Annotated in this window: 52 protein-coding genes and 6 pseudogenes (2 of these 58 running past the window's edge); 14 read left to right on the top strand and 44 right to left on the bottom strand. The window is 39.6% G+C overall.

Annotated features, from left to right (window positions below; all coding sequences use genetic code 11):
• Positions 1–256, bottom strand: partial view of a hypothetical protein gene (locus NSQ23_RS02515; protein WP_062898339.1) — the 5' end (the start) only. The gene continues 380 nt to the left of window position 1, outside the view; 256 of the gene's 636 nt are visible here — the first part of the coding sequence; it begins with the start codon at positions 254–256; its stop codon lies off the left edge, out of view.
• On the bottom strand, positions 246–770 hold the full coding sequence (locus NSQ23_RS02510) for a sigma-70 family RNA polymerase sigma factor (protein ID WP_331202016.1): 525 nt from the start codon (positions 768–770) through the stop codon (positions 246–248). The genes NSQ23_RS02515 and NSQ23_RS02510 overlap by 11 nt, the downstream gene beginning before the upstream one ends.
• Positions 771–1,055: 285 nt before the next feature.
• Between NSQ23_RS02510 and NSQ23_RS02505 the strand changes: the two genes are divergently transcribed.
• On the top strand, positions 1,056–1,430 hold the full coding sequence (locus NSQ23_RS02505; RefSeq protein ID WP_064214481.1) for a hypothetical protein: 375 nt from the start codon (positions 1,056–1,058) through the stop codon (positions 1,428–1,430).
• 211 nt (positions 1,431–1,641) lie between these two features.
• On the opposite strand, the pseudogene NSQ23_RS02500 reads toward NSQ23_RS02505, so the two are convergent.
• Positions 1,642–2,115, bottom strand: a pseudogene (locus tag NSQ23_RS02500) (transposase); the annotation flags it as partial.
• A 110-nt stretch (positions 2,116–2,225) separates the two neighbouring features.
• On the opposite strand from NSQ23_RS02500, the gene NSQ23_RS02495 reads away from it, so the two are divergent.
• Both NSQ23_RS02495 and NSQ23_RS02490 read left to right on the top strand, forming a co-directional pair.
• Positions 2,226–2,525: a hypothetical protein gene (locus tag NSQ23_RS02495; protein WP_339172718.1), complete on the top strand. Its 300-nt coding sequence runs from the start codon at positions 2,226–2,228 to the stop codon at positions 2,523–2,525.
• A gap of 337 nt (positions 2,526–2,862) precedes the next feature.
• A complete protein-coding gene (locus NSQ23_RS02490; protein ID WP_339172715.1) occupies positions 2,863–4,164 on the top strand; it encodes an MFS transporter in 1,302 nt (433 codons plus the stop codon).
• Positions 4,165–4,461: 297 nt separating this feature from the next.
• On the opposite strand, the gene NSQ23_RS02485 is transcribed toward NSQ23_RS02490, so the two are convergent.
• Positions 4,462–5,076 (bottom strand): TetR/AcrR family transcriptional regulator, encoded by a 615-nt coding sequence (locus tag NSQ23_RS02485; protein ID WP_339172712.1) that lies wholly within the window; start codon positions 5,074–5,076, stop codon positions 4,462–4,464.
• A gap of 107 nt (positions 5,077–5,183) precedes the next feature.
• Between NSQ23_RS02485 and NSQ23_RS02480 the strand changes: the two genes are divergently transcribed.
• Positions 5,184–6,176 (top strand): acryloyl-CoA reductase, encoded by a 993-nt coding sequence (locus tag NSQ23_RS02480; RefSeq protein WP_339174240.1) that lies wholly within the window; start codon positions 5,184–5,186, stop codon positions 6,174–6,176.
• 199 nt (positions 6,177–6,375) lie between these two features.
• Here the strand turns inward: NSQ23_RS02480 and cobA are convergent, their stop codons facing one another.
• Genes cobA through nirB form a run of 3 tightly spaced genes read right to left on the bottom strand, consistent with a single transcriptional unit; the run spans position 6,376 to position 10,623 of the window.
• Positions 6,376–7,842, bottom strand: coding sequence for a uroporphyrinogen-III C-methyltransferase (gene cobA / locus NSQ23_RS02475; RefSeq protein ID WP_339172710.1), 1,467 nt, complete (start codon positions 7,840–7,842; stop codon positions 6,376–6,378).
• A gap of 15 nt (positions 7,843–7,857) precedes the next feature.
• A complete protein-coding gene (gene nirD / locus NSQ23_RS02470) occupies positions 7,858–8,178 on the bottom strand; it encodes a nitrite reductase small subunit NirD (RefSeq protein WP_339172708.1) in 321 nt (106 codons plus the stop codon).
• A 21-nt stretch (positions 8,179–8,199) separates the two neighbouring features.
• Positions 8,200–10,623, bottom strand: coding sequence for a nitrite reductase large subunit NirB (gene nirB / locus NSQ23_RS02465; protein ID WP_339172705.1), 2,424 nt, complete (start codon positions 10,621–10,623; stop codon positions 8,200–8,202).
• Between the two features lie 235 nt (positions 10,624–10,858).
• On the opposite strand from nirB, the gene NSQ23_RS02460 reads away from it, so the two are divergent.
• A complete protein-coding gene (locus NSQ23_RS02460) occupies positions 10,859–11,515 on the top strand; it encodes an MOSC domain-containing protein (protein ID WP_339172702.1) in 657 nt (218 codons plus the stop codon).
• 24 nt (positions 11,516–11,539) lie between these two features.
• Here NSQ23_RS02460 and NSQ23_RS02455 read toward each other — a convergent pair whose 3' ends face one another.
• Both NSQ23_RS02455 and NSQ23_RS02450 read right to left on the bottom strand, forming a co-directional pair.
• A complete protein-coding gene (locus tag NSQ23_RS02455; RefSeq protein ID WP_339172699.1) occupies positions 11,540–13,828 on the bottom strand; it encodes a thiamine pyrophosphate-dependent enzyme in 2,289 nt (762 codons plus the stop codon).
• Positions 13,828–14,841, bottom strand: coding sequence for a 2-oxoacid:acceptor oxidoreductase family protein (locus tag NSQ23_RS02450; protein WP_339172696.1), 1,014 nt, complete (start codon positions 14,839–14,841; stop codon positions 13,828–13,830). Before NSQ23_RS02450 ends, NSQ23_RS02455 begins: the two co-directional genes overlap by 1 nt.
• Before the next feature lie 303 nt (positions 14,842–15,144).
• Here NSQ23_RS02450 and NSQ23_RS02445 point away from each other — a divergent pair, with 303 nt between their 5' ends.
• Positions 15,145–15,390 (top strand): hypothetical protein, encoded by a 246-nt coding sequence (locus tag NSQ23_RS02445; RefSeq protein WP_339172694.1) that lies wholly within the window; start codon positions 15,145–15,147, stop codon positions 15,388–15,390.
• Between the two features lie 18 nt (positions 15,391–15,408).
• Positions 15,409–15,525 (top strand): MBL fold metallo-hydrolase, encoded by a 117-nt coding sequence (locus tag NSQ23_RS02440; RefSeq protein WP_269199180.1) that lies wholly within the window; start codon positions 15,409–15,411, stop codon positions 15,523–15,525.
• A gap of 111 nt (positions 15,526–15,636) precedes the next feature.
• Here the strand turns inward: NSQ23_RS02440 and NSQ23_RS02435 are convergent, their stop codons facing one another.
• Positions 15,637–17,187, bottom strand: a complete 1,551-nt coding sequence (locus NSQ23_RS02435; RefSeq protein ID WP_339172692.1) for an NAD(P)H-hydrate dehydratase — start codon at positions 17,185–17,187, stop codon at positions 15,637–15,639.
• Between the two features lie 60 nt (positions 17,188–17,247).
• Positions 17,248–18,381 (bottom strand): annotated as a pseudogene (locus NSQ23_RS02430) (IS4 family transposase).
• A 179-nt stretch (positions 18,382–18,560) separates the two neighbouring features.
• On the opposite strand from NSQ23_RS02430, the gene NSQ23_RS02425 reads away from it, so the two are divergent.
• Both NSQ23_RS02425 and NSQ23_RS02420 read left to right on the top strand, forming a co-directional pair.
• On the top strand, positions 18,561–19,283 hold the full coding sequence (locus NSQ23_RS02425; RefSeq protein ID WP_064220740.1) for an NAD-dependent deacylase: 723 nt from the start codon (positions 18,561–18,563) through the stop codon (positions 19,281–19,283).
• Between the two features lie 402 nt (positions 19,284–19,685).
• Positions 19,686–20,561 (top strand): fructosamine kinase family protein, encoded by an 876-nt coding sequence (locus NSQ23_RS02420; RefSeq protein ID WP_339172691.1) that lies wholly within the window; start codon positions 19,686–19,688, stop codon positions 20,559–20,561.
• An 84-nt stretch (positions 20,562–20,645) separates the two neighbouring features.
• Here NSQ23_RS02420 and NSQ23_RS02415 read toward each other — a convergent pair whose 3' ends face one another.
• The 11 genes and pseudogenes from NSQ23_RS02415 to NSQ23_RS02365 all read right to left on the bottom strand — a co-directional run bounded on the left by NSQ23_RS02415 (position 20,646) and on the right by NSQ23_RS02365 (position 29,674).
• Entirely contained in the window at positions 20,646–21,353 is a 708-nt protein-coding gene (locus NSQ23_RS02415) for an ABC transporter ATP-binding protein (RefSeq protein ID WP_064221174.1), read from the bottom strand.
• On the bottom strand, positions 21,353–22,132 hold the full coding sequence (locus NSQ23_RS02410; protein ID WP_064221173.1) for an ABC transporter ATP-binding protein: 780 nt from the start codon (positions 22,130–22,132) through the stop codon (positions 21,353–21,355). The genes NSQ23_RS02415 and NSQ23_RS02410 overlap by 1 nt, the downstream gene beginning before the upstream one ends.
• On the bottom strand, positions 22,122–23,081 hold the full coding sequence (locus NSQ23_RS02405) for a branched-chain amino acid ABC transporter permease (RefSeq protein WP_064221172.1): 960 nt from the start codon (positions 23,079–23,081) through the stop codon (positions 22,122–22,124). Before NSQ23_RS02405 ends, NSQ23_RS02410 begins: the two co-directional genes overlap by 11 nt.
• A gap of 15 nt (positions 23,082–23,096) precedes the next feature.
• Positions 23,097–23,975: a branched-chain amino acid ABC transporter permease gene (locus NSQ23_RS02400; protein WP_132948373.1), complete on the bottom strand. Its 879-nt coding sequence runs from the start codon at positions 23,973–23,975 to the stop codon at positions 23,097–23,099.
• 105 nt (positions 23,976–24,080) lie between these two features.
• Complete coding sequence (locus NSQ23_RS02395) at positions 24,081–25,274, bottom strand: ABC transporter substrate-binding protein (RefSeq protein ID WP_064221170.1); 1,194 nt, start codon at positions 25,272–25,274, stop codon at positions 24,081–24,083.
• Between the two features lie 395 nt (positions 25,275–25,669).
• Positions 25,670–26,608 carry a 2-dehydropantoate 2-reductase gene (panE, locus tag NSQ23_RS02390; RefSeq protein ID WP_339172685.1) on the bottom strand — a complete coding sequence of 313 codons (939 nt, stop codon included), beginning with the start codon at positions 26,606–26,608 and terminating at the stop codon, positions 25,670–25,672.
• A 114-nt stretch (positions 26,609–26,722) separates the two neighbouring features.
• Positions 26,723–26,845: pseudogene (locus NSQ23_RS02385) on the bottom strand (YbdD/YjiX family protein); the annotation flags it as partial.
• A gap of 166 nt (positions 26,846–27,011) precedes the next feature.
• The gene (locus NSQ23_RS02380; protein WP_231106986.1) at positions 27,012–28,475 is read right to left on the bottom strand and encodes a transposase; all 1,464 of its coding nucleotides are present in this window, start codon (positions 28,473–28,475) and stop codon (positions 27,012–27,014) included.
• Positions 28,476–28,483: 8 nt separating this feature from the next.
• Positions 28,484–28,885, bottom strand: a complete 402-nt coding sequence (tnpA, locus tag NSQ23_RS02375) for an IS200/IS605 family transposase (protein ID WP_033012039.1) — start codon at positions 28,883–28,885, stop codon at positions 28,484–28,486.
• A 145-nt stretch (positions 28,886–29,030) separates the two neighbouring features.
• Positions 29,031–29,426 carry a type II toxin-antitoxin system death-on-curing family toxin gene (locus NSQ23_RS02370; RefSeq protein WP_192954454.1) on the bottom strand — a complete coding sequence of 132 codons (396 nt, stop codon included), beginning with the start codon at positions 29,424–29,426 and terminating at the stop codon, positions 29,031–29,033.
• Positions 29,423–29,674, bottom strand: a complete 252-nt coding sequence (locus tag NSQ23_RS02365) for an AbrB/MazE/SpoVT family DNA-binding domain-containing protein (protein ID WP_004888888.1) — start codon at positions 29,672–29,674, stop codon at positions 29,423–29,425. The genes NSQ23_RS02370 and NSQ23_RS02365 overlap by 4 nt, the downstream gene beginning before the upstream one ends.
• Positions 29,675–29,752: 78 nt before the next feature.
• Here NSQ23_RS02365 and NSQ23_RS02360 point away from each other — a divergent pair.
• Both NSQ23_RS02360 and NSQ23_RS02355 read left to right on the top strand, forming a co-directional pair.
• Positions 29,753–29,968, top strand: a pseudogene (locus NSQ23_RS02360) (ISNCY family transposase); the annotation flags it as partial.
• A gap of 103 nt (positions 29,969–30,071) precedes the next feature.
• Entirely contained in the window at positions 30,072–33,455 is a 3,384-nt protein-coding gene (locus NSQ23_RS02355; protein ID WP_339172682.1) for an N-6 DNA methylase, read from the top strand.
• Between the two features lie 41 nt (positions 33,456–33,496).
• Here NSQ23_RS02355 and NSQ23_RS02350 read toward each other — a convergent pair whose 3' ends face one another.
• On the bottom strand, positions 33,497–34,822 hold the full coding sequence (locus NSQ23_RS02350; protein ID WP_339172679.1) for a hypothetical protein: 1,326 nt from the start codon (positions 34,820–34,822) through the stop codon (positions 33,497–33,499).
• 149 nt (positions 34,823–34,971) lie between these two features.
• Here NSQ23_RS02350 and NSQ23_RS02345 point away from each other — a divergent pair.
• From NSQ23_RS02345 to NSQ23_RS02335, 3 genes and pseudogenes are all read left to right on the top strand, one after another.
• Positions 34,972–35,177: pseudogene (locus tag NSQ23_RS02345) on the top strand (transposase); the annotation flags it as partial.
• Between the two features lie 140 nt (positions 35,178–35,317).
• A complete protein-coding gene (locus NSQ23_RS02340; RefSeq protein ID WP_035049899.1) occupies positions 35,318–35,626 on the top strand; it encodes a helix-turn-helix domain-containing protein in 309 nt (102 codons plus the stop codon).
• Between the two features lie 29 nt (positions 35,627–35,655).
• Positions 35,656–36,483 (top strand): annotated as a pseudogene (locus tag NSQ23_RS02335) (IS3 family transposase); the annotation flags it as partial.
• Between the two features lie 249 nt (positions 36,484–36,732).
• Here the strand turns inward: NSQ23_RS02335 and NSQ23_RS02330 are convergent.
• The 21 genes from NSQ23_RS02330 to NSQ23_RS02230 all read right to left on the bottom strand — a co-directional run.
• Positions 36,733–37,692: a bile acid:sodium symporter family protein gene (locus NSQ23_RS02330; protein ID WP_339172675.1), complete on the bottom strand. Its 960-nt coding sequence runs from the start codon at positions 37,690–37,692 to the stop codon at positions 36,733–36,735.
• An 86-nt stretch (positions 37,693–37,778) separates the two neighbouring features.
• Entirely contained in the window at positions 37,779–38,489 is a 711-nt protein-coding gene (locus NSQ23_RS02325) for a response regulator (protein ID WP_192948726.1), read from the bottom strand.
• Between the two features lie 25 nt (positions 38,490–38,514).
• The gene (locus NSQ23_RS02320; RefSeq protein ID WP_339172672.1) at positions 38,515–40,089 is read right to left on the bottom strand and encodes a sensor histidine kinase; all 1,575 of its coding nucleotides are present in this window, start codon (positions 40,087–40,089) and stop codon (positions 38,515–38,517) included.
• A 70-nt stretch (positions 40,090–40,159) separates the two neighbouring features.
• Positions 40,160–41,686: a tripartite tricarboxylate transporter permease gene (locus tag NSQ23_RS02315; RefSeq protein WP_339172669.1), complete on the bottom strand. Its 1,527-nt coding sequence runs from the start codon at positions 41,684–41,686 to the stop codon at positions 40,160–40,162.
• Positions 41,687–41,703: 17 nt separating this feature from the next.
• The gene (locus NSQ23_RS02310) at positions 41,704–42,159 is read right to left on the bottom strand and encodes a tripartite tricarboxylate transporter TctB family protein (protein ID WP_339172666.1); all 456 of its coding nucleotides are present in this window, start codon (positions 42,157–42,159) and stop codon (positions 41,704–41,706) included.
• Positions 42,160–42,316: 157 nt separating this feature from the next.
• Positions 42,317–43,342: a tripartite tricarboxylate transporter substrate binding protein gene (locus NSQ23_RS02305; RefSeq protein WP_339172662.1), complete on the bottom strand. Its 1,026-nt coding sequence runs from the start codon at positions 43,340–43,342 to the stop codon at positions 42,317–42,319.
• Between the two features lie 657 nt (positions 43,343–43,999).
• A complete protein-coding gene (locus NSQ23_RS02300) occupies positions 44,000–44,500 on the bottom strand; it encodes a GNAT family protein (RefSeq protein ID WP_339172658.1) in 501 nt (166 codons plus the stop codon).
• Positions 44,501–44,695: 195 nt separating this feature from the next.
• Complete coding sequence (locus NSQ23_RS02295; RefSeq protein WP_339172655.1) at positions 44,696–45,187, bottom strand: IS630 family transposase; 492 nt, start codon at positions 45,185–45,187, stop codon at positions 44,696–44,698.
• A gap of 5 nt (positions 45,188–45,192) precedes the next feature.
• Positions 45,193–45,756 (bottom strand): winged helix-turn-helix domain-containing protein, encoded by a 564-nt coding sequence (locus NSQ23_RS02290; RefSeq protein WP_091702943.1) that lies wholly within the window; start codon positions 45,754–45,756, stop codon positions 45,193–45,195.
• A gap of 277 nt (positions 45,757–46,033) precedes the next feature.
• Positions 46,034–46,606, bottom strand: coding sequence for a hypothetical protein (locus tag NSQ23_RS02285; RefSeq protein WP_339172653.1), 573 nt, complete (start codon positions 46,604–46,606; stop codon positions 46,034–46,036).
• Positions 46,593–47,330: a hypothetical protein gene (locus tag NSQ23_RS02280; RefSeq protein WP_339172651.1), complete on the bottom strand. Its 738-nt coding sequence runs from the start codon at positions 47,328–47,330 to the stop codon at positions 46,593–46,595. Before NSQ23_RS02280 ends, NSQ23_RS02285 begins: the two co-directional genes overlap by 14 nt.
• Positions 47,331–47,546: 216 nt before the next feature.
• Positions 47,547–48,170, bottom strand: coding sequence for a hypothetical protein (locus tag NSQ23_RS02275; protein WP_339172649.1), 624 nt, complete (start codon positions 48,168–48,170; stop codon positions 47,547–47,549).
• Positions 48,171–48,224: 54 nt separating this feature from the next.
• Entirely contained in the window at positions 48,225–49,019 is a 795-nt protein-coding gene (locus tag NSQ23_RS02270) for an NERD domain-containing protein (RefSeq protein ID WP_339172647.1), read from the bottom strand.
• Between the two features lie 35 nt (positions 49,020–49,054).
• Positions 49,055–49,573, bottom strand: coding sequence for a hypothetical protein (locus tag NSQ23_RS02265; RefSeq protein ID WP_339172645.1), 519 nt, complete (start codon positions 49,571–49,573; stop codon positions 49,055–49,057).
• A gap of 397 nt (positions 49,574–49,970) precedes the next feature.
• Positions 49,971–51,257: an IS110 family transposase gene (locus NSQ23_RS02260; protein WP_192948827.1), complete on the bottom strand. Its 1,287-nt coding sequence runs from the start codon at positions 51,255–51,257 to the stop codon at positions 49,971–49,973.
• 447 nt (positions 51,258–51,704) lie between these two features.
• On the bottom strand, positions 51,705–52,214 hold the full coding sequence (locus NSQ23_RS02255; protein ID WP_061580481.1) for a hypothetical protein: 510 nt from the start codon (positions 52,212–52,214) through the stop codon (positions 51,705–51,707).
• A gap of 84 nt (positions 52,215–52,298) precedes the next feature.
• On the bottom strand, positions 52,299–53,150 hold the full coding sequence (locus NSQ23_RS02250) for an Rpn family recombination-promoting nuclease/putative transposase (RefSeq protein ID WP_339172640.1): 852 nt from the start codon (positions 53,148–53,150) through the stop codon (positions 52,299–52,301).
• Between the two features lie 157 nt (positions 53,151–53,307).
• Positions 53,308–55,440: a Piwi domain-containing protein gene (locus tag NSQ23_RS02245; RefSeq protein WP_339172637.1), complete on the bottom strand. Its 2,133-nt coding sequence runs from the start codon at positions 55,438–55,440 to the stop codon at positions 53,308–53,310.
• A 40-nt stretch (positions 55,441–55,480) separates the two neighbouring features.
• The gene (locus tag NSQ23_RS02240; protein WP_339172635.1) at positions 55,481–55,636 is read right to left on the bottom strand and encodes a DNA alkylation repair protein; all 156 of its coding nucleotides are present in this window, start codon (positions 55,634–55,636) and stop codon (positions 55,481–55,483) included.
• Between the two features lie 138 nt (positions 55,637–55,774).
• A complete protein-coding gene (locus NSQ23_RS02235) occupies positions 55,775–56,884 on the bottom strand; it encodes a M20 peptidase aminoacylase family protein (RefSeq protein ID WP_339172633.1) in 1,110 nt (369 codons plus the stop codon).
• Positions 56,885–57,284: 400 nt separating this feature from the next.
• Positions 57,285–57,671, bottom strand: partial view of an IS256 family transposase gene (locus NSQ23_RS02230; RefSeq protein WP_339172631.1) — the 3' end only. It continues 780 nt past the right edge of the window; only the last 387 of its 1,167 coding nucleotides appear in the window; the start codon falls outside the window, past its right edge — the gene reads right to left on this strand; its stop codon occupies positions 57,285–57,287.

Genomic DNA, 57,671 nt, shown 5'->3' with positions numbered 1-57,671 from the left:
GATTGCTAATATCAATAGCATAATTTAAATCTATAGACTTAATTATAGGATTTTTTGGTGGAGTATTTGTAAAATAATTAGGAACAAAATATATAATTGATATAAACGCAATCATCACTGGAGCTAAAACAAGTACCCATTTACGTTTTGGCTTTTTTAATTCTAATTTAGCTTTTTGTATTCCCAACTTACTTCTAGTGTGAACTTCCTTCGGGACTTCAATCTTATTTATTTCCTGTGTAATTTTATTGCTCACATACATCATCTCCTTTCCATTCTTTTTGAAGTTTTTTTAACGCTCTATATAAAATTGTTTTTGCTGTTCCTAAAGGAATATCAAGTATGTCCGCAACTTCTTGAATAGTGCAACTATTATAGAATCTTAAGATAATGACATTCTTCTCATCTAATGATAATTTTTCAATCAAATCCTTTATTGTAACAGAATTTGGAATATTGTCATCTATATCTTGTTTACTTACCTGAGATTCGACTACATCGTAATTTTCGATTAACGTAATTTTCTTTTGAGAGCGAATAATATCTAAAGCACATCTTATTGCAATGCTAATTGACCAAGTTTTAAAGTATTTTGGTTCTCTAAGACTGATTATCGATTTGAATGCTCGATATGCAGTTTCTTGAACTACATCCAGTGCATCATCTTTGTTTTTTAGATAAATAAATGCAATTCTATAAATTTCTCCTTCATACGGCTGAAATATTTTCAAAAATGCTTCTCTATCGCCTTTCTGGGCTCTTTTAATCAATCTTATAATTGAAAACACCTCCAATAATTGCTTTATCAATTATTAGACGTAAAGAGTTATAATTTAGCTTTTAGTTTTCGGAAATTTTTTCAACTATATAAAAACAAGGATGTCTCAAAAGCGTTCGTATATTGTTCACTTTTGGGGAATTTTTTTGGCAAAAAAGAAGAAAACCGTTCCTTTTTTGGTATCATAAGGTCACCACAACCCTACCAAGAAAGGACGGTTTTCTAATGTACATTCATTATAACCGAAATCAACTCATTTTGCCAATGAATCTTGATAATGTCCATTCCAGAACATCATCTTTGCCAGATTGTGTATCTAGCCGTAAAATATCGAACAGTGCCAGGCACTGTTCGCCAAATATCTGAAGGTAAAAACAATACCATCAGACTTAAAAATGTTGATTTAGAAAAGATAAGACGAAAAGAATTATTTTCAGAGGCTGCTAAAAATGATTATCAAAACTTATACTTATCTTATTTTGAAGAAAGTGACTTCTATAACAAAGATAAAGGATATGAATATTTTATTATTCCTAGTGATTATGAAGGTTTTATTTATGTGAGTAATACCAATACTAATCTTTACTATATGTATTTATATCCAGAAATGATGGGTCCTACAAGACCTTATTGGATTAAAAAGTTAAATTAAAAACGTTAGATATAAATTTTAAGGGTCTTCACCATTTTCTGTGATTTCTACTCAATCCTAGAGACATGTTAGCTGGATGAAATAGGTTCATCGGTCAGGATCCTTCTTCCGCATACAGACCACGAAGTTGGTAGAATGGAAACAGTCAAGTGCTTTCCTTGACGGGTTCCATTCTACCAACTATCATACCGATAGCGGAAGAAGGGAGTGCTTAGGCAGCCTGACTACCTGTAGTGTTCCCTGTACACTCCAGAAATACACGTAAACGAAACCGTTCTAGATTTCGATAGCCATATGCCCGGCGTTTGATGTTTTTGATCTTGTGATTCGTCCCCTCGATTCGGGCATTCGTATATGGGCACAAAAAGTAGGAAAGAATCGGCTCCTTCCACCTTTCAAGCGTGTTGGCTGCTTCCTGAAAAGAAGCAAAAGGGCTCTGTTTAGCTAACTTAATCCATTCTTCCAAGCGTTCCTTTGCTTCGTTATATCCATCGGTTCGGTAAAAATCCCGAAACAACTCTTTCAGATAATAAGCAATGGAAAGTGTCGGATACTCCTCCAAGATATCGTCTAATCGAAGCCGTTGGTCCTTACGAAGCTTTTCACAGCCTTTTAAGAGAAGATATCGAGCCTTTTTCAATGGAGAAAATTCCTTTCTTGCTTGATCCAAGGCTTGTGTCACTTTGGCGAACAGTGCCAGGCACTGTTCGCCTTCAGTTAAAGAAGGATTCTAAATCCAAGTATGGATTTATTATTGTTACTAGCCATCCTAAATATAAATAAGGGGTGTAAGAGATGGATATAGGAAAAGAGTTTGAAAACCTTCAATATTTTTTTGATTCGTATTATAATCAGACTTTTTATGATGCAAAATTAGAGGATAAGTTTTTAGAATTTCTCAATGACGAACCTAAATGGGTACCAAAAGCTTTAAAAGAGGAAATCAAAAAATTAGAACAAATATATAACAATAAAGATATTAATACATGGGCTAAAATAGAGGAACTAGTACATGAAAACAGTATGAGATATTTCCCGTACGAAGATGGTAAAAAATTTATTGAAATAGCCAATAAATTCTTAGAAAATGTATAATACAAATTGGCGAACAGTGCCAGGCACTGTTCGCCTAAGGCATCTAGTCTTTTTAAACCAAACAATTTAACATTCAGCGATTATTTCTGGCCTCATTTTTTTATTTGTTTTAAAAATAACGATTTACCTATGGTGCTAGTTGAGCGCTGATGCTCAACCAGCACCATAGGAATAAAAATGGACTCTAAACAGAATAAGGGGGAGGCTTCCATTGCTTCAGTATATCCATTCGCCTTTAGGAAATTGTTGAAAATCCATCCGCTTTCTTTCGCCTCCTCGCTTAGGGGCGCGACAAAAAGCTCGTTTTATCAAAAACTGAAGAGCTGGCTTTTGTTTCGTGTTTACGATTCCATTACCAATCGTTTCGATGATCAAAGAGAGGATTGATGTCATGAAAAAGAAACCATTTCATTTCCTTTGGATCGGACAATCTTTCGCGAATTTCGGAGATGTGTTCTACATTGTTTCCGTTGTCTCTTGCCTATATCATTTGGCATCGAAAGCCATGGCTGCCGCCTTAGTCCCTTTTTTCGTTACATTGTCGTTATTTATTAGTGGAATCGTCGCACCGATATTTTTCGAAAAATATAAACTAAAAACGTTACTGTCCTACGGACAACTGTGTAAAACATTTCTGCTGCTTTTTCTCTCGCTGTTTTTGCAATGGGGTGCGGAACATCACATTGCGATCGTTTACGTTTTTGTATCATTGATCGCTTTTTTAGACGGGATCAATAATCCGATTAAAAACTCCCTCGTTCCTTTTATAGTTTCCAAGGAGGAAATCTTGAAAGCCAACAGTTTTTTAAACACGTTAGACCAATTCATCAAACTTAGCGCATGGCCGATCGGGAGTTTGATTGTCAGTGCGGGATCGCCGTTCCTTTTAATCCATATCACCTTATTGTTCTATATCGTTTCAAGCATTCTCATGTTTCTGTTGCCTATACAAGAACATACAAAGAAGAATACGGTCCAAGACAAAGGCCTAAAGAACTTTCTCCTTTCGATCCGTCTAGGATGGGAATACACGTGGAGAAATGTGCACGCAAAATCGATTAGCTTCATGTCATTTTTTGAAGGAATCGGAAATGGCGTCTGGATTTCGGCCATCCTTTATATGTATGTGAAAGAACAATTACATGTAGGAGAGGAATGGTGGGGATATATTAACTCTGTTTTCTTTGGCGGCATGGTGATAGGGGGATTGTTAAGCGTTAAGTTTAGTCAATCGGTTGAAAAAAACCAGCAATTTTTTGTATTGTTTGGCCCGTTTTGTATCGCTATTGTCACACTGTTATTTGGAACAACGACGCACGGTGCGCTGGCGCTTCTGTATTCCGCCCTGTACGGGATCATCGAACAATGGAAGCTGATCTGTCTTCAGACGATTCTTCAAAAAAATGCCCGGATGGACGCTCTGCCTCATGTTTTTGCCGTGCAGGGAGTCATTAGTTCCGTAACATTCGGAATTTCCACATTGTTAATGAGCTTTATCGCCGATGTTTACGGGATTCGTTTTTCATTTTATTTGTCTGTTTGCTGCTTTTTGATCAGCGGCTGGATCAGTTATCGTCGGCGGAAAATCTGGAGTTATAAGGAGAACCAAAAAGGAGAAATCACGGGAACTATTTTGTGAGCTCCCTCTGTAAATGATCACTTTATTTCAGAACAAAGCAAAGGAATCAGTCTTGCTTCATCATATGGCAGAGCGCAAACCGAAGGATTGTTTGCGCCCCTGCCTTTTCAACATTAGAATCAAAACGCCAATCGGGACGATGAACGTCGCCGACAAATTCTGTCAATAGACTTTACCCTCGATGGCCGTAAGGTTCGAACGCATAAAATGATTGTCGTCGATCCCCCGGGATTTTTGCACGATAGGCGAACAGTGCCAGGCACTGTTCGCCGGGGTCACTTCAAAGAAGGGTTTTCTTTATTTTAAATATTTTAAAATAACATCATAACAAGTATTTTTATAAAACTCATGAAGATGATCCTCATCACACATTAACCACTGAATGAGGCATCCATCAATGATCGAGCGAATCATTTTTGAAGCTGTATCCGCCTGAATGTCTGATGAAAATGTTCCTTCCTCTTGTCCAAGCGCAACAATGTCGCGTCCGATTTTCCAACAGTTTTCGTAAAACTTGAGATTAATTTGCCGATATTGTGGATTTCGGCTGGCTTGTGCGATAAAGTCAAGATACACTTTATAAAACTTTTTATTCTTTTCTGGGTCGATAAACACCGAATGAATGTATGCCTCTAACTTTTCGATCGCCGTTGTTTTCTCGCTAACTGCTTTATGCTCATGTTGATAAATCCGATCCGTCACCCATTCCAGCAAGCTTAAAAAAACATCTTCCTTATTTTCAAAATAATAATTCGTAACCCCTTTGCTTACAGCAGCATAATCCGCGATATCTTGCAATGTCACCGTTTCGTATCCTTTATCGGAAACTGCTCGAAAAGCGGCCCTTAAAATTTGCTCTCGCCTTTCTTCTGCCTTTTTCTTCATCCAATCCACCCCTCGAACTTCAATCATAACGATATTATACATCAATTTTTGACGATAAAAATATTTTGACCGGTCAGAATAATTTTGTTATCGTTATAGGTAAGAATATGAAAAAACAAAATGGGGGATGTCAAGTGGACCAATTCAAAGCGTTAGTAGTGAACAAAACGGAGACAGATTTTACGGTGAATGTGAAAACCGTCTCCATGGATGACCTTCCAGAGGGAGATGTTGTCATTAAAGTTGCTTATTCCAGCGTTAACTATAAAGATGGATTAGCATGCATTCCGAATGGAAAAATTGTAAAATCGTATCCATTTATCCCTGGTATCGATCTCGCCGGTATTGTCGCCTCTTCTAAGGATCCGCGCTTTAAAGAAGGAGACGAAGTCATTGCAACGAGCTATGAAATCGGCGTGTCACATTACGGAGGCTATAGTGAATATGCCCGCATTCCTGGAGATTGGATTGTCCCTCTTCCAAAGGGATTGACATTAAAAGAAGCAATGGCTTTAGGAACGGCAGGGTTTACGGCGGCATTGTCCATCCACCGCTTAGAAGAAAACGGATTATCCCCTGAAAAAGGAAAAGTGCTTGTGACAGGAGCCACTGGCGGAGTCGGAAGCATCGCGGTTTCCATGTTAACCAAACGAAACTATCACGTTGTTGCAAGTACGGGCAAAGAAAGCGAACACGAATATTTGCGCAAGCTTGGCGCAAAAGAAATCATTTCTCGCGAAGAAGTCTGTCCAGAACAAATCCGTCCGTTAGATAAACAATATTGGGCCGCAGCTGTTGACCCTGTCGGCGGGAGAACTCTCGCCACGATCCTTAGTCGAATCCAATATAACGGCTCCGTAGCTGTCAGCGGGTTAGCAGGTGGCGCAGACGTTCCAACAACCGTCTTCCCGTTTATCCTTCGCGGCGTCAACTTACTTGGCATTGATTCTGTCTATTGCCCAATGGAATTGCGAATACAAATTTGGGAACGAATGGCCAGCGACTTAAAACCGAATCAATTACTAGATTTGATTGCACAAGAAATCACACTTGAACAACTTCCTGAGGCATTATCGAATATCCTTAAAGGAAAACTACGCGGCAGAACGGTTGTAAAACTAGCATAGTTCAGCAAGAAAAAATTCTCATGAATTTGAGCCACTAAATCAAGAAAAATCGATTGAAAGAAAACCATTGGAATGGCATTGATTCGTCTTCCTAATTAGGAAAAGCTAATCGAAGGAGACGCTAAGCGTCAAGCTGCTTTTCAAAATCAAATACACTTGAGTTTCAAAAAAGCAAAAAATCGGGCGCGACACCCGATTTTTAAATCATTTGTGCAAATTCCATGTTATTCATATGTGGCAAATAATTTAGCAAATCATCTTCTGTTGAAAGTACAGTGAGATTGCTCGAAGAAAAACCTAAATGTTCTAGTTGAACTTTCGTTTCATTTCCTACACACACAATCGGCAAACGTTTCAGTATATATTCTAGTTTTCTATTCATTTCATTCAGTCCGTGAGCAAAGGCAAGGACAGAAGCTGCGTTTGGAAAAACGACCGTATCTAATCGAACTTCTTCGAACATTCGGAAAAACACAGGGATAAACTGTACATCCATTTGTTTTTCATGAGTGACCCATACACCGCTTGCAGCCACTTGTGTTTCAAAGGAAGAATCCCCTACAATCAGGCCGTCAGCAAAACGATGAAGGCTTTTAGACGTTGTCGCCATGAATCCGCGTTCGTTGAGCTTTTTTGTCAATTTGTCTGAATAACCAAATAATTTTGCTTGAATTTTCCGAATGTCTATTTTGTGTTTCAATAAAGCTTCGAAAAAATAATCGATGCTCTCGCTTGATGTAAACAAAATTTTTTCATACGTTTCGATCTTATTTAAAATTTCTTCATTCTCTTTCGTTTGCACCGTTTTCCATTTCGGAAATTCAATGACGTCCGCTCCTTGCTTCATTAACTCTTTTGCCAATGCACTCTCGTTGTAATCTGTTCGCGCTAATAAAATTTGTCGGCCAAACAATGGCTTTTTCTCAAACCAACTGATTTTTTTTCGAATGGATACAAGTTCTCCTACAAGAGTAATGGCAGGATTCGAAAACTGAACTGCCTTTGCTTGGTTGGCAATCGTCGCTAACGTTCCTTCAAGCGTCTTTTGTCTTCCCATCGTTCCCCATTGAATTAGAATAACAGGGGTGTTTGGCGATTTTCCATGTTTCATTAAATTTTCGCAAATAAACAGGAGGTTGGAAACCCCCATGTAAAAGGCAATGGTATCAATTCCTTTCGCAAGGGCGGCCCAGTTTAAAAGCGGCTTCCCATCTTTTGATTGATCGTGCGCTGTGATCAGTGCAAATGACTCTCCGTATTGGCGGTGGGTCACTGGAATTCCTGCATACAAAGGAGCGGCGATCCCCGATGTCACTCCTGGAACGATTTCAAATGGAATCCCATGTCTCGCTAGTTCTTCCGCCTCTTCTCCTACTCTTCCAAAAACGCCAGGGTCGCCGCCTTTTAGGCGAACAACGATTTTTCCTTCTTTTGCTTTGGCTACTAATTGCGAGTTGATCGTTTCCTGGCGCATTGTATGTCGATTCGGCAATTTTCCGCAATAGACCAGCTCGCAATTTGGGTTGGCCAACTCCAATAGCTTTGGATTTACAAGACGATCATACAAAATCACTTCAGCCTGCTGAATGAGCTCTGCACCTTTAACTGTAATAAGCTGAACATCTCCAGGACCCGCGCCCACTAAATAAACTTTTCCGATTTTCATCACTCGATCATCCTTTTAAAAAACGATATATACATGATCTCCATCGATTTCTACTTGATATGTTTTCACCTGTCCTTGATCGGGTTCTTGCACTTTTCCATCAATCAAGGATATTTTCCAATCATATAGAGGACAAAAGACGTATTCTCCACTAACTAGTCCTTCAGAAAGAACCCCACCTTTTGGATGGGGACTTTTATTTTCAAGCGCCCGAACATCTCCATTGGATAGACGAAACAAAGCTATTTCATGTTCTCCTATTTTAATCGCTTGGCCAACGCGAACGGGAAGTTCATCATATTTAGCAACCAATACGCGATTGACTGTTTTGTTCATGCTATTTTTTCCTCCCTTAACTTACTTCGTGTTCACAACAATGGAACGTTTCGTATAGTATCGATGGCGAATCGTTTCATCTTCAATCGCTTTTTTCCATGGATCTTCATAGCGGGCTAACGTTCGATATAACCGCTCATTTAGTTCTTTTCGCTTTTCTTCATCACACAGTACTTCTTTCACATGATCTAAGCCGACACGCTCAATCCATTTAGACGTGCGTTCTAAATATTTCGCTGTTTCGCGGTAATATTGTAAGTAAGCACCGACAATATCAAATACTTCTTCTTCCGTTTTTACTTTGCACAACAAATCAGCTGCTCGCAAATCGGTACCACCGTTACCACCGACATAAATTTCCCAACCGCCATCTACACCGACAATTCCAACGTCCTTAATTCCGGCTTCCGCACAGTTGCGTGGACATGCAGAAACCCCCATCTTCACTTTATTCGGAGTGTCTAGGCGTTCAAATCGTTTTTCAAGTTCAATTCCGAGACTCATGGAATCTTGTGTACCGTAGCGGCAAAATTGAGCTCCCACACATGTTTTGACCGTTCTTAATGTTTTTCCGTATGCGTATCCAGATGGCATTTCTAAATCTGCCCAAACATTTGGTAAATCTTCTTTTTTAATACCGAATAAAGCGATCCGTTGCCCGCCTGTTAGTTTCACAAGTGGAACGTTATATTTTTCAGCGACATCCGCAATTTTACGTAAATCGGAAGCTGTTGTGACCCCGCCATACATTCTTGGAACAACCGAATATGTCCCGTCTTTTTGGATGTTGGCATGCATTTTTTCATTCACAAGACGTGAATCGCGATCATCTTCATACTCAGGATAAAGGACGCCGAGGAAGTAGTTTAAAGCCGGACGGCATTTCGAGCATCCCTCTTCTGTTTTCCAACCTAACACATTCATAATTTCTTTAATGCTTGTTAAACCTTTTTCGCGAATTTCCGCCACTAGCTCATCACGGCTAAGGTCGGTACATGCGCATAATGTTTCTTTTTGCGCGGTTTGATAAAATGCATCTCCCAACGTATGCTCTAATAAATGAGCAATGAGCGACTTGCATCTTCCGCAAGAACGTCCTGCATTTGTACAGGCGCCTACTTGTTCAACCGTCGTTAAGTTGTGTGTTTGAATGGCGCTGGCAATGGTTCCCTTCGTCACCCCATTACAACCGCAAATCACTTCATCATCTGGCATGGCCGCAACATTATTACCTGACGCTTCTTGACCAGGTGCCTGAAGAAATACAATTTCCGCCATGTCGGAAATATCTTGTTTTTGCGTCATCATTCTAAACAACCTTGTACTATCTTTTGTGTCGCCATATAACACAATTCCGACAATGCGACGATCGCGAATCAGTACTTTTTTGTATACACCGTTCCACTCGTTATGAACTTTGATGGCTTTCGTTGTTTGGTTTTCATAAATTTCTCCAGCTGAAAACAAATCGACTCCAGAAACTTTTAGCTGCGTGCCAACAACGGAACCTTCGTATTGCTTTTCTCTGATCCCGCAAAGGTTTTCTGCTAATACTTTTGCTTGTTCATACAAAGGAGCTACCAATCCGTATACAATTTCACGATGTTCGGTACATTCACCAACCGCATAAACATTTGGGATATTTGTTTCTAAATAATCATTTACAATAATGCCGCGATTTACATAAATGCCGCTTTCTTTTGCAAGACGAACGTTCGGGACAATTCCTGCAGCCATCACCACTAAATCCGCTTCGATTTCCGTTCCGTCTTTAAAGCGAAGTCCTTTCACGCATTCGTCCCCTAAAATGGCTACCGTTTCTTTTTCTAATAAAAAGTTGATGCCTTGTGCTTCAAGTTCTTTTTGTAACATTTGCGCTGCGGTCGCATCGAGCTGTTTCTCCATGATATGACTCATCAAATGAACAACATCGACTTGCATGCCTAATTTGACAAGTCCGCTTGCCGCTTCTAATCCAAGAAGTCCTGCGCCGATGACAACTGCCTTTTTGTAATGTTTTGCTGCCTCGATCATCGTTTTGCAATCTTGAATATCTCGAAAACCGATCACACCTTGTTTATCCACACCTGGAATCGGCAAAATAAACGGTAAGGAACCTGTCGCTAAAATTAATTCATCGTATTCTACCACTCGTCCACGATCAGAGTAGACGCGTTTTTGCTCGACATCGATTTTGATTACACTCTCTCCTGCATGCAACTGAATATGATGATCTTTATACCAGTTCCAGCCATTCATTATAATCTCATCCCATGTTGCTTCTCCTTGCAAAACGTTCGATAATTGAATGCGGTTGTAATTTGGATAAGGCTCTTTTCCGAAAATGGTAATATCAAACAAATCTTTATTTATTTTTAAAATTTCTTCAATCGTCCGTACACCTGCCATCCCGTTTCCGACCATAACTAATTTTCTTTTTTCCATCTGTACTCCCTCCATGCTCAACTTTTCACAAGTTAAAATACATTGAATCATCTTTTAAGTTGATTCTATCACCTGTTCAAAAACATTTTTGTGAAAATAATCACAATAAAGGCTTGATAAAAGAAAAAATGTGAATAATTTCACGTTTTTGTCAAGATTACAAAATAATAAATTGAGAAGAGAAAGAAAATATGGTAATCTTTTTGTAGGTTATAAAAGGAAGGAGCCAATCTTTATGTCGGTCGCCAAAGTTGTTTCCTTAAATATCGGTCAACCAAAAACAGTGATGCTCGATGGAACAGAAATGACAACCGCCATTTATAAGTCTCCTGTTGATTCTCCCCTTCTCTTAACGAAAACAAATATTGTTGGAGATGGTCAAGCGGACTTAGTTCATCATGGTGGTTTTGATCAAGCGGTATGCGTGTATTGTTCAGAACATTTTTTGTTTTGGGAACATTTATATCAACGTCCTTTTGAACCTGGAGCCTTTGGTGAAAATATAACGCTGTTCGGACGAACGGAAGAAGAAATTTGCATTGGCGATGTGTTTCAAATCGGTACAGCGATTGTTCAAGTGTCTCAACCAAGGCAACCTTGTTTTAAATTAGCGATGCGGCACGGAATCAAAGATCTCCCATTGAAAATTCAACAAACAGGTTACACCGGTTTTTACTTGCGCGTGATCAAAGAAGGCATGATCCAGCGTGGAGATGAATTACATTTATTAGATCGAAGCAAAAATCCTTTGTCGATTCAATATATAAACAAAGCGAAATATGGAAAACAAACGAATGTTGAGGCATTGCAAGAAATCATTGAAGAACCAGCATTGTCAGAAGAGTGGCGAAACACTTTTCTCAAAAAACTTCAAAACTTACTCAAAAAATAAGCGTGTCGTTTTGATCGACACGCTTTACAAATATGGGTGTTCATGCATGGCTTTAAGGCGGCGCCATCTCCGTTCTACTTCTTGTTCGAATTCTTCTAAAAGATCACGGTTTTCTTCTTTCAACAAATGCTTCGCTTTCCCCATATATTTTAACCATTCGCTCAATGGGATGCGTTTGTTTTTTTCCTCTGGATCATACGTAATCGTTGTTTTTCCTCGTTCCACTTCATAGAGCGGGAAGAAACAAGAATCAACCGCTGCTTTCATAATTTTTTCGCCGTATCTCTCTTCCGATTTCCAGTTTAATGGGCAAGTAATCAAAAGCTTTCCGTAAACCGTTCCTTCATGTTTGGCATACCATTGCGCTTTTGCTGCTTTTTTAATTAAATCTTGCGGAAATGCTTCTGTTCCCGTGAATACATAAGGGATATTTGTCGCCGCCATAATTTGTGGCGTATCTTTATGGTGGAATGCTTTTCCTCTTTGTGTTTTACCGACGCCGGTTGTGCTTGTCATATGCCCCATCGGAGTCGAATACGACATTTGCGATCCTGTATTCATATACCCTTCATTGTCATATTCCAAAATAATCAATTTATGATTGCGAAGGGCTGTGCCAATCGCAGAACCCATGCCAATGTCCATTCCGCCGTCTCCCGTGACCATGACAAACGTCACATCATCAGAAACATCGATTTCCCCACGGCGTTTTAATTCCAAAAAGGCTTCAACCGACCCTGATAATGTGGCAGGACCGTTTTGGAATAAATTGTGGATCATCGTTTGCTTATGAGAACTATATGGGTAGGCCGTTGTTACAACATACGCACATCCTGTATGGAATAAAACAACAACATCCCCTTCGATTCCTTTGAAAAAGAGCTCTAATCCTGGGAAAATGCCGCAGCCAGGACATGCGCCGTGACCGGAAGCAATTCGTTTCGGTTTCGCCGTTAACGCTCGAAGCGGTGGAATTTTTACTTTTAATCTCTTCGTTTCTTCGTCTTGTGTCACTTGAATCAATCCTGTCTTAAAGGCGTCCCCATGCATCGGCTCAATTGCTTGTTTTAATTTATTTTCTGGCCGACCAGGCACGTGTCCGAAGTAATCAAACGGCTTTTCCGCATATCCTTTTTCCATCGCTTCAATGGCTAAATTGAAAAAGGCTTCCGCATCATCAGCGTAAAAATCTTTTCCGCCAAGTCCAAATACGCGGCTTAATACAATCGTACGATTATCTGGATCTTCTTGCAAAGCTGATTTAATTTCATGCGTCATGTTGGCACCGTTTGCCCCGTAGGAATCCGCGCGCTCTCCAACAAGAAGGGCTTTCACATTTTTTAACGCTTTGCGAATTTCTTCGCTTGGAAACGGACGAATAATGTTTGGACTAATCACCCCTACCTTAATTCCTTTTGCACGAAGCTTGTCGACAACATCTTTTGCCGTTTCTGCTGCGGAGTTAATCAAAAATAGAGCCACTTCTGCATCGTCCATTTGATATAAATCAAGGACAGGATATTCTCGTCCAGATAGCAGCGCGTATTCGCGTGCGACTTGTTTAAATACGTCTCCTGCTCGATATAGCGCTTCAGACTGTTGATAATGGTTGTTAATTAAATCATCACCGTTCATATGTGCTCCGATCGTTATTGGCTTTCTCGGATCCGCTGCGTTTGGAAAGTGAGTTGGACGTTCGCCGACAAAAGCTTGTACGACTTTTCGGTCTTTAAAATATTGGACTTTCCGTTTTTGGTGAGATGTAAAAAATCCATCATACGCAACAATGACAGGCAAACGAACGTCCTCGTGTTCGGCAATTTTCAACGCCATAATATTCAGATCATAAACCGCTTGTGGGGTACGAGCGGTCAAAATCACCCATCCTGTATTGAGCGAAAAATATAAATCGGAATGATCCCCACGAATATCAAGAGGGCCGCTAATGGAGCGAGTCACTAAATTCATCACCATCGGAAAGCGCGTTCCTGATTGCACTGGCAATTGTTCAAGCATATACATTAAACCGTTCGCACTTGTAGCGTTAAAAACGCGCGCCCCCATGACAGAAGCCCCGTAGCAAATTCCCGCTGATCCATGTTCCCCGTCTGCAGGAATCAGTTGAATATCGTGTTCACCACGCGCCTTCATCTGGTCTAACAATTGCGCAATTTCCGTTGAAGGAGTAATTGGAAAATAACCCATAATATGATAGTTGATTTGTGCAGCTGCGAACGCCGCCATTTCGTTTCCGGATTGAAACGCTGTCACTTGTTCTGCTTTCGTTGTCACTTTTTCTTCTAATAATGCCATTAATAGTTCCCCCCTAATACCATTGGGAATTTTTGCTTCACTGTATGTTTTTCCGCAAACCCAATTTCCTCACGACATTCTGTTAAGGCAGCTGTTGGACACGCTTCAACACATTTTAAACAACCTTTACAATATTGATAATCAATTCCTTTTAAAAACATTTGTTTTCTTCCTTTTTTATCTTCTCCTTCTTCCCATACGAAGCAAAAGTCAGGGCAAACTGTATCACAGGCAGCACAGTGAATGCACTTTTCCATCTCCCACTTTGGCAAAAATCCTTGACGCGATCCGCTTAAATCTTTGAAAATACTATTGGCGTTCGCTGTGATAATCCCGCCAATTTCTTGTGTTTCATAGCCTAAAAGCGGTTCAAGACGAGAAAACGATTTTCTTTCCGCATTCGCAGGCGCTTCATATGTTTGAAAGCGCACCTCATGATAGCCTCTTTCAAATGTACGAATGTTCGCCTCGACGAGATGCGGATATTTTTTTTCAAATGTTTTGCGAATGACTTCCTTCATCGCTTCCGGATCAAGAAAGTCACAAACGCGGAATAACGCTCCAAGCATCGCTGTATTGACTTTTGTTTTTTCTTCAACCGCAATTCCAAGGGCATCGACAACCGCAAGAGTTCCGTAATCTAGTTGTAAATCGCGCCGAATGTCATCAAAACCTCTTACAGAGTTGACCAATACAATTCCATCGGGGGCTAAACCGCTAACGACATCCACCATTTTATAAAGCGCTTCATGAAATACCCCGATGACATGAGGTTCTTCGATCGGACTATGCGCCCGAATTTCTGTATCTGGATCGCAAAAGCGAATATAACTTTTCACTGGAGAGCCTTTTTTCTCTGAACCATATGTAGAAAAATTTGAACCATTTAACCCAAGCCCCAACACCCCTGCTTCCGCGAGCATTTTCCCTGCTAGGTTTGCTCCAAGTCCTCCAATGGATTCGAGACGTATTTCAAAAAAACCTAATTGATTCTTTTTTGGCAAAATCGACATGTTATCCCCCCTATGAAACCTAAAAATCAATCGATAGGCTTATATTATTTTATAAATTTTATAAAAAAACACAAAAAAAAGATGTGACAAAAATCAAACATTTGCGAATTATTTATAGTACACATAAGAAAAATTTTTAAAACCTCTTGTATTACAACAGATTAAGATACTTTTACAATTATATAACAGAAGTAATTTTGTGTTATAACAGTTTTAAAAAGCACCATTTATTGCAAAAACAAAGAAAATATTTTCTATTTTGAACATGACTGAACATCTGCAAGGAAAGAAGGGTAAAAAGCAATGATTCGAAAACTCTACGAAAATCTTGATTCCGTTCAAACAACAAAGAGATTGGTTGATCTTCACCGCTGGTATCGAGAAAGAAAAAGAAAACAAAAAGATTGGTCCTATCAAATTTCGCATGTCGAGCATTACGAAACGGCATTGCTGCATACAAACCGTACACACACTCTTCTTTCTTGGATTGGTCACTCCACATTTGTCATTCAAGTAAATGGACTGACCATTGTAACGGATCCCATTTAGGCAAAGCGTTTAGGAACGATCAAACGTTTAAGCGACCCGGGCATTCTGCTTCATGATATGCCGAATGTAGATGTCATTTTAATCTCACACAGCCACTATGATCACTTACATTTTTCAAGCATTAAAAGTGCTTAAAAACACATAATTGACAAATAAGACTGCCCTAAAAGCAAGCATCGAAATGAAAAATAGACCTCGCTTGAACGGCAATGCTCGGAAGAGGTCTATTTTTCGTATTCATATACTTCATCTTCGTTTCTGATACGAGGCTCCCTTTTTATAAAGTGAAAAAAGTGTTTGCGGAATGGCCTCGATGACATCTGTCGCAAGCACATCCATTGGCGAATGCTCCTTCTCGACGAGCGCATCCGCCGCTTTTCCATGCACGAACACGGCATTGCAAATTGCTTCTTGAATGTTGTCGTGCTGCATGATAAACGCAAGAATGATTCCAGTGAGTACATCGCCGCTTCCACCTTTTGCTAACGCTGGATTTCCGCTTGTATTCACGTATTGCTTTCCATCTGGGGTCGTGACAATGGTGTAAGGTCCTTTTAACACAAGGTAAACACCATAGTTCATTGCAATTTGCTTTGCAATGCCAAAACGGTCTCTTTCGACATCGTCAATGGAAACGCCAAGCATTCGCGCCATTTCTCCAGGATGCGGCGTTAAAATCGTCGCTTCTGTTCGGTCACGTATTATCGAAACATAATCGTTCCAAAAATATAACGCATCCGCATCAAGAACGACTGGAACATCTTGGCATAGCACCTTTTGGATAACACTTTTCGCTCCTATCGTTCTCCCCATGCCCGGTCCTGCGGCAATCGCGTCAACATCCAAGGTGATCAAATCGATTTCCCCGGCAAAGCAGCCGTTCAACGATGAACACGGATGATACATCACCTCTGGAATATGGGTGGCGACAACAGGATAAACATCATCCGGAACAGCCATTGTCAGCAATCCAGCTCCGCTTCTTAAAGCCGCTTTTGCAGTCATAATGACAGCGCCTGTCATATTTCGCGAGCCGCCAATTACAAGCCCTTTTCCATAAGTACCTTTATGGGACGAACGCTTTCTTACCGGCAGCGTTCTTGCAACAGCCGCTTCACTCCATAGTTGGCGAAACTCGGCATTTTTTTCTAGAGAAAGCGGCGGAATACCAATATCGACTACGATTAATTCACCATAGTAATCAGCTGTTGGAAAAGTATATGCACTTAGCTTTGGATATTGAATCGTAATCGTTACATCCGCCTGAATCGCTGTTTCCACAGCTCCGCCGTCCGCCGGAATTCCGCTTGGTACGTCAATGGCATACACAACAAGCTCCTTTGCTTCGTTCACTTTTTCAATGATTTCTTTATATGGAGAGCGCAATGCCCCATTTATGCCAATTCCAAGCAAAGCGTCAATGATCACGTCATAATGACGTAATTGTTCGATAAATTCCTTCTCATTTCCTATGTAATTCTTTACTTCATATCCCGAATTTTCATAGATTTCAAGTGCTTTCTTCGCCGCGCCTTTTACTTTTTCCTTTGGCGGTATTAACCATAAATCCGTCGTATAACCATAACTCTTTAGCACCCTCGCAACAACAAACCCGTCGCCGCCATTGTTTCCTGTTCCTGCTAATACAGCGGCACGCTGAGCAGGTTGAATTCGTTCCAGCAAAACTGTAGCGACAGCTTGTCCGGCATTTTCCATCAACGATTCTTCACTCATGCCGATTTGCTGAATGGTATATCGATCAATCGCGTACATTTCTGAAGCAGTCACAACGTGCATGAAGATCACCTCGCGAATTTTTAATCTTATACAAGTATTTTAAATCATCACGGCTGTTGATTATCCAAAATCATGAACACTTCTCCCGTAAAAATGGGCATGCTCAAATAAGACAGCTACCATCTCTGATTTCCAATCGAGAGGAAGTTGCCCAAATAAAACCCGACGAACGAAAGAAATGAACGTGAGGGTGGTTTGCGTTCGTTTCTCTGTTCGGTCATATAGCCATCTCAATCACACATAGGCAATGAACGCCGCAAACAGCTGATTGTAGACGGCGTTTTTTGTTGTCCCAAATAAGGTAGGTACATTCAAGTATTGCTTGATCCATCGAAAAAAGACCTCGACTGCCCAACGCTCTTGATACATGTCGGCAATCTTTTCTGCCGATACGTCAAAGACATTCGTTACGACGCGAATCTCCTTTCCATGGGCATCACGAAAGATGACCACTCGATGACGTTTCTTCGAACGGCATGGCTTCGTTCCTAGCTGACAAGTAAAATCAGCGATGACATTGGAATCGGAAGAAACAAGACGCTGTAAACGGTGACGACGATGAATCTCTACATTTTCTTTCATGCGAATGACAAAAAGTTGTCCATTTTCGGCAAATTGGTCGATCCGTTCGATTTTAAAATACGCCCGATCTTCCACAAGAATTTGCTTCGGATGTGTCAACGCTTCCCCGACAGGACCATCGTGGCGTAGACCGGTTGTTTCTATGGCATCCATTGGTGACTGGTGTTCAGGAGAATAAGCGACATGCAGTTTAATCCCTGACCGTTCCCCATGATAAGGCGCCCATGATAGGCGGTTCTTTCCGACTGTCACCGTTGTCGAATCGACAATGCGAAGAGGTTTCGGGAATCGAAGAGATCGCCGTATTTTGCGATTACACTTCGAAACGATTCGTGCAAACAAACGCTTCATGATTTCATATGGAATCTCCTTCGCCTTGTTTGCCACCGTCGAATAATGAAAACGCGGCAATTGGTAAGTGGGCGCCACATCAGCACCATGACGAAAACTCTTCCACTCATGGACAGCAGCGAGAAGGAAAAAGTCGATTAACGTACGTACGGTAAATTTACGAGATGAGTCGTGATAACCGACTGCTTCTGTGATGGTTTGAATGTCTTCGTCTGACACAATTTTTTGCATCAAATTCGGGAGTGTGGTATGCTTGTTCATAAAGAGCACCTCTTTCCTGGGTTTGTTTGTGTGGTTACTTACATTCTATAGGAAAGGTGCTCTTTTTTCTATGTTTTTATGGATATTATTGGTTAATCAACACACGTGGTTGTCAATATTTTTGTTATTCTATAATTAATCCCCATTAACTTTTAATAAAACGTTAGGAAGGTGGAGCTATGTTAGCGCAATGGTTAAAGACGTCTAGGTATACGGTTGTGCTTACAGGTGCTGGAATGTCGACAGAAAGCGGACTTCCTGATTTCCGTTCGGCGCAGACAGGATTATGGAGTAAGAAAAACCCGCAACAGCTGGCAAGTACGTACGCACTCGAGTACAATCGGGATGAGTTTATCGCATTTTACCAATATCGTATTCGTACGCTTCACCAATGCAAACCGCATGCAGGACATATCATTTTAGCCGAGTGGCAAAAACGCGGAATCGTCCAAAGCATCATTACGCAAAATGTGGACGGATTTCATCAGCAAGCAGGCAGTGAAAACGTGATCGAACTTCACGGATCATTGAGAACGGTTCACTGTCAACGATGTCATAAAGTATATGATAGCAACCTGTATATCAATGAACAATTTAATTGCGCTTGTGGCGGTTTTCTGCGCCCGTCCGTCGTCTTATTTGGCGAATCTCTTCCATCAGATGCGATCGATCAGGCATGGTTGGCTGCACAAAAAGCGGAATTATTGATCGTATTAGGCTCTTCTTTACAAGTATCGCCAGCCAATCAACTGCCCCTCATAGCGAAACGAAACGGTGCCAAGCTGGCCATTGTCAATATGGAACCGACGGAATTGGATGAATGGGCGGATTTCGTCGTCCATCATCGAAAAATCGGTGAAGTTCTTAAAGAAATGGATCATGAGTTAAAAGCGGGGGAATGAAAATGTCAACTACCCCCACTTAGCTAACGCTTGAAGCGGGGGCTTGCAACTCCCCAGAAGTGCGAACGGACTTCGTCCTCCTTCCTTGACTTGGGGTTGCATCAGGGGCAGGTTGACGACTACCCAACGACATAGGTCATGCCTATATCGCTACCGAGTGGCTCGGCATGTCTGTAGGCAGTACTTGACTTCCACGCACAACAGACGGATGTACGCTCGATGTTTTACGGTTGCAACGTTTCCTGCAACCAACTCCCTACATCGAGTAACGGGGATTGGAGTGCCTTGATTCAACGGTTTTCTCCACATTCTTATTCTATCATATACAAAAGAAAGGAGGAAGGGCGATTCCTCCCCGACTTTCGCTCCCGCTTAGAAGTCGGGGTCTCCTCGCCAAAGATGATGAACGTTTTGGACATTTTGCGGAAGGCGCTTGACGACATTGGTGACCGAACAGCAATCATCCAGTGCCAAAGCGTGTCTGGGGGCGATATTAACTACGCCTATTATGTCAGAAGCGGACATCGCTCGTATTTTGTAAAAGTAAACAAAAAGATTCCTCCTCGTTTTTTCAAAAGTGAAGCAGCTGGTCTCGAATTGCTTCGAAAAATAAATACGGTTAAAGTCCCAAACGTATATTACGTCATGGAAGAAGAAAGCGGGGCATATGGTTTGCTTTTGCTTGAATGGATTGAAGGGGAAAAAACAGAACAAACAGCCGTATTGCTTGGTCAAGCAGTCGCTCAACTTCATCAATGTTATGGTCAGCATTTTGGTTGGGCTGAAGACAATTATATCGGCCGACTACCACAAAAAAATGGATTATATGAAAATTGGATGGATTATTTTGTGAAATGTCGGCTTCTTCCGCAAATCCAATTAGCCGAACAAAAAGGAAGAATGCCGACAGCTAGACGAAATAAACTAGAAAAGTTGCTAGTTTCGCTCGAACGATGGCTTCCGCAGCAATGCCGCCCTTCTTTACTGCATGGTGACCTTTGGGGAGGCAATTGGATTGTCGGTGCAAAAGGGATGCCTTACTTAATTGACCCTTCTGTGTTTTATGGCCATTATGAATTCGAGATCGCGTTTACGGAATTATTTGGCGGATTTCCAGATCAATTTTATGAAGCGTACAAGGAGATTCAACCGCTTTCTCCCGAATATGAGGAAAGAAAAGAGCTGTACCAACTGTTTTATCTGCTCGTTCACCTCAATTTATTTGGAGAAACATACGGTTATTCCGTCGATCGAATTTTGCAAAAGTATGTTGGATAATTTTACTAAAACAAGAAAGAGAGCGAAACACGGTTACAGTGAAGCTCTCTTTCTTGTTTTAGATGAACATTCCGGTACTCGATATCAATGCCCTCCAAGATACGCCATCTTTACCTGTTCACTAGCGTTCAACTCTTCCGCTGAACCAGACAAGACAACACGGCCGGATTCAATGACATACGCCCGATCCGCCACAGAAAGTGCCATATTCGCGTTTTGTTCCACTAGCAAGATGGTCGTTCCCGATGAATTAATTTCTTCAATAATTCGGAAAATCGTTTTGACTAGCAAAGGGGCAAGGCCCATAGATGGTTCATCTAAAAGGAGGAGACGCGGACGTGCCATTAATGCACGGCCTATGGCCAACATTTGTTGTTCACCACCCGACAACGTTCCAGCAAGTTGCTTTCTACGTTCATGAAGCCGAGGAAACAGATGATACACTTTCTCAAAATCCTTCTGAATTTCATTTTTATCCTTCCTTAAAAAAGCACCCAACTCTAAATTTTCTTCCACAGTCATATTGGCAAAAATGCGACGGCCTTCCGGAACATGAGAAATTCCTTGTTTGACAATCATCTGAGCGGCTTTGCCTGCAATCGATTGCCCTTCATACAAAATATCTCCATTTTTTGGTTTTAACAATCCGGAAATCGTCTTTAACAATGTGCTCTTGCCAGCGCCGTTTGCTCCAATGAATGTGACGATTTCTCCTTCATTTATTTCAAGTGAAACCCCTTTTAACGCTTGAATATTCCCGTAAAATACATCAATGTTTTCCACTTTTAGCATTATGACACCTCCTCGCCGAGATACGCTTCAATGACTTTAGGATGATTCCGGATCTCTTCAGGTGTACCATGCGCGATGAGCTGTCCGTGATCAAGCACGTAAATTCGTTCGCATACTCCCATCACAAGAGACATATCATGCTCAATAAGTAAAATGGTTAAATTGAACTTTTCTCTTATAAAAGCAATTAAATTCATCAGTTCCTTTGTTTCCTGCGGATTCATTCCCGCTGCAGGCTCATCAAGCAACAATAATTTTGGATGTGCCGCCAACGCCCTGGCAATTTCTAAACGCCGTTGCTGACCGTATGGCAAATTTTTCGCTTTTTCATACATAAAACCCTCAAGCTTAAAAATTTTTAAAAATTCGATTGCCTTTTCTTCGATTTCTTTTTCACCGGAAAAATGAGAAGGTAAACGAATAATGGAACTTAAAATGGAATGACGAGCCAGAGAATGGTATGCAACCTTTACGTTATCAAGTACGGAAAGTTCACCGAACAAACGAATGTTTTGGAACGTACGACTAATCCCTTTTCGTGTAATTTTGTAAGGGGGTAGTCCGTTTAGCTTTTCATTCCCTAATACAATGCTACCTTCTGTCGGTTCATATACACCTGTCAGCAGGTTGAAGAAAGTCGTTTTACCAGCCCCATTTGGTCCAATTAAACCAATCAATTCCCCCGGATATAATTCGATGTTTACGTCAGACAATGCTTTTAAGCCGCCAAATTGAATGCCGACATGATCAACTTTAAGCAACGGTGTGTTAGTTGTCATTCTGTTTTCCCCCTTCAGCCGCTCTACCAAACTTGATGAATGAAGTCAATTCTTGCGTACCTAACAATCCTTTTGGACGGTACAACATGACCAATATGAGCACTAAACTGTACAGGATCATTCGAGTCTCCGGATATTCTTGAAGGAACGTAGAAACAATTGTCAACAGAATCGCAGCGATTACTGCGCCAGACATGCTTCCTAATCCTCCAAGCACAACAAAAATCAAAATATCAAATGACTTCAAAAAACCAAAATTCGTTGGCTGAATAATATAGAAGTTATGCGCATAGAGACCTCCAGCAATGCCGGCAAAAAAAGAGCCAATCACAAACGCTGTCACTTTATAGTACGTTGTATTAATCCCCATAGAATCCGCTGCAATTTCATCCTCACGAATCGAAATGCAGGCACGGCCATGAGTGGAATTTGTAAAGTTTGCAATGACAATAATGGCGATAAGCATGCAGGCAAATACCCACGGCCAAGTTGTGAGGTGGGTTACCGTCATCCCGCTGGCACCGCCAACATAGTCTACGTTTAACAGAATAATGCGTACGATTTCTCCAAAACCAAGTGTAGCGATCGCCAAATAATCCCCCTTTAGACGAAGGGTAGGAATACCAATTAAAAGCCCTGCTACAGCAGCAGTAACACCACCGACCAGTAAAGCAAGTGAAAACGGCATTTGCAGTTTCATTGTCATAACGGCAGACGCATAGGCGCCCACAGCAAGAAATCCGGCATGACCAATGGAAAACTGTCCTGTAATTCCAATAATGAGATGAAGACTGACGGCTAGGATAATATTAATAGCCATATAAAACAGGGTATTGATATAAAAGGAATTAAGTATTCCTCTCGATATCAATAGCTGAACCACTATAAAAAACACAATCGCTAACACCATTGACAGCCAAAATCCATTGATTCGTTTGAAAATTGTCATGCTCTTCTACCCTCCTTACACTTTTTCTTTTACATTTTTTCCGAATAAACCCGATGGTCGGAAAATTAGAATAAGTATAAGAACGATAAAAGCCACTCCGTCACGCCAGAGTGAATATCCAAGGCCGCTTACAAGTGATTCAATCACACCAAGCACAAGACCGCCGACCATAGCCCCCGGAATGATGCCGATCCCACCTAACACTGCCGCTACGAAGGCTTTTAGACCTGGAATAATCCCCATAAGAGGTTCAATTTTAATATAGTAAATCCCGAAGATGACACCCGCAGCACCTGCCAAGGCGGATCCGATTGCAAACGTTGCGGATATTGTATTATCCACGTTAATCCCCATTAATCGAGCTGCTTCTGCATCATAAGAAACAGCACGCATGGCTTTCCCTATTTTCGTTTTATGAACGATTAACTGAAGGAGAATCATCAATACAATGGAAGTACAAAGTATTAATATAGACTGACTGCTAATTGTTACGCCAAATAGTTCAATTTTTTTATCTGGTAGTATTGTCCCAGGATATGCTACTGGCTGAGCACCACGTGCATAGATCATCCCGTATTCAATTAGAAGTGAAACCCCGATTGCAGTGATTAGAACTGCAATTCTTGTAGCGTTTCTCAAAGGCTTATAAGCAATTCGTTCAATGAATACGCCCAATAATGCGCAGACAACCATGGCCAATAGCAGCGCTGGGAAGAATCCTAGATGTAGACCTGTAATCGCATAAAATCCTACAAACGCACCTACCATAAACACGTCGCCATGAGCAAAATTAATAAGCCTCACTATTCCGTACACCATCGTATATCCGAGAGCGATTAGCGCATATATACTGCCAAGAGATATTCCGTTAACGAGTTGTTGAATGAGTTCCATATTTGCACTCTCCTTGGGAAGTACTGTTATTTCTTTTAGAAGGATTAGACGCTATTAAAATAGGGGGGACATGCCCCCTATTTGATTCATACCATGATGATGGTATTATGGATTCACTTTTGTTTTAAACTGCTGCTCACCGTTTTTATATTCAAGAATAGCGGCAGATTTAATTGGGTCATGGTTCTCATCAAGAGTCAATGTTCCTGATACAAGAGAGAGGTCTTTCGTTTGTGCGAGTGCTTCTTTAATTTTCACCGGATCTGCATCTCCCGCGCGTTTAATAGCATCAGCAAGGAAATACGCCGTATCATATCCAAGCGCGTTAAACGCATCCGGAGATTTATTGTATTTCGCTTTAAACGCTTTTATGAAATCCTGGATTTTAGGATCTGGATCGCCGGAAGAATAGTGGTTTGTAATAAATGTATTATTTAAAGCTTCTGGGCCAGCTATTTCGACAAGAGTTGGAGAATCCCATCCGTCACCGCCCATAATCGGAACTTTAATACCAAGTTCACGGGCTTGCTTCACAATTAGTCCTACTTCTTCATAGTAACCAGGTAAGAACAAAAATTCTGGATTAGCTGATTTAATCCGTGTAAGAGTCGCTCGGAAATCGGTGTCTTTTGCAACATAGGCTTCTTCCGCTACAATCTTTCCGCCGTTTTCCTCAAATGCTTTCTTAAAAGAGGAAGCAAGTCCTTTTGAATAATCACTAGAACTATCAATGAGAATAGCTGCATTTTTTACTTTCAAATCATCAATTGCGAATTTAGCTGCTACCGTACCTTGGAAAGGATCAATGAAGCATGTTCGGAATACAAAGTCGTTTACTTTGCCGTCTTTATTGGTGATAGTAGGATTCGTTCCAGAAGGTGTAATTAACGGAATTTTGTTATCCTGTGCAACTTGGACCTGAGCGAGCGTATTTGTACTTGTTGCTGCTCCTATAATCGCTACAACTTTATCTTGGCTAATCAGTTTAATAGCTCCGCTAGTCGCTTCCGCTGCATCAGATTTATTATCTACTTTTACAAGTTCAATTTTTTTTCCGTTAATGCCTTCTTTATTAATCTCCTCAATCGCTAGTTCCAGACCTTCAGCAATGGATTGTCCATATGAAGCCGCTCCACCAGACAATTCAAGGTTAGCGCCAATTTTTATTGTATCGCCGCCCCCTCCATTATTGTCTGATGAATTCGTTCCAGCATTTTGAGTTCCGCCATTACATCCTACCATTAGACCAGCAGTGATCATAAGTGACATAAAAACTCCAACTAATTTTTTCTTTTTCATCATTTACCTCCATCATAAAAAATTTTTTAAAATTTTCGACTAACTACAGATCCCTTCTATAACTAAATCCACATCCCCCCATACCTTTTTATAAACAACAAACAGAATAACTTTTCTCAATTGATTTGATTTTATAAAAATTCTTTCTTCTCGTCTAGATGTATAATAAAATTACTTAAAAAATTACGAATCATTTTGAATGCATATGTCTTTTTACTATCTAAAAATTAATAACCAATCTACATATAATGAACGTTTATAACCTTTATTTCCCTTTCTTAGCTTTTTTGATCCATCCATCGTTCTTTATCAACTGTTACTTTTGGGTTAAAATTAATTTGCTTTTAAGGAATAATTTATTAATGAAAATAATAAAGAAGCTGACTCATCATCGCTCAAAAGCGATGTTTTGAGTCAGCTCCTCGCTGTTGTTCATATAGTTTCAAATGATGATAAACCGCTTTTAGCAGCGGTGTGTCAATGTGGTACTGTTGGGCAAGTTTCAATAAATAACCTTGAAGATGGTCTGCTTCCACCATTTGTCCTTTTTCCATGTCACGCTGCATCGAAGACTTCATCTCTGGTGCCAATTTGTTCATTTGCTCTAACTGTTTCTCCTCAATCTGTTCAGCGATCGGCGCCCCGTGCGCTCTCATCACGGCCGCGATTTCTTTCAGCAATCTCAAAATGATTTCTTGTCCATATTCCCCAGCGCGAATTGGACCGATCGGAGCCCGGAATAATGTCGTTACTCCCGACATCGTCGCAATAAACAAATATTTATGCCACATATCCGTGGCAATCTGATCACTCAAATGAAAATGTGCATTGCAACCCGTGAATAACTGTTCGAGTTTCTTCACTCTTTCCGTGATTTCCCCTGACCATTCACCAAACTTTACGTCATGTGACGAACTGGATTGAACGATCGTTCCTTGCTCATCTAATGTCGTTTCGATAAAACAGAGACCGCCTAATACGTTCTCTTTCCCAAACTCGCTCCAAAGCAGATCCATATGCGCCATGCCATTTAACAACGGCAAAATGAGCGTCTCCTTACCGACATATGGTTTAACATCTTGAATCGCTTCGTGCAAATGATAAGCCTTATTCGAAAAAATAACAAGATCAAATGCCTCTGCCTTTTCCCCTACCATGATCGTTTTTGGCGTTAACACGGTATTCCCATGAACGCTTTGAATCACTAACCCTCGTTCTTGCAACTGTTGTTTTCGCCGTTTACGCACAAGAAATGTCACATCAATCCCTTTTTCCAACAACCGACCGCCAAAATATCCCCCCACTGCACCGGCGCCGACAACTAATACGCGCATCCATGATTCCCCCTTATGAAACATAGCTAACAATCAAGATCAGTAGATGGAACAATTTCAAATCCGTCTTCATTCACGCAAGAGAAAAGGGAGAGGATGGTCTCCCTTTTCTCTTTAGCAACAACGTGACACTTTCCCGCCTTTGCCGTTATATCTCGCCTCTTGTGCCTCGCAAAAAAACTCTTTACGCGACTTAATCGGTTCTCCGGGATGGTGTGTTTTCATATGCTCAACATATCTTTCCTGAACCTCCCGATGGCTAAAGCCACGGGGTTCTTGTGTACAAAAGGGTTTCTCGTACACCTGCGTGTAGAACTCACCCTTGTTCCACAAGACTTTCATGGGCAAACACCTTACTGGTGCTTATCGCCCTGTGCGCCCGGTTCAAGACGCTTTTTATCATTTAAATTCCCATACTACTTACGACATATGGATGAAGACGAAGTCGTTTGATTTCTTCATCATGCAGTCGAATAAATTGATCCCATCTCTCTAAACATTTTTGTCTATCTATTTCTTTTCGATTGTCTTTCACATTCATGATTAAAAATGCGCTGTATAAATCTCGTTGCACTCTATGTCCGTCTACTTCATGCCATCGTTGGGAAAGTGTTTTCTTGTTGTACTCATCGTTTTGGTGGTCGTATTGACTTGCCTTGACGCGAAATGTGTCGATGTATTGAAGGGAATAGCCTTCATATTGCAGTTTTTGATTCAGTATGTTTAAAAACAAACTTGGTGCACGATTCGCAATACTTTTTCCAAATCGTTTTTTCTTTTTATATTTTCCGTTGGCATCGACTTTTGTTTCTTTTGCCTTTGCTTGAAGTGCTCTGAAATTCATTTTTTCTACTTGGATATGATGACCTAATGCGATGATCCAATTGGCAAGCCGTTGATGATCTTGTTTCCGTTTATCTGCCATTTTTCTTTGTAATTCTGCTAACTGATTTCTCGTTTTGAGATAATTTTTACTCCAAACCCATTTTTCCTTGTTGTCTTTTTTTATTGTCCCATCTTCATTGTATTTGTGCGGATTATTCGCCCGTCTTTGACGATCCAATTTTCGTTGAAGAACTCGCTTTTGCTTTTCTATGTTTTCGACACTCGGCGCAAGAATAAGCAACTTGACATTATTCATCGAGCAAATAGCGACGGTTTGTGTTCCTATGTCGATACCAACATCGCCTCGCCCTATTGGATGTTTTATTTCTCCTGTTTGGCGGTTTATTTTCTTTGGTGGTACACCTTCAAGAGTGAGTTGAAGAAAATACTTGATTTTTCCTCTAATTCGTCTACGGACGATGCGACAATATTTTATACGGTCTTGTAGAGCCAGATGTGTATATATGTCGTTTGGGTGAATTATAACAGGAATAGATAAACCATTCCAAAGCAAATGTTTGTTTTCGAAACGGATGCCTGTGCTATTTGTTTTTCCTTCTAATGAATCCATATCGTTGTATTTCTTAAAAGACACTTTTTTTGCATTACCAAAGATGAGTTTTTCCATTGCCATCCATGCTCTCGTAGCGATTTTTTGTGCGGTGTGTGAGTCGATGTGTTTCTTGAAATGGTGTTGCATTGGCTTAACAAAATCGTGCATAGCGTATTCATTGATTCCGTACTGACGATATAACTCATTTAGCAAGTTGTTTCTTTCTTTTGATTTTGGTTGTTGGGCTAGATGACGATACTGCTTATCATGTTGTAGTTTTTTATGCCGTTTCAGCAATTCGCCCAAACAAGCGTTGTATATTTTTCTGCCAATTTCAAAACGTTTCTCTAATATGTACGCCTGCCATAGTTCTGTTTTGAGTTTCAACGTCAGCACATAACTTTTGGTTTTTGTTTTCGCCAACGACACCACTTCCTTTATACGTTCTTTTGATTTTCGATGTATTGTTTAACCGCTTCTTCTGAAATATAGCCGACAGTACAACAAAAATAACTTCGTGTCCATAGCGACGGTAGTCTGCTTTTTAACGAAGGATATTTCTCCCTTAATATTCGACTGCTTTTCCCTTTAAACGCTTGTATAATTTTGTGCAAATGTTGACGAGGGTCAAAAGAAATGAACAAATGAACATGATCAGGCATAATTTCCATTGCTTTGATTTGTACATCATGTTCTTTGGCAACTTCTTCAAAAATTTTTTTCAAATCTCGTTCAATATCTCCAACTAACACTTTTCTACGGTATTTTGGACAAAACACAATATGATATTGATTGAGATAAACAATCCCTTTTTTATGGGTGTATTTTTCGTTTTCCAAAAACAATCACCTCTATACTAAATATACCATAAACAATAGATAAAATAAACACATCTAATAAATTTATCAAAAAAAATACGCAATTCATCCCCTTGTCTAAAGACAGGGACTTTCTTGCGCCTCCCCCGTAATCGCCATACAAATATTAATATTTACGTTCAAATGCATACTCTTTGATGGTTGCAACAATTTGCTCGAAGGAATATCGATGATTCACTACATCAACAACAAATTCAATGGCATCACCTTGCGGCATTGTAAAATAGTATCCATTGTATTTTAAAAATTGAACAAGTGCTACAAAGGCAGTTCTTTTGTTTGCATTATGAAAACAATGGTTCTTAGCCAAAGACTCAAATAATGCTGCCGCTTTTTCAAAAATAGTAGGATAAGCATCTTTACCAAACACACTTTGTTGTGAACGGTAGACAGCCGATTCTAACAATGCAGGTTCTTTTATCCCTTTCAGCTCATTTGGAGAATATTTTCCAATAATGAAAAAATTAATCGCAACGACTTCTTCTACGGTTAGATATCTCATCGATCAATAAGCCCCTTGATGGTCTCATCATATTCTTCAAGAGTTTCGTTTAATACTTCAAAAAAATCTTGGGAGATTCCTTTTGGCAAATCAACTTTTTTACTTTTCTTTATAACAATTTTATCCTCTTCAAGCTCCATTTGTATTTCATCTCCTTGATGAATACCAAGCTTATTTAGAAACTCCATTGGAAAGGTAACCCCAAGTGAATTGCCAACTTTTAATACTTTTCGTTCTGCGCTTAACATTTATCTCACCTCTTTGTTATAACTGTTATAACAATTATAACACGAATTAGATTTATAGAACAGTGCCAGGCACTGTTCGCTGAGGAACAAAAAGACGCCTATGGCCGTGTTCTTCCTGTCTTTTTGAAAACGAGATTTGGCCAATGGCTGTTTGGACTTCGTCGTGAGATGGAACGAGTATTTAATGAGTTAAAGAGTGACGGGTTGGAACAGCCAAGATGGTATGGATTTCATCGATATGTACTGCATGTGTTATGTTGCATCCTTATGCATAACTTCGAGCTTTTACTCTAGGTTTGCAACACCATTTTTTAATTAAACTGATTGATGTTTTTTTGATAGTTAAGTATACTTGTTTTACGTGTAATAATTCTCGTGATTTCCAAGGAGGGAAGGTATGGATAACTTAATAACAGTCCGGGATATTAATTTATTGAGAGAGGAAAATCCAAAGTTTTTTTCGTTTTCGCTTGCTATTATGGTAAAAATAATTAAATTGGGTATCGAGAAAATAGATGCAGTAGAGATTTTAAAAGAGCCTGTAATAAGTAGATCATTGGAATTTTTGAATTTAGATATGAGAAATGTGTTCTCGGAATGGTTTACTAACTTGAGCGAGCAGGAGTTGATGCTAATTAGAAACTATGCTATTCATTATCTAGAAGATGAAGATGTTATTATAAATGAACAAGCATTTTTAATTAATACGGATGAAGAAAGAAAAAAAATGGGTGCTGTGTTTACCCCAAAATGGTTGGCAAATTACGTAACGAAAAGAGCAATTTATTACTGGAATGAAAATAATAAATCCTCCCTAGAAAGGGTAGGAGATTTAAGTTGTGGTCCCGGAATATTTCTTACGCAGCTGCAGAAGTATACTGGGCAAAATACAAAAATTTACGGGGTAGATTCCAATCCGGAGTATGTGTTCCTAGCTAGTTTATTGAGTGGAAGCGAAGAAAGGGCATTTTTAGAGTGTGCTGATACATTGATAAATTTGGCTCCAGAAGAGCAGTGTGATTTATTTTCTCAAGTGTATCAAACTCCTTCAAAGGATTATGATATAATCGTTGGAAATCCACCATACGTAAGTTCCAAAACAATTTCATCTATCTATAGTAATCATATTAAAGAATTATATGGAGATTATATTGAAGGAAATTATGATTTATCAGTTCCTTTTATTGTACACACCTACAAGGCTCTAAAAGATAATGGAATAGGGGCATTGATAGTATCTAGCAAATTTATGCATTCGAGATACGGAAAAAAAATATGTGAATTGCTAGCCAAAAATACGAAAATACTAGAGATTATAGATTTTGGGGATGGACAAGTTTTTAAAGGTAAAACTACTTATGTATGTGTAATTATTTTTAGCAAACAAAAACCAAGTATTAAACATGAAATTAGAGTTTTAAAATTTCCACTTGGATTAAAGTGGGGCAAAAGGGATACTTACTTTAAAAATGCTCTTGAAGAGAAGATACCTCAAATTCGTTTAGAGAAACATCCTTGGGATTTGAGTACAGGAGTTTACCAAAGTATATTATATAAAATTCAAAGTAATCAAGATCTCCCGAGTTTGAACGATATTTTTCCAAAGATAACACAAGGTATTAGAACTGGTGCAAATGATGTATTTATAATAAGTAAAGAAGAAAAGGAAAACTTTGAGGAAGATATATTGTTGCCTTTTATTGGTGGAGAGAATATAAGGAGATGTAGGATAGAAGAGCCTACTAAATATTTAATATATCCTTATTATTTAGATAATAATAAGAAAGTAAAACTTATAGACGAGCATGTACTTAGGGAATATTTCCCTAAAACATGGGCATATCTACTAAAAAATAAAGAAAAGCTAATAAAAGGAGTTAAAGATAATAATGTTTCGTGGTACGGTTATAGTCGCTCTCAAAATTTAGATATTCATAGTTATAAGAAGATTTTGGTTCGAGAAATGATGCCATCTGCTCAGTTTGCAGCGGATACAGAAGGAACATATAGTTTCGGTTCAGGATATTCCTTGATTGGGGGACCAGAACTAACAGAAACAGATTATAAAATGTGGGCCGCTATATTAAGTACCCCTACAATGGAATTTCAATTGAGATTAATAGGAACTTCGCTTCATAGTGGATGGTTTAGATTGTTGAAGCAACATCTAAAACAAGTAAAACTTGTACAATTAGACGCAAAAGACACTGGGAAAGCTATCAAATTGGCTAAGAAAATCCATAAAAATCCGGATAATAATCAATTTATTGAAGAATTAGACGAATTAGTAGCAAATGCTTTTGGGTTAAGTCAGGAGATGAGAGAAGCTATAAAAAAATATTTACAGCAAGCGCATGAGGTATCAGAACCAAGATCTAAAGTTTCTAAAAAGAAAAATACTATAGCTCATAGTGTAGAGGAAAACATAGATATAGTAGATGAAACAAAATATCCTGAGCTAAGTAATGAGCAAAGGGAAAAATATCTACCCGTAGAGATAACTAAATATAACTCGCTCCATGTTGAGAAACCAGAACTAAGGAAATTAGTTACTTTTCAAAAAAATAAAGAGGGCATTCCAATTCATAATTGGTATAAATACACCCAAGGTTTTTCTGCTGACTTGATTGAATACTTGTTGGATGAGATGGGGATAAAGAGGAATAAAGAGACTAAAGTTTTCGATCCATTTGTAGGAAGTGGGACAACTTTATTATCCTGTAAATATTTAGGTATCCATTCTTTCGGCGTCGATATATCACCTTTAATGACATGGATTGCTAATATAAAAATACAAAACTGGAAAGTAAATGAACTAGAAGATCTGTTGAACGATCTGAGTAAGGCACAAATAGCGCCGATAAGCGATCCAACATTGCTTTTTAACGACTACTTGAAAAAGGCTTATGAACCAGAGATACTAAATCAAATTGTTGGTTGGAGAAAATGGATTGACAATTTACAAACCAGTGATTTAAATAAAGATTTTCTTTTACTTGGTCTGATAAGTATACTAGAGGATATAAGTTTAATTAGAAAGCATGGTTCTCATTATAGATATTTAAATAAAACAGAAAATGTAGGTGTCAGCAAGTTAAACATTAAAACAATTAGTAGTGATACAGATATAAAGCCTATTCTTTTAAAGAAACTAACTAGGATGGTTAGCGATATAAAGGAGCTAAATTTATCAACAGAAGTTACTTGTCGAGCTTATAATATGAACTCAAGGTTTAATGTACCACGTGATGAAAAAGCAAATGTTGTTATTACCTCACCGCCTTACTTAAATCGTAACAATTATCTATCGCAGCAAAAAGCAGAGTTAAGTATATTAGGATTGTTAAAATCAGAAAGTGATTATAAGGAGTTAGTAAAAAAATCATATCGTTCCCACGTTGAAGCAGAATTGGATAAAGAGGCTAAGTGTTCCATACCAGAGGTAAATAAGATTATAGAAAAAATCGATTTATCTGATAATAATAATCCTAAAATACCTAACATGGTAGCTGGGTATTTTGAGGATTTAAAATCTACATTAATGAATATACGTACGTTACTCGAACCGGAGGCAAAATTGGCCTTTGTAGTAGGAAATAGCAGATGGGGAGGTGTTGTAGTACCGGTTGACCATCTTTTGGGGCTTATAGCAGAAAGATTAGGATATAATGTAGAGAAAATACTAGTAGCAAGATATAAAGGAAATAGTCCTCAGCAAATGAAGAAATATGGTAAGATACCTGTCAGGGAATCTGTTGTAATATTGAGTTGGAAAGGCTAAAATAAAAAACGAGACTTTTGAGGTCTCGTTTTTTTATATTTTTAATCTACTTGGTACCCTCTAGAAGCCATCCAGTCTCTCCATCTTTCTTCAAGTTCAGTTTGATCAGTGACACATTCTAATTCTAATAGTTTTTTTATAAAATCGCTTTCCGTTAAATTGAGTTCTTCATCAACTAGGGAGTCTGCAGCAAATAAATAATCATACCCAGCCCATTGAAGCATATGTATATATTTTAATGGGGTTTTTTTAGTTACTCCCCAATCGCCGTCTAAAATTCCAATCCATATATAGTCCTTTGGACGAAGAACAATATTTCCATCTTGGATAGTTCCTCTATAAAATAAACTCCGAGCAAGTTGCTCCTTTGTTCTGTTTTGTATATTTTTCCCGTGTCTGTCTCTTCCGCCACCTGTTGATTTTGATTGTATGAATACTGGTTTATTCTCTTTCTTAGAGAATAAGATAAAATCTTCACCCACTTTAGTGTTATCTACTGGTATATCATCGTGGACTTTATTTAAATGGTGTATTAATGAAGGAACATCTTCATCTTTTGCTAGTCCACCTTTATAAGCCAGTTTGTATTTTTTTAATAGCAATTCAATTGCAGCTTCAGCAGGGTTAAAGTATGAACGAGATTCCCAAAGTTTATCCCAGTCTTCCCTTTGATAATGGGTCCATTCTTTCCCACTTTTATTGCGTGTCCTCAAGGACAATTTATGAGCTTCTGTCATACAATGTTTAAAAATTTCGTTGCTAATATCTTCTGGAAGTTCTCCCTCACATCCTATACTTTTAATATGTTCCCACATATCGTTACGTAAGTAGGAATCAATAGGCTCTCCTTTATAAAGTTCAATTGTTTGCCACTCTTCATACAATTTCCTCCATACATCTTGGTGACGAATTTCAATTGAGCTTGGATCTTGTTTTATTTTTAGTATTTCATCCTCAAAATTTTCCTCCCATGCATAGATAACTTTGTCATAAAAATACTTAAAGGCCTCTAAAACATATGGCAACCAAGTATTTTTGTTTCCCCCTATAACTAAGACCGCTTTAATATTAGGATACTTTCCTTTTAGCAACATCAACTCCCCTAACTTTAATTGAAGCTTATTTTCATTACTATGTCCGGGCTTATCAGGTTTACAATATGTAACAGAAACAAAGACTTCAGGATTGTTTACGTTGGGGTAACAGCAATCTACTTGTAGGTCATACTTTATTGATTCATTTTCATAATAAACTACTCGCCCGCTCTCCCATCCTAGGGCATTTTTTACATTTTTTTCGAGTGATGGACCGAATTTTTGTACATATTTTAGACTATTGCTTTGACTCAAGTAACTATTACTCTTCATATTACAATCCCCCTAATATTTTAATCCAAATTAAGTTTATATATTTTGGATAATTATGTAAACACCTAATTATTGATGAACGTGTTACAAAATGCATAACCAATGAATAAATGCACATAAAAAATCCACCACCTTGGAAGTAATATACAGTGACCAAAACCAAGTACCAATATGTGACAGGAGGACCGACGGTGTTGAAAAAATCTTTATTGAAATGCTTTTTTTTTGAAAACGTATTTTTTCCATTGATTCCTTACGAAAATTAGTACGCACCCTGCAGCGTTTTCGCTGTTTTCAACGGACTTGCGGGTTTGGTGAAGTCCCTCATCTTTCTATGTTTTCCCACGCGGCTTGGTGTTCTTCGTACAGCTTTTCTCGAAGAGCGTGGCTGATGTATCCTTTGGCGAACAGTGACAGTGGAGTGAGCCTTTAAAAGTAGACAGTATAAATCGGGAAAAAGATGTCCATACAGAAGACAGGAAGGAGCCGATGAACATGTCGAAAAAACAAAGAACTTACAAAAGCTATTCTTCAGAATTGAAGCTGGAAGCCGTTCAAAGAGCCTTGGCGGGGGAGAGTGTAAAAGTCATTGCACATCATCTTGAGATTACAGATCCTGACTATATTTATAAATGGATAGATCAGTATGAAATGTATGGGGAAGTAGGACTAAAACGAAAAGTTAGAAATCATCCTGAAATGGACAAGGATTTCATCATACGAGAACTAGAGATGGAGAATGAAATTTTAAAAAAGTATCTGCAAATTCTGAAAAGGGAGGGAAGACAGCGAAGTTCAAAGTAGTAGACGAGCTCAAAACAAAATATCCAGTCGTTAAAATATGTGAAAAACTACAGATTTCAAAATCTGGTTACTATAAATACTTGAAAACAAAGGGTAAGAAGAAAAAAGAATCTAAGAAAGACCAACAATTAAAAGAATATATCTCTTTGATTTTCCATGAACATAAAGGGAGATATGGATATCGAAAAATTCACGCAGTGTTAAACAATCAATATCAACTACCTGTAAGTGAAAAAGTTGTACGTCGACTGATGAGAGAATTAGGATTAAAATGTCAATCTCGCATGAAACGAAAACAGCCAGTCAAAGTGAAAAAAGCAACTTCCGCTGGATATATTTATGAAAATCTATTAAAAAGAAACTTTTCCACGACACGTTTGAATGAAAAATGGGTCACAGATGTCACGGAAATTGCCGTGGAGGATAAAAAGCTATTTGTTTCTGCCGTTATGGATTTACACAACAATGAAATTATCGGGCATCAGATTTCATCAACACACGATGTTCAACTTGTGGAAGATTCCCTATTGTATGCATTAGAAATCAGACACATCAAGGACTCTTTAATCCTTCATTCAGATCAAGGAATGCCATATCGATCAACAAGATGGAAAACGCTGATGGATACATTTTCAATCACACCAAGTATGTCGAGAAAAGCGAATGCGCTTGATAACGCATGCATAGAAAGCTTTTTCTCCTACCTTAAAACAGAGATGGAACAGGACTTGCGACGTACGAAAAGTGTGGAAGAGGCAACACAGCTTATCCATGATTACATTCGCTATTACAACCACCAACGGATACAAGGTGTTCTTCGTTATCAGACACCGACTCAATATGCAAAGGCTAGTTAACAACGAGCACCAGTGGGCTATATTTCCTCCTTCTCGTCTTACCAACCTCTCCTCAGAACTCCGTGGGGCTGTCAAGTGCTCTCCTTGACAGTTTCACGGGGTTCTGAGACACTAGGAAAAAGACGAGAAAAGGAAAGGAACCAGAGCTTTACCACTCTGATTCCTTCACGTGAACTGAATTTATACTGTCTACTTTTCGGATCGCAGTGCACAGGCACTGAAAAGCAGGTTCGTTATAAAAAAACAGCATCACATTTCGATCGTTGAATTATTGCTTTCTTGTCTTTCACTTTTTTTACGGAAATATGTGGCCACAATCGGTCCAGAGATGTTATGCCAAACGCTGAAGATCGCACTTGGAACAGCGGCAAGCGGAGAAAAATGTGCTGTCGCCAATGCAGCGCCAAGTCCAGAATTTTGCATGCCGACCTCAATGGAGATCGCTTTTTGTTTCGGTTCGGACATTCTTAGCAGCTTTGCAAGCCAATAGCCGAGCAATAATCCAAGCCCGTTATGAACAACGACGATCAGGAAAATAATAAACCCGCTTTTCGCAATCGCCTGCTGATTCAAACCAACGACAGCAGCCACGATAGCCACAATGGCAATAACCGAAACGAGCGGAAGAATTTGAACGCTCGCTTTTACTTGCTTTTGAAACATCATTTGAACGATTAGTCCAAGGATAATAGGAATAAGTACAACCTTGACAATGGACCAAAACAGAGCCCCAGCTGAAACGGACAGCCATTTTCCTGCAAGCAACAAAATGAGCGCTGGTGTCAAAATCGGGGCAAGCAATGTTGACACGGATGTAACAGCAACCGAAAGCACTGTATCTCCTTTTGCCAAGTATGTCATAACATTTGAAGCGGTACCCCCCGGACAGCAGCCGACAAGAATGATGCCGAGCGCTACTTCACGTGAAACGGGCAATAAGGTAGCGAGTAAAAAGGCCAAAAGCGGCATAATAAGAAATTGGGCAAGTACTCCAATGAGCACTTCTTTCGGGCGTGTGAAGACTTCCTTAAAATCGTTGGCCGATAATGTCAGTCCCATCCCGAACATGACGATACCAAGTAATGGTACGATGTAAGGAGCGATCCATGTAAATGCTTGTGGCTCAAAAAAAGCAAGAGCCGCGAATAATAATACCCAAATTGCAAATGTGTTGCTAACAAAGTTGCTGAATTTTATAAGAGCTCCCATCTTTCCTTCTCCTTCCAAACGATGATGTAAAGAATATTATATATTTATTATTCAGAAAATTCAAATTGAAATTATCTTAATCCCTTTTATTCTTTTATTTGATAGATTCGCTCCGGTCTTCCTACGGAGCCGTACGATATATCAGCCGTAACAAGGGAGATAGACACAAGATATTCTAAATATCTTCTTGTTGTTGTTCGGCTCGCCCCGATTTGTTTCCCTACCTCTTCAGCTGTCATTCCATTGTTATTTTTCTTGATGATAGCTATTACCTTATCAAGTGTTAAACGGTTGATTCCTTTAGGAAGGTCTTCATCGATGCTTTCTTTGTTTCCTTTCCCAATCAATTTATCAATTTCATCTTGATTAATCGTTTCTTTTTCATCCATTAATCGATTCATTGTATGATAATACTCTTTATATCTGTTTAATGTCTCTTTAAATCGATCCAACATTACTGGTTTAATAATATAATCAAAAATACCTCCATGTATCGCTTGCTTTAAAGCTTCAATTTCTTTCGCTGCAGTAATCATAATGACATCAATGTTTGTAAAATTTTCTCTAATCCATTTCAGCAATTGAAGCCCTGACATATCAGGAAAATAAATGTCTAACAAAATGAGATTGGGCTGTAAGATTTCAATTTGCTCTTTTGCTTCCCATTCATTCGTTGCAATTCCAATGACGGCATAACCAGGCACTTTCTCTACAAACCGACGATTAATTTCGGCAATTCTCTTATCATCTTCAACAATTAAAATTTGTATAAGTTGATCGTTTTCGTTTAACACCATATATCCCTTAACTCCCCCTCATTTTTCAATATTTTGGAATAACAATTGTGAAAATCGCACCTCCTTCAGGGCGTGTATCAAATGTAAGATATCCATTTAAAGTTCCCAAAGCCTTTTTTACTAAATCAAGTCCATATCCTCTCCCTGTTGCTGCTTTCGTAGAAAAACCTCTCTCAAAAATTTTCTCGCGAATCTCCTCGGAAATACCAACACCCGTATCTTCCACCTCAATAATTAAATCTTTACCAAGATCTGTTAAAAATACTGTAACTTTTCTATCTTTTTGATGATTTTGTAAAACGGATTCCATCGCATTATCAATAATATTTCCGATAATGGTCACAAGGCTATCTCGGTTAATTTTTTCCGGGACGTCTTTGAAGCTGCTTTCACGATTAATATCAAATTCGATTTTTAATTCATTAGCCTGATTGAATTTGCCAATTAATAATCCTCCAATAATTGGATCAGGGATTTCATTCATAATAAATCGAATTAAATTTTGTTGAATGTTCGATTCTTTTGTAATTAATTCAAGCGCATCATCGTATTGTTCCAGCTGAATAAGACCTGAAATTAAATATAATTTATTAGAAAATTCATGTGTTTGTGCCCGAAGTGCTTCAGCATAGCTTTTCACTTGTGCAAGTTCCTGAGTTAGTTGATAAAACTCCGATTTATTTCGAAACGTTGAAACAGCACCGATGACAGCGCCGCTGTTGTCAACAATTGGGATACGATTCGTAATCACAATTTGTTCTCCTACTAACATTTCATCATCATATTCTACCTTCCCAGTCTTAATAATTTCCAATAGTCTTGAGTTTGGAACGATATCAAGAATATGTTTTCCTACAATATCTTTTTCAGGTACATTTAATATCGACATTGCTGTCGGGTTCGCCATCGTAATCACTCCATCGGCATTAATCGCGACGATTCCTTCCCTTATTGCCTCAAGGATTGCCTGTTTTTCTTGATATAGCAATCCGATTTGTTTTGGTTCTAAACCGTGAATGGCTTTTTTCACTCCACGCGCAATCACAATGGAACCAATCACCCCCAATGTCAATGCAATAATCCCGGTCATCAAAACTTTCAATTGGTACGACCATGTGAGCGCATGGACATCTTCAATCAGAAAACCAACGGAAACAATCCCAATGACATTTCCGGCATCGTCGAATATAGGCGCCTTCCCTCTTATCGAAGGTCCCAACGACCCTACTGCCTCGCTAACAATCGCTTTTCCTGAAAGAGCAGCACCATTATCCCCGCCGACCATTTTCTTGCCGATTCGTTCAGGAATGGGGTGAGAATAGCGAATTCCTTCCGTATTGCCAACGACAACAAATTCTGCCCCGGTTCTCTGACGAACTTTTTCAGCATATGGTTGTATCATGTTCGATGGCTTCGTCTCTTTAAATGCATGTTTAATAGTTGGACTGGAAGCAACCGCTTCTGCCACGCTCAAGGCCCTTAAGCCGATTTGTTCCTTTAAAGCAACTGATAACATATGCTGGAATAACAACTCTAAAAATAAAATGACGAACAGAATGAGTGAACATATAATGAAAATCAACTTGCTTTGTAGTTTCATAAGCTCCCCCGGATGTTGAATAAATGAAAGAAAGACTAGCTACCTAAGGCAGCAAGTCTTTCTCCTTTTCTTATGCTTCTTCGCTAACAACTAGCGTTTTTCCTCTTAATTTAAGTAAAATCGGTACAATAATCCATAAAAGAGCAATGATAATGAAAGCAAAAGAAATTGGCTTTTCGACAAATACCATAAAGTCGCCGTTTGAGGCAGTCAGTGCTCTTCTCATGTTATTTTCAATCATTGGTCCAAGCACCAGTCCGAGTACAAGCGGTGCGAGCGGAAAATCGTTAGAAGCTAACAAATAACCAGCTAAACCGCAGCCAATTAAGAGAAGCAAATCAAATGTCGTTACTTGAACGGCATATACACCAAAAATAGAAATAGCAATAATGATCGGAATTAAATACTTCGGAGGTGTTTCGATAATCTTTGCAAACACTTTTACTAAAGGCATATTTAAAATCAATAGCATGAGATTTCCAATGAACATACTTGCAATTAATCCCCAAGCAACATCTGGATGCTCATCAAATAAAAGCGGACCGGGCTGTACGTTATACATAATGAGTGCTCCCATTAAAATAGCAGTTGTTCCTGAACCAGGGATTCCGAGTGTTAATAAAGGAATCATCGCACCGCCAGAGGCTGCGTTATTGGCTGACTCAGGAGCAGCGACTCCAGCAATCGCCCCTTTTCCAAATTTCTCAGGATTTTTACTGATCTTTTTCTCTAAAATATAGGAGAAAAAAGAAGCAAGCGTAGCTCCAGCGCCTGGTAATACACCAACGAAAAACCCTAACAAAGAGCCACGAACGATGGGCCCTAAACTTTCCTTCAATTCTTGTTTCGATGGGAGAATTCTACCAACTTTAGCAACTTCTCCTTCATTTTGTTCTTTATGAAGAATGGCTTTAAATACTTCACCGAGTGCAAACAAACCTACAGCGATTGTGAGAAATTCTAAACCGCCATAAAGAACAGAAATATCATACGTAAACCTAGCCACACCAGATACTGCATCAATCCCGATTGTCGAAAGTAATAACCCAAAAACTGTCATCATCCATGCTTTTGTCATCGAATTTCCCGCAAGTCCGCTCACAGCAGCCAACCCAAGCAGCATGAGTGAAAAATACTCAGCAGGTCCAAATTTTAACGCAACTTCAGAAAGCGGTTTAGCAAGAAGTGTAAGTGCAATGAGCGCTACTATTCCAGCAAAAAACGAACCAATTGCCGCAATGGAAAGAGCTGAGCCCGCTCTTCCTTGCTTCGCCATCTGATAACCATCTAATGTCGTAACAACTGAAGAAGATTCACCTGGTGTATTTAATAAAATGGAAGTCGTTGAACCCCCATACATCGCACCATAATAAACACCGGCAAGTAAAATAATCGAACTTGTTGCTGCTTCAGCTGGCTCTAATCCACCTGTCATTGATGCGGTTACAGGGATTAACAAAGCAACTCCACTCATCGGTCCTATACCTGGTAATACCCCAACAGCCGTCCCGATTAATACACCTATGAATGCAAAAAGCAGATTGTGCGGCAACAATGCCGTTTGAAATCCTTCTAACAAGAAATTGATTACATCCATCTTCCTCTCCCTCCTGTTTAACTAAACCAAACTGGCCATCCCGGTAAAGTTCCTTGCAAAATTTCTACATATACATAATAGACGCCAAAGGAGAACGCTCCTGCTATGAATACCGCTCTTAACAAGTTTCCTTTTTCCATCGTTTGAAATCCGATGATAAGGAAAAGAAAAGTCGTTATCACATATCCGACTGGTTCAAGCAAGATGGCATAAAGAATAGCGGATGCTAAAATAACGAGAAATTTTTTGTATTGCAACTTCTTTTTTGAAAAATGACCAGCCGTGTACTTTAACGTTTCGAGTAAAAGCTTGATGCTGAGCAAAACGAGAATCAATCCTAAAAGAAAAGGAAACACATTCGGGCCTACATTACTTCCATAAGCACTTTTAGAAATTCTAAAACTCTCCAACATAAACGCTGCGCCAATCATAAGAAATATGAGGCTCGCGTAACGATCAAACGTTTTATTCATCACACACCCCTCCTTCACCATAATGGAAAAAGAAAAGGCTGACCGATGACGTGTCTCGCACAACCACAATATATAAGACACTTACTAAAGCTGTCCTTATATATGGTGAATGTGAGGTCTGACACTTTCCTTCAGGTCAGCCCCTGTATGTTTTTCCTTATTTCTTCATTCCTAAAGCTTTCAACATGTCACCGATAAGCTGTTCCTGTTCTTCTAAGAATTTCACGAAGTCTTCAGAACCTTTGTATTCTGCCTGCCATCCATGATCTTCTAATTCCGCTTTCCACTTTTCGTGTTCAGAAAGTTTTTTCAGCGTATCCGTCCAGTATTGCTTTGCCTCTTCTGACATTTCTTTAGGACCGAAAACACCGCGCCAAATTGTAAACTCTGTATCGATTCCTAGCTCCTTCATCGTCGGAACATCTTTTAAATCTCCTTCAAGACGTTCCGGAGAAGATACGGCAAGCACTTTCACTTTCCCCGCTTTCAAGTATTCCCCTACGGCAGATGCGTCTGTTGCAATTACATCGGCATTTCCGCCAAGTAGCGCTGCGATCGCTTCTCCTCCACCGTCATAGGAAACATATTTAACCGTCTTTGGATCAAGGCCTGACTTATAAATTGGGAGAACGGCGATTAAATGATCCATTGAACCTGGTCCAGAGCCGCCCGCTACTGTTACTGACTTTGGATCTTTCTTTATTTCCTCAATTACTTGCTGCAAAGAGCTAAATTTTGAATCAGCCTTTACAACAATGGCTCCATAATCTTTTGTTAATTGGGCAAGCGGTGTTGTATCTTTGTAACCAAACGGGCTATTCCCTTCTGCCTTTAAATTGTTAATAATGATTGGCGGAGAATTTACAAACAATTTGTAATCATTCTTTTTATCTTGAGTAGCGTATTCCGCCATAAACACAGTTCCTCCACCGCCAGGTTTATTCTCAACTGTCATCGTCTGCTTAACAAGTCCTGTCTCATTAAGCGCTTTCGTTAATGCCCTAGCCGTTAAATCCCATCCTCCTCCTGCACCAGAAGGAGCAACAACGACAATAGGTTTTTCAGGATAACTTGATTTGGATGTTGAAGCCTTATTAGCTTCGCTGCTTCCACATGCAGTGAGCCCTAAACTGAAAATTCCAGCCATAAAAAGTTGCAGCCATTTCTTTTTACTTTTAAACATACTTTTTACCCCCTTAATTCAGCTTATTGATAACGCTTACACTCTTAACGGAATTATATCAAGAATATTCAGAATTAAAAGATTATAAAAATAAAAAACATTTTGTTCATTAAGTTCATAAGATTACAAAAAAAATTGTTCTTCTGACGGTATTTGTCCGAAAGATTAAGAGATATAAGCAGCTGCAGAAGGCTTATACTTTTTGCTTTCACCAAGATGAAGCTCGTGTTGTACCGATGTCGTAATATTGTATTAGGGATTTCGTTGGTAACTAAGCGAAAAACGGGATGTTGTTACAGCAGCGACTGCAAAGCACTAAAAGCAGGGATATCGTTTATAATTAAAACAAGTTGAAATTTTTTGGAAGTTAAAGCGAAATATAATAAGGAGAAGTTTTGAAAAGGGAGAGGATTTTAATGAAAGAAGAAATCAAATGGGGTTCACCTTTAAGCATGGCTTGCTTAGGAATATTTTTAGGCGGATTGGGATTCTTTTTGAAAGCTATTTGGAGTACTTTCCTTTAAAAAACATTGTCCAAAGTTAACGATTCTGGACCATTTTCTGCATGATTCTAGCAGCGGAGAACGCTAGCTAAGTGTTAAATAAGGTAATCTAAAAAACGCTCGGATTTCGTTTTCCAAGCGTTTTTTGATATTTTTAATATAAAATTTTAGCCATATAATACTCATCCATAAAACGACCATTGACGAGCAATGAATGTTTTTTTATCCCTTCTATTTCAAACCCCATTTTTTTATACAAAGCGATTCCTGCTTGATTCTGTGTCATGACTGTTAACTCTAAACGATGTATCTTCCGTTCCCTAGCCCAACTCTCTAGGTTTCTAAATAACTCAGTTCCAACTCCCTTTCCTCTGTGCTCTTTCAGAATCCCAACCACTAAGTAGACTGAATGTCTATTTCTTTTGGCATTGCCGCCGAAAGCCATCAAATATCCTACTAGCTTCTCATGATCTTCAGCTACAAATATGGTTGAATTTTTTTGTTTTGAGATATTTTCAATCATTGTCCTTTGCTTTTCTGGAGTGAGCTTTCTTTCACCAGGTTCAAAAAGCATAAATTCGCTTTCATTTTCAACTTGTTGAATTAGGTTCGCAAGCTGTTGAGCATCTTCTAGTCTCGCTTCCCTGATTATCATATGAATCCCCTCTATTTTTTATCTCAAATGAGTCTGTTCTGTCCTGTACAACAACTGCACTGTTTTTACCAAACTTAAGCTCATTCAGTTTCCTCCTATTTACTGGTAGGATAACTATTTCTTGATTATTTCGTTTTCAAATGGAATGTATAAAAATCCCCTATATACATCCAATTTAAAATTTTAACCTCTGATTCACACAGCACACCCCATGCGGCGTAACACCTCATCTGGATGTTGTAAGACGTACTGTTCAAAGCGAGTAATGGATTGGGCAATGTCATTTTGATCCTTGTGAAAAACGTTGGCAATCACCTCATCTTTCAACCACTTCCATAACCGTTCGATCGGGTTCAACTGTGGAGAATACGGCGGCAAAAAGATGAAATGAAAAGCATCGCCTTCCTCGCCATCAAGAAAGGCTTGTACCATCTTGGCATGATGAATACGTGCGTTGTCCAACACAAGCACGAGGAATTGATCGGCATATTTCTCTTTCAATCGGCGCAAAAAGTCGAGGAAGGTTTCGGCATTGGCGGATGATGCACGATGAAACACCACATCGCCTTGTTGAACGTCAACTGCACCAAAAATGGACACATGGTCATGGTGACCGTAGCTTGGCACTTGTTTCTGATTCCCTACTTCTTGCCCATGTCGTACGCAACGCTTGATAGGCACGAACATGTGTCTCATCCACATAAAACATGGTAACATTCTCGGTAATTAGTTTTTTTTATAAATTCAAGTTCTCTTTGAAAAGCAGCTTGACGCTTAGCGTCTCCTTTGACGAGCTTGTAAGTCGGACGTGTCCATGACAAACGCAAACGATGCAACAACTTACGAATGCCTTCCCGTGACATGGAAACACCATAGGTTTGTTGAATGTAAGATTGTAAAATGCGCGTGTTCCATGACGAAGCGATGCCCCAGCCAGCATCCACAGGTGTAGTAGTTAACACGAGTTGTCTGATTTCTTGTTGTTGTTCTTCCGTAAGAAACGGCACACGACCAGGCGGCAACCGACGATCGAGTAGATGATCGAGCCCACCTTGATTAAAACGTGCAACGTAGATGGCAACCGATTGACGGCACAGATTGACCATTTTGGCCACATCTTTACCGAGATGACCTTCCATGACAAGACGAACAGCGGTCACCCGAACGCGAAGAGAAGCATCTTTGATTTTCCGTTCTTGTTTCCGAAGTGTTCGAGGTGTCCAGCCGTGGTCATTTGTGATTTTCAAACGTTTCATGCCAATTCCGCTCCTTTTGTATAGAAATATTTAGGAGCAGTATAGCCATGAAAAAAGGTGTTCATACAGAAGTCATGGTTTTAAGGTGCATGTATATAAATTCTTTTGTACCAGGCAGTTTTCTGCAATAACCGTTTTCTCTTTCGCCGTTTCTCCATTTATCCAACTCCGCTAGACGGAATATTGCCATCCGAATAGGCATTTCTATTTTGATCCCCACGCACCGCCCCTCCTCAGTCCGTCAACTGTTTTGATTTCCCTAATTCCAGCTTATCTGTCACAAACGATTCAACTCATCAAACACCCTATCCTTAATGTTCGTTGATGTAATGGATAATAAATCAATTTTCTTTGAAATAACTTCTTGAATTCTACCATATTTTTCTGAAGTTTTTTCGTCATTTGGAACGCGTTTAAACACTCCATTTTCAGATTCATGATTAGTAAAGTTATTGCCATCATATAAAGGCCAGTAGAAAAACCAATGCTCAGAAACGCTCGGCGGTTTATCCCAATGTTCAAGGGTTGAATATACGTATTTGCATAACGTCATCCGTGGTTCTTCTTCAAATGAGATTTCAACTGCATAGATTGGGTCGTTTTTCAACCCATTCCCCGACTGGCAAGGAGGGGCGGAATCTCTCTGATATAGCTTGATAAAAGATTGAATGAACCAGCCTCGATACTCGCGGTCCGATTTCCAACGCAAAAATTGCGGGGTCACCGGAACAAATCCACATTCGACCGATTGACGGTCCATTTCCGCCAACAGTTTATCGACACTCTCGTACGTTTTTCGCACAACCTCGAAAGCGTTTTTTATGTTTTCCTGTACGCTAACAGAATTCATAATACCCCTCCTTTTCAATACGATTGGCACTTAAATGAAAAAACTGTTCATCTGTATAAAAATGAAAGTAGGAGCAGTGGTCAACTAAAGGACAAGCAAGGCTTTGAAAGTTTTGAAAGCGATCAAATCCCTTTTTTTTCAATAAAGCAACCAAATCCTCCAATATTAACCTTTGAAACTCATTGAATGTTTCATTTTTTTGCACGTACACCATTTGATGGAGCACTTCTTGCCACGATAAATACCCAAAATGAACACCGCTTGGCAGTTTTCTGTTTTCCATCACCTTTTTAGCAATCATATTCACTTCTGGTTCCGTTCCTAATAAGAGCAAAAACTTTGGCGTCTGCCCTTTACCCTTTAATAAATCACTCGCTTCTCGCTCCAATTGATCGTCTGATGATAAAGGACTATGGTATTTCACTTCGATTCCTATGGTCAAATGATCCAATTCAAGTAAAACATCGATTTCGCTTCTTTCCCCCTTGACCCAAAACTTAACCTTATCCCCTATAAACTCGTCTTTTTGCATCTCCAAACCGTTTATGAACACCGTTTGATCAGTTTGAGAAAAAAATACTGCCTTGCTTAAAATCGGCTTAATCCCTTTGTGAAAAGGGAGATAACGCGACGTACCAAATACGTTCGCTGTCAGCTGATCTTCAAGCCGCTCGCTTAAATTCGAACCGTCTGATGATATTTTTCCATGTATTTCAGCTAACAAACTTTCTCCCCCCTGTCTGTGCCCATACATTCGACAAGTGACAGGATCCGCGTGCAACGAAGCTTCTCCTGTCGCACTCTAATTTTTTAATTGCTTCCCATAACACTTCTTCATCACAACAGATAAATCCGGGTTAATCAAGTCTTGCCCGAGACGTTTTCGTTCCTGACACAGCTTTTCTTCGATAGGTGACAACAGACACTAAAACTATTTCTCTCAACTATATACGTCCTCAACATGAACGGCTACATATCGGAACTCGCCATGTTTATCTTGGTTGATAGTAGAATAATGATGCCATTTCAATTGATATCTCCCTTTAATAAAGATCGGCGCATCACGGTTTTCTTTCGTCCCTGCTGATGCACGTTCCTGCCATTTTAACTCCCCGGTGATGATCCGGTTTTCATGAATGCGAAACTCGCAGTCCACCGTATTTGGTCGCATCGGCTCGGTCCAATACAAATGGTCATTCGTTAGCAACACAACGATCCCGTATACATTCCTTCTCCTCATTGTTATTCGTTCTAACTTTTCCACTTGCGCCAAAAAATCATAACGACCCTGATCCTGAGCACCGTGGTGCTTCAATTCAATCGTTTGCCCGTTTTGCTTTATCGTGACCCGAGCGAGCTTGTTCATTAAACAAATCGCGTATTGGCGCCCACTTTCCGGTTCTTCCACCCACAAATCGATCAGATAATCATGAAAGCGTTTGTTCTCCTCGACGCGGAATTTTTCTTGAAGCTGAAATTTTAATGACTGTTTAAATGCTTCTTTTGAAGCAAAAAATCGATACTTTTGCGATAGGCGTTCCAATTCCTCGTGAATAGAAAACATCATTTTCCTCCTTCCCTTATCTATAGTTGCTGCCCAAACGGCCGTGTTGCAAGTTCAGCCAATCGACTGCGTAAACTTGCATTTCGGATAATTATTGCAACCTTTAAATGTTCCGTATTTCCCTTTCCGAACGATTAGAACACCGCCACATTTTGGACAACGGTTTTGCTGTATATGTTGTTCCGTCTGCTTTTGCTTCGTTCGAATCGTTTGCACGTGCCGCTTTTTCATTTCTTTTTCTTGTGTCTTATCTTTGGCAAGCACTGTTTCTAATTTTTGAGCTAAACGTTCCTTTGTTTCCCTATCGATCACTTTTGTTTGATGTTGCTCGAGCACTTGTTTCAATTGTTTCGGATAAACCACATAAGCATGGGCAAAATGAGCATTTGATTTAAACTTTGCCCGCGTCAAAAACACGACAACCGAGTGAATCGGAATATGCGCAAACTCCTCCCCAAGCCAGTCTCTTAACGCCTTGATATGCCCTTTGTTCTGCAAAATAGGATTAAGAAATTTTTCTTTTCGTTTATAAATGACTTGCGTCCAATATTTTGACATTTCATCTCCGAAAATCCAGCCGCTGTAATTTTTCGTTTCGATGACAAACAGTCCTTGATCGGAAAGGATAACATGATCAATTTGCGAAGTTGAACCGTCTTGTTTTGGAATATACAGGTTATGAAAAGCTTTGTATTTTCCGGATGATGTTGCTTCTATATTTTTAATTGCTTTACGGACTTTATATTCTCCATACGATCCAATCCATTCCGCTTCTTTTGACTTGATCCATCTTGCCAATAAGGCAAGCAAACATAAAAGAAGCAGTGTATAGAAAAGATTCACGTTCATCTGCCCCCCTCCCTTTTCACATCCCCCATACCACTTTACAGATTACCTAGGCGATTTCGTTCAATTTTGATAGTGTTATCTTTCCCGTCCAACATATCAGCACGCTTGCTGCCGTAAATGCGAAGCCACGGGGAACCTTTGACCGCTTTCACGGACAGCCGTGCCGTTCCGCGAACTTGTTCTTTTTCGATATCCACGCATTCGAGAAATTCGTCCCAGTAGACGATGGCAATGACTTGATTGTAGTCGCTTAATTGCTTCTGGCTGCAAATAAAGGCAAAGATCAATTCTTTTTCTTTGTTGTTTTCCTGATGAATCTTGATAATTTCTTCGATCTCATTGTCGCTAAATGAAAAAGACCAAGTGAAATCTTTGGAACCTGATGGAGTGGTATTGTACTTCGTATAAATGATATAACTCGCTTTATTCGTCGTGACTTCGTAGATTTGACGATTATCATTTTCTTTTTCAAACAAAGCCGGCGCAAGTCCCCCGTTGACCAACGCGGAAAGCAACGCCCCGTAATAGTAATCGGCTTTGCAAATCGTTGTCATTGTATTCCCCTCCCTCTAGAAATGTTGATATATCAAGGTTCCTTGGCATCTTAGGGGTGCCAAAAAAATTTTTTTCGACAAAACTCATCACATACTTTTTCATTTTTGTTTATATCTAACAACCCATAGGTACGCTTCGCGACCACTGGTTATTTTTGTATGTTAAAACCAATGGAAAATACATATGCGATGCACCTTGGATCTCTGCATTGCTGATGAGGACGAACCCTCCCATGTCTCTGGGCATCCTTGTGCCAACATTCCTTCGTTCGGTCTCTTCACCAGGCAGAGGCCGGCTAAGCTCACTTAGGGACTCTCGGTCGAATGGATGAAATCGTGCCAGCTTCTCCGTGTCATCTGGTTGTTCAAACAAGATTTATTTCCAAAAGGGATGGCTCTAAGCTGCGTGGGCTTGAGTATGAGTATGGGAGATATCCCGTATCATTCGTTCCCCATCAAATGCTTGTTGTTTCACACAAACGGCATAGAGAATTTTCAATAACTTTCCACACAACACAACGATCGATTGTTTCTTACGCAACGGGTTGATGGGACGTGTCGTATAGTATTCATGCAAAGCGCGAAACGCTTCGTTATGACGAATGAGAGGCATCATCACCCGAAAGAGGAGGGCGCGTAACCGTTTTCGTCCTCTTTTCGAGATACGCTTTTGTCCCTTGTGCTGCCCAGATGAGTTTTCTTTCAAAGTTAAGCCCGCTAATTTCATGAGTTGTCGCGGATCTTGGTACTGATGAAAACTCCCGATTTCCGACAATAGTTCCACAATTGTCGCATCGCCAAGCCCAGGGATCGTTTGAAGCCATTCATACTCCACCGTCGTTTGTGCAAGGGCGATTAACTGTTCCGTGAGCGCTGCGATTTCCTGTTCCAATTGACGATATCGGCGGACCAACGTGGCGATTTCGATACGGGCCATCTGTTGTCCTTGAGTGATGCCAATCGACTGACGGGAAACCTCTAACAGCTTTTGAATTTTCGGTTTTTGCGGACATTTGAGCCCTTCACTTTGTCGATATCGCTCGATCAACTCCTCGACCGTCTGATCAACGATTTCATTCGGAAATGGTGTTTTTTCTAATACAGCCAAAGCGATTTTTCCGAATGATGGAAATACTTGCGTAAACTCAGGAAAGTAACGATCTGTCCATCGAATCATTTGATTATGAACAGCATTGCGTTCCGTGATCAAGGATTCCCGAAACGTACTTCCTGCCCGCAATTCTGCTTCCACTTCGTGGAGAATACGTGGGTAGCTGAAACGTCCATCTTTGACTAGTTTGGCAATGATTCGGGCGTCTTTTGCATCATGTTTCGTTGGCAAGTTGTCATCGAGTTCTTTTGATCGTTTCACGTGCATCGGATTGACCATCACCAATGGGATCCCTTTTTCCTCGAGGAAATAGGCGAGGTTCAACCAGTAATGCCCGGTCGGCTCGATGCCAACGATGACTTCTGTCTTGCCAAACACTTTTTTCGCTTCTTCGATGGATGCGTAAAATTGTTCGAATCCGATTCGAGATTGAAGAACGGGAAACGGCTTTTTCAGTTCCCTACCACGCTCATCCACCATCGCTGCATAATGTTTGTGTTTCGCGATATCCATGCCGATGACTAATGTTTGTTCGGTGACTTGTTCAATTTTGAGATTTCGTGTACAATTCACTGTATAGTCCTCCTTGGTCTGATGATAGGTGATTGTTGGTACCCCTGCATCATACCAAGAGGGCTTTTTTCTTTCAAGTCCCCGAAAACCCTTCTAACAGGAATGCTCCCTTATTCCTAAATCCAAAAAAGCTCATTTAACTCGATTGTACTAATATTTGCAGAAAAATGCTGTCGAATATTGTCGGATTATTTACAAATTTTCCTATACGTAATCAACTAATATGCCGACTGAAAAATCGGGCGATCACAACAAAAAACTACCCCATCATCTTAGGGTAGCTTTCTCCTTTAGCGGGTAACAACAAGTACCAGGCCAATACATATTCGGGAAAAAGCGAAGAATAAAACCATTAAAAAACGCTGTGCCATCTTTTTATTTAAACAAGCGGTCGTGGTCAATCGTTATACATTTCACTCCACATGCAAAATATCGTTTGAAATCTCTTTATTTCCTCCCATAATGTATACGTTCTCGCTCCCGGTTAAATTCTTCATGCAACTTCCCTTGTTCGTATTCCATCAAATAATTTAATGTCTGCTCAATGGTTGCTATTTTCATTGTTATTAATATATCGGAAGAAGTATCCGCATCATCTAATAATGTTCTCTTGTATCTCTCCAGTTCCAAAAGGCGCTCCATTATTTCTTTAAATCCTCTAATCGTCTTTTCATCCTTATAAATAAAATCACGTTCGAAATCAATATCCTCTAATTCCTGTTTATATTTGTTAATCGTGTTATCACGCATTTGTCTTGCAAAATCAGCTCTTCTTTGAATCGGACCAAAACGAAATTTATTTCTCCATGATAAAAATGTACTTTTAGGCACGCCTAACTCGCTTGCCCCTTCCCAAGGAACAACATCTCTAATCACGCAAAGTTCATACATAATCTCTTTCAACGGCTTACCGTACTTTTTTTCTACGATTTCTTGATAATCTTTATTTGTCATCATTGGAATCACATCCTTATTGTGGGTTTATCGCTAAATGTAAAAACGCTATTTCAGGAGCTAGCAGACGCCAAGCACTGTCCCTTCCTACTCATCTTTTACCCTTTTATGAACTTCTTCTTCCGTTAGGTCAAATATATGTGCAATATCGGCAATGCTCATTCCTTTTGCAATCATTTTTCGCATCATTTCTCGCTCTTTTTGCTTAGCTCCTTCACGTTTTCCTTTTTGTTCATACGAAATCAACAATTCCAACACTTGCTCTTTTTCTTTTGTTTCCATTTGATTCACCTCGTTTCGTAATCGTTGTTCTTCTTCATCCGACAATTTCACATATGTTTCAAAAAAGCCCATTAACAATCTCTGCTTTGCTTCATCCAGTTCTAAACGAACTAACATGCGTAAAAACTGTTTTTTCAATTCGATTCGTTCACTTTCAGTGTAACCCATTTTGCTTAACAGCGCAGCGGCGATCGGGTTGTCAATGCGAATGTAGTTGCGCCAATTTTGTTTGCGTAGTTCGACGGTGAAAAAGCGGAAGTGAAGAATGGTGCCAAACGGAAGTTGAAGCGTAGATGAGGACGGTTCATCGCGGATGGTATCGTAGCTGAAAACGGCAATCGGAACGACATTCGTGCGGTATTTTTCAAACAAGCGGCTAAAGTAAATGAACATCCGTTCAGGAAACGACGGTTGCACGTAGCTTTGATTTTCAATATGGACGATGATCAATCCGTCTTCCCCTTTTAATTTCGTTTCGACTAACAAATCGACGCGATACTTCTCCCCTGCCGTTACATCGGTGAACAGTTCTTCGGATAAAAAAGACAAATGCTGAAAATCAATATACTCGTACATTTCGGGGAAAAAGAGAAGGATAAACTCTTCAAAAAATGCTTGGATCAACTCTTTGAACAAGCGGTCGTGGTCAACAGCCATACATTCACCTTACATGTGAAAATTCACATACGTTATTCGACAACATGTGCGAAATTCCTACATGGGATAAAACAAAAACAGAGAGCCAAGCAATGACTCTCTGCTTCTACAAATCCCAGCAATCCTTAGAGAGTGGCGGGCAAGCAACCCTTTCATATCACACAAACGGCAATGCCCGTTCATGCTGCGAACGCGGGTGAATCAGCCCGCGGTTATGGAAAGTAGAACTCAAATCGGCGTAATGGATCGTAATCGGCAAGCGTGTCTTCAGCATGGAATGAATATGCATAAACGATAGCTTATATACATCAGAAACAATCTCATGAACAGACAGACCATTCGTTTTTTGCACAATTTTTACAAGTTGAGCCATGCCAACAAACTCTTTCGGATCTGTCGCACATAAATACGCCGTGTTTCCTTTTGAATAGTATATTCCTTGCTTTGTCACCCATTTTTTATTTGAATAAATAGCCATTCTTCTTCGCGGTTTTTTTATGATTTCTACAAAATCAAAAGGAATTTGAAATGATCGCAAATAAGCTTGCAAAAAATCTAGATCCTCCCGACAAATACCATCGCGGTGAAAAGTAATATGCCGTGGCTTTGCTCCATAGGTTTGTTCATAGCTGTATATGCTTTCATTCACAATCTCTTCCATTGTGGAATTAGCGATTATTTCCCCTGATTCCGCCGTAGCCACTGATTTTTGTTTAATTATTTTCCCATCGCGTCCAATAACTTGAATAATCCCAGAGGCGTGCTTTCCGTACTCATGGCTGACATCCAAGCCAATGAAGCAATCTGAATGCATCGGGCTGGCCAAGATCCAAGGCTGAACTCCTGCCTTGGCATAAATCCCTAGCAAAATATTATAGTAGTGAAAGATATTATTTTCCGTAACTAAAGAAGAAGTGAACCCAACAAATTGCGTCATTAAGTCTTCTTTTCCGCCAAATTCTTTTTTAATCGTAACGTAGGCGCGATCAATATTTTCTTCTGTTCCAATAACCACGACGACCGTTCCGCGGAACTGGTCAGTAATGGATTTCAAATGATACGACAGGTTATCTTGTTTAAAAAAGTCTTTGGGCAATTGACCGTATAGTTGGCGCGGCTGATCGGAAACATTGAGCTTTACACCAAGCGCTTCAGACATTGATTCTAGCTTTTTTACAAAACATCCTACTTCTTTTCGCTTTTGTGGGTCATAGTTCAACTGTGGATCGACGAAATAGCTGACGGCTACATTGCTCGGTTCGTACACTCCCGACTGCTTGAGCCCTCTATAAATCTCATTTGTTTTATATCCTTGTCCAAACTCCATTATCGGTGAATCAAGCTCATTAACATCATAGCCCAGGTTAACCGCCCGCACATTTTCTTTTTGGAACGTCAACACTTGCTGTTGACTAAGCAAGCGGAACGCTTCTGTATAAAGCTTAAACATTTTTTCATGCGGTGACAGCTTAATCAGGCGATTGACTTTCTTCGTCATCGATGGCGGCAATTGCTCATATGAACAAGTTAATTTTGGCAAATGGGGCAAATATGGAAGAAGATGGCCGTCTCTGTTTTTTACATGTACGACCGGTGTTTTTTCATGAACCCCTTTTAGCTTCCACAGTTCATTTTTTTCTAAGTAATAATCAATGACACTTTGTTGTAAAAACGGACTTTTTTGCCCGGCTGTATAGTCAGCCATCCCCATAAAAGTGTAATAGTATGCTCGTCTATTAAATGGATCGACAACCTCCATTCCTTCTTTGAGAAGCGATGGATCATTATTGATCACATCTTGCAATGTTTTTCGATATTCAAAACGGTGCTGATAATCAAAACCGACGAAAATATCTCCATTTTCTTCGACTGAAAAGGAAATATAGATCGCCGGATGAATGCTAATTTCACCGACATGCATAGACTGTTCATTGGCTAAACGGAATAAGTCGTTATCCATCTTATAGCTGCTTTTACAACGATTCTCTAATTCTTTCTTTAATAATTTTTCTAAAATTGTTCTTTCCATAGGCAAAGAACATTGAATGGTTCGATGTTCGTGCTGAATATAACGATCATCTCCCCAATGACAAATCTCTTCAAACGACGCTATATACTGTCCGTGCGCCGCCACTGTTATGTATGAATTTAGCTTTCTCAGTTCATAAGCGATCGAGTGGGCATAAGAATATTTTTCGTGCGGATTAGATAAAGGAACCGTATAAAGATGAATAGGAATATCCGACGCTTTTTCATTCGCTTTACATTCAGAAAAATAATAGTGGTTCACAATCCCACCGCCTTTCCAAATCGATCCATTCTATATTATATCATCTCTTGCAATTATTGACGAACAGTGCCAGGCACTGTTCGATGCCAAGAAAATCAAATTGGTCGCGCATATATTTTTTCATCGCTTTCGCATTTTCTTCATTTCGATGCTGGTTCATCCATTCTACTAATTGTCTTATATAAATATCGGCCATTGTTTTTCCTCCTAATGATCTCAACATTCTTTAACATGTTCAAGTCTCCCACCTCTAAACAACGTGTAGGCGGGAGAAGTTCATTCTCACCTCTTTAACAGTTCAAATAGTGACAGGCAATGTCCGTTGGAAAACCTATCATTTTTTTAATGCTTCCATAACCGCGGTTTTTAATATTTGCACTCCATCGATTAAACAAGAATGATCAAACGTCATATAGGGATGATGCAAACCTGGCTTTAAATTAGCTCCTAGTCCTAACATAGCGGCTTTTAAGTGTGGTCTTTTAATGGTATAAAAGTGAAAATCATCACTTCCTGACGTTACAAGCGAAGAGACGCATCCACTTTCCCCAAATGTTTCGATAATCCCTTTTCGAAGCAAATTTTCCGCCTCTGTCGACACTTCTGCCGCTGGAGTAAAATCTATCCACTTATATGAGATTTCAGCTCCCATAGATTTAGCAGATTTTATGACGTTTTCTACCTTCTTCTTTATCTTCTGTAATAATTGATTGCTTTCCGCTCTTACATCTAAAGCAAACTGTCCATTGCCTGGAATAATATTAAGATTTTCGCCACCTGCTTGACATTTTGTCATTTTTATTGAATAAGATTGCTGCGGAGAAAAACATATATTTTTTAATTGAAAGTTAATCAATGAAATAACATCAATCGCATTCACACCTTGGTGCGGCCTAGCACCATGAAAATCTGAACCGTATATATTGGCGACTAAAAACTCGGCCGCCCCGTGCCGAATCGATGGTGCAGCTTGTTTTAAGCGCAATTCTTCAATCGGACGCAAGTGAACCCCAAACAAATAATCGGCATCGTCCACAACCCCCTTTTCCACCATTGTGATCGCGCCATTCCCCTTTTCTTCAGCAGGCTGAAAAATAAATCGTACCGTTCCTTTTTTCCAGTGGCAAGTTTTTAATTTTAAAATAAGTCCCATCACAATTGTCATATGCGCGTCATGTCCGCAAGAATGATTAGCCTTGAATTCGCCATCTACCTCTTGCCATAGAGCATCCATATCGGCGCGAACGGCAACGACAGGCTTTCCATTTCCCATTTCAGCAACAATACCTGGACAGTCATCAAAAACTTTATATGGAATCCCTTCGTTTTCTAAAAATTGTCTAATATAAACCGTCGTATTATATTCGTTCCAGCTCGTTTCAGGATGCTCATGTAAGTAATGAAAAATTTCTAGTAAACGATTTTGTAACTCAATATCTTCCATTCCCAACAACTCCTTTCACCACTTTTACGCCAATTTACGTCGCTAAATAGACGCTAATTAAGTATAGAAATATCCCCTTCCTCTTCATATTTTAGCTCTTAGGTTCATTCAACATACTGAATCGTGATTCTGTTGTAAAGTATTTATAAACCTCCCATGATTTCCTAACTTTTATCCAAGATGTTTGATTCTAAAAGTCTCTTATTAGAATCGACAAAATCAGACAAAAAATAGATTGACGGGTACCGTCAAGAATTTTGTGTAATGTAAATGGGGTAGGGTTTCTCTGAAATGGATTTGAATTGATAGGGGACTGATTTTCTCCACACAAGAGACTGAATATTCAGTCTCTTGTGTGGAAAGGGAGAATCCCCTTATCTCATTTATTTACATTATTTGGTTAGTGATAACGTTCTTCAAACATTCGCTCGAGGGCTTCCTGTGCTTCGGCAAATCCTCTTAACTTTCGCCCTGCCCATTTCTCATTAAAATCTTGAATGGTCAAATACACGACTTTTTCCGCGGTTTCTAAACTGCTCAAACTGTTCATCGGTTTTAGACGTTTCCGAATTTCCTTGATTGTTCGTTCGATGGCATTGGTCGTGTAAATCACACTTCGAATACTGCTTGGATAATCCATAAATGTAAGGAGGACATCCAACTCATTGGCCCAAGATTGGACTTCTCTCGGGTACTTGCTGGACCATTTCGACTCAAACTGTTGAAACATCTGTAACGCTATCTCCTTATTCGGTGCGCGATAAATCAGTTTGAGATCCTCTGCCAC

The organism is Anoxybacillus sp. FSL W8-1294 (genome assembly GCF_037965005.1).
GTDB lineage: Bacteria > Bacillota > Bacilli > Bacillales > Anoxybacillaceae > Anoxybacillus > Anoxybacillus flavithermus_G.
This window is presented reverse-complemented; position numbering and strand designations above follow the sequence as displayed.

Excerpts from the sequence above, each read along its gene's own strand:
- NSQ23_RS02445 (WP_339172694.1), top strand. The coding sequence starts at position 15,145 with ATGATTCGAAAACTCTACGAAAATCTTGATTCCGTTCAAACAACAAAG.
- NSQ23_RS02250 (WP_339172640.1), bottom strand. The coding sequence starts at position 53,150 with ATGGCTGTTGACCACGACCGCTTGTTCAAAGAGTTGATCCAAGCATTT.
- NSQ23_RS02415 (WP_064221174.1), bottom strand. The coding sequence starts at position 21,353 with ATGCTAAAAGTGGAAAACATTGATGTATTTTACGGGAATATTCAAGCG.
- NSQ23_RS02295 (WP_339172655.1), bottom strand. The coding sequence starts at position 45,187 with ATGTTCGTGCCTATCAAGCGTTGCGTACGACATGGGCAAGAAGTAGGG.
- NSQ23_RS02340 (WP_035049899.1), top strand. The coding sequence starts at position 35,318 with ATGTCGAAAAAACAAAGAACTTACAAAAGCTATTCTTCAGAATTGAAG.
- NSQ23_RS02310 (WP_339172666.1), bottom strand. The coding sequence starts at position 42,159 with ATGAATAAAACGTTTGATCGTTACGCGAGCCTCATATTTCTTATGATT.
- nirB (WP_339172705.1), bottom strand. The coding sequence starts at position 10,623 with ATGGAAAAAAGAAAATTAGTTATGGTCGGAAACGGGATGGCAGGTGTA.
- nirD (WP_339172708.1), bottom strand. The coding sequence starts at position 8,178 with ATGAACAAAACAGTCAATCGCGTATTGGTTGCTAAATATGATGAACTT.
- NSQ23_RS02460 (WP_339172702.1), top strand. The coding sequence starts at position 10,859 with ATGTCGGTCGCCAAAGTTGTTTCCTTAAATATCGGTCAACCAAAAACA.
- NSQ23_RS02365 (WP_004888888.1), bottom strand. The coding sequence starts at position 29,674 with ATGTTAAGCGCAGAACGAAAAGTATTAAAAGTTGGCAATTCACTTGGG.
- NSQ23_RS02350 (WP_339172679.1), bottom strand. The coding sequence starts at position 34,822 with ATGAAGAGTAATAGTTACTTGAGTCAAAGCAATAGTCTAAAATATGTA.
- NSQ23_RS02255 (WP_061580481.1), bottom strand. The coding sequence starts at position 52,214 with ATGATGACAAATAAAGATTATCAAGAAATCGTAGAAAAAAAGTACGGT.
- NSQ23_RS02315 (WP_339172669.1), bottom strand. The coding sequence starts at position 41,686 with ATGGATGTAATCAATTTCTTGTTAGAAGGATTTCAAACGGCATTGTTG.
- NSQ23_RS02505 (WP_064214481.1), top strand. The coding sequence starts at position 1,056 with ATGTCCATTCCAGAACATCATCTTTGCCAGATTGTGTATCTAGCCGTA.
- NSQ23_RS02330 (WP_339172675.1), bottom strand. The coding sequence starts at position 37,692 with ATGGGAGCTCTTATAAAATTCAGCAACTTTGTTAGCAACACATTTGCA.
- NSQ23_RS02240 (WP_339172635.1), bottom strand. The coding sequence starts at position 55,636 with ATGGCCGATATTTATATAAGACAATTAGTAGAATGGATGAACCAGCAT.
- NSQ23_RS02450 (WP_339172696.1), bottom strand. The coding sequence starts at position 14,841 with ATGTCGATTTTGCCAAAAAAGAATCAATTAGGTTTTTTTGAAATACGT.
- NSQ23_RS02325 (WP_192948726.1), bottom strand. The coding sequence starts at position 38,489 with ATGGTGTTAAACGAAAACGATCAACTTATACAAATTTTAATTGTTGAA.
- NSQ23_RS02370 (WP_192954454.1), bottom strand. The coding sequence starts at position 29,426 with ATGAGATATCTAACCGTAGAAGAAGTCGTTGCGATTAATTTTTTCATT.
- NSQ23_RS02455 (WP_339172699.1), bottom strand. The coding sequence starts at position 13,828 with ATGGCATTATTAGAAGAAAAAGTGACAACGAAAGCAGAACAAGTGACA.
- NSQ23_RS02400 (WP_132948373.1), bottom strand. The coding sequence starts at position 23,975 with ATGGAACTCATTCAACAACTCGTTAACGGAATATCTCTTGGCAGTATA.
- NSQ23_RS02485 (WP_339172712.1), bottom strand. The coding sequence starts at position 5,076 with ATGATTGAAGTTCGAGGGGTGGATTGGATGAAGAAAAAGGCAGAAGAA.
- NSQ23_RS02275 (WP_339172649.1), bottom strand. The coding sequence starts at position 48,170 with ATGTTTTCTATTCACGAGGAATTGGAACGCCTATCGCAAAAGTATCGA.
- NSQ23_RS02405 (WP_064221172.1), bottom strand. The coding sequence starts at position 23,081 with ATGACAATTTTCAAACGAATCAATGGATTTTGGCTGTCAATGGTGTTA.
- NSQ23_RS02305 (WP_339172662.1), bottom strand. The coding sequence starts at position 43,342 with ATGTTTAAAAGTAAAAAGAAATGGCTGCAACTTTTTATGGCTGGAATT.
- NSQ23_RS02285 (WP_339172653.1), bottom strand. The coding sequence starts at position 46,606 with ATGAATTCTGTTAGCGTACAGGAAAACATAAAAAACGCTTTCGAGGTT.
- NSQ23_RS02290 (WP_091702943.1), bottom strand. The coding sequence starts at position 45,756 with ATGAAACGTTTGAAAATCACAAATGACCACGGCTGGACACCTCGAACA.
- NSQ23_RS02410 (WP_064221173.1), bottom strand. The coding sequence starts at position 22,132 with ATGACAACTAACACACCGTTGCTTAAAGTTGATCATGTCGGCATTCAA.
- NSQ23_RS02355 (WP_339172682.1), top strand. The coding sequence starts at position 30,072 with ATGGATAACTTAATAACAGTCCGGGATATTAATTTATTGAGAGAGGAA.
- NSQ23_RS02265 (WP_339172645.1), bottom strand. The coding sequence starts at position 49,573 with ATGACAACGATTTGCAAAGCCGATTACTATTACGGGGCGTTGCTTTCC.
- cobA (WP_339172710.1), bottom strand. The coding sequence starts at position 7,842 with ATGAAAATCGGAAAAGTTTATTTAGTGGGCGCGGGTCCTGGAGATGTT.
- panE (WP_339172685.1), bottom strand. The coding sequence starts at position 26,608 with ATGCGCGTATTAGTTGTCGGCGCCGGTGCAGTGGGGGGATATTTTGGC.
- NSQ23_RS02270 (WP_339172647.1), bottom strand. The coding sequence starts at position 49,019 with ATGAACGTGAATCTTTTCTATACACTGCTTCTTTTATGTTTGCTTGCC.
- NSQ23_RS02435 (WP_339172692.1), bottom strand. The coding sequence starts at position 17,187 with ATGCACGTTGTGACTGCTTCAGAAATGTACGCGATTGATCGATATACC.
- NSQ23_RS02420 (WP_339172691.1), top strand. The coding sequence starts at position 19,686 with ATGAACGTTTTGGACATTTTGCGGAAGGCGCTTGACGACATTGGTGAC.
- NSQ23_RS02320 (WP_339172672.1), bottom strand. The coding sequence starts at position 40,089 with ATGAAACTACAAAGCAAGTTGATTTTCATTATATGTTCACTCATTCTG.
- NSQ23_RS02395 (WP_064221170.1), bottom strand. The coding sequence starts at position 25,274 with ATGAAAAAGAAAAAATTAGTTGGAGTTTTTATGTCACTTATGATCACT.
- NSQ23_RS02495 (WP_339172718.1), top strand. The coding sequence starts at position 2,226 with ATGGATATAGGAAAAGAGTTTGAAAACCTTCAATATTTTTTTGATTCG.
- NSQ23_RS02425 (WP_064220740.1), top strand. The coding sequence starts at position 18,561 with ATGTTAGCGCAATGGTTAAAGACGTCTAGGTATACGGTTGTGCTTACA.
- NSQ23_RS02235 (WP_339172633.1), bottom strand. The coding sequence starts at position 56,884 with ATGGAAGATATTGAGTTACAAAATCGTTTACTAGAAATTTTTCATTAC.
- NSQ23_RS02300 (WP_339172658.1), bottom strand. The coding sequence starts at position 44,500 with ATGATAATCAGGGAAGCGAGACTAGAAGATGCTCAACAGCTTGCGAAC.